The organism is Cupriavidus sp. SK-4, assembly GCF_000611125.1.
GTDB lineage: Bacteria > Pseudomonadota > Gammaproteobacteria > Burkholderiales > Burkholderiaceae > Cupriavidus > Cupriavidus necator.
The window spans coordinates 15,789-68,447 of record NZ_JFJW01000176.1 but is presented as its reverse complement, the minus strand read 5'-3'; the positions used below and the strand labels follow the sequence as shown (position 1 = coordinate 68,447).

52 protein-coding genes, 6 pseudogenes and 1 other annotated feature are annotated in these 52,659 nt (G+C 63.8%); of the genes and pseudogenes, 12 read left to right on the top strand and 46 right to left on the bottom strand.

All coding sequences use genetic code 11. The features are described 5' to 3' along the window. Positions 1-37: 37 nt before the first annotated feature. From CF68_RS33605 to CF68_RS33590, 3 genes and pseudogenes are all read right to left on the bottom strand, one after another. Positions 38-463: pseudogene (locus CF68_RS33605) on the bottom strand (Tn3 family transposase); the annotation flags it as partial. Between the two features lie 37 nt (positions 464-500). Further along, positions 501-1,732, bottom strand: a protein-coding gene (locus tag CF68_RS33600; protein WP_152548598.1) for an IS3 family transposase whose coding sequence is annotated in 2 segments (ribosomal slippage) — positions 501-1,444 and positions 1,444-1,732 — 1,233 coding nt in all. Because the reading frame shifts where the segments join, the coding sequence is not laid out codon by codon here. Then, positions 1,338-1,454, bottom strand: a sequence feature (AL1L pseudoknot). Its footprint overlaps the gene before it by 117 nt. A gap of 50 nt (positions 1,733-1,782) precedes the next feature. Next, a pseudogene (locus CF68_RS33590) lies at positions 1,783-3,111 on the bottom strand (Tn3 family transposase); the annotation flags it as partial. A 54-nt stretch (positions 3,112-3,165) separates the two neighbouring features. Between CF68_RS33590 and CF68_RS37375 the strand changes: the two are divergent. After that, positions 3,166-3,474, top strand: a complete 309-nt coding sequence (locus tag CF68_RS37375) for a hypothetical protein (protein WP_161786889.1) — start codon at positions 3,166-3,168, stop codon at positions 3,472-3,474. A 49-nt stretch (positions 3,475-3,523) separates the two neighbouring features. On the opposite strand, the gene CF68_RS33585 is transcribed toward CF68_RS37375, so the two are convergent. Genes CF68_RS33585 through istA form a run of 3 tightly spaced genes read right to left on the bottom strand, consistent with a single transcriptional unit; the run spans position 3,524 to position 6,143 of the window. Continuing rightward, positions 3,524-3,835 carry a hypothetical protein gene (locus CF68_RS33585; RefSeq protein WP_035827530.1) on the bottom strand — a complete coding sequence of 104 codons (312 nt, stop codon included), beginning with the start codon at positions 3,833-3,835 and terminating at the stop codon, positions 3,524-3,526. After that, a complete protein-coding gene (gene istB, locus CF68_RS33580; RefSeq protein WP_035827528.1) occupies positions 3,832-4,665 on the bottom strand; it encodes an IS21-like element helper ATPase IstB in 834 nt (277 codons plus the stop codon). Before istB ends, CF68_RS33585 begins: the two co-directional genes overlap by 4 nt. Next, positions 4,662-6,143: an IS21 family transposase gene (gene istA / locus CF68_RS33575; protein ID WP_035827526.1), complete on the bottom strand. Its 1,482-nt coding sequence runs from the start codon at positions 6,141-6,143 to the stop codon at positions 4,662-4,664. The genes istB and istA overlap by 4 nt, the downstream gene beginning before the upstream one ends. A 223-nt stretch (positions 6,144-6,366) precedes the next feature. Here istA and CF68_RS33570 point away from each other — a divergent pair. From CF68_RS33570 to CF68_RS33555, 4 genes and pseudogenes are all read left to right on the top strand, one after another. Beyond that, positions 6,367-6,744: pseudogene (locus tag CF68_RS33570) on the top strand (Fe(3+) ABC transporter substrate-binding protein); the annotation flags it as partial. 232 nt (positions 6,745-6,976) lie between these two features. Beyond that, a complete protein-coding gene (locus CF68_RS33565; protein ID WP_011494289.1) occupies positions 6,977-8,179 on the top strand; it encodes a site-specific integrase in 1,203 nt (400 codons plus the stop codon). Between the two features lie 23 nt (positions 8,180-8,202). Continuing rightward, positions 8,203-8,544: a type II toxin-antitoxin system RelE/ParE family toxin gene (locus tag CF68_RS33560; RefSeq protein WP_011494290.1), complete on the top strand. Its 342-nt coding sequence runs from the start codon at positions 8,203-8,205 to the stop codon at positions 8,542-8,544. After that, complete coding sequence (locus tag CF68_RS33555; protein ID WP_011494291.1) at positions 8,534-8,854, top strand: DNA-binding protein; 321 nt, start codon at positions 8,534-8,536, stop codon at positions 8,852-8,854. The genes CF68_RS33560 and CF68_RS33555 overlap by 11 nt, the downstream gene beginning before the upstream one ends. 70 nt (positions 8,855-8,924) lie before the next feature. Here the strand turns inward: CF68_RS33555 and CF68_RS39280 are convergent, their stop codons facing one another. From CF68_RS39280 to CF68_RS39275, 16 genes and pseudogenes are all read right to left on the bottom strand, one after another. Beyond that, positions 8,925-9,077 carry a hypothetical protein gene (locus CF68_RS39280; RefSeq protein WP_196812977.1) on the bottom strand — a complete coding sequence of 51 codons (153 nt, stop codon included), beginning with the start codon at positions 9,075-9,077 and terminating at the stop codon, positions 8,925-8,927. A gap of 280 nt (positions 9,078-9,357) precedes the next feature. Further along, positions 9,358-10,014, bottom strand: coding sequence for an OmpW family protein (locus CF68_RS33550; RefSeq protein WP_035827523.1), 657 nt, complete (start codon positions 10,012-10,014; stop codon positions 9,358-9,360). A 146-nt stretch (positions 10,015-10,160) separates the two neighbouring features. Beyond that, a complete protein-coding gene (gene bphD, locus CF68_RS33545) occupies positions 10,161-11,021 on the bottom strand; it encodes a 2-hydroxy-6-oxo-6-phenylhexa-2,4-dienoate hydrolase (protein WP_011494293.1) in 861 nt (286 codons plus the stop codon). Between the two features lie 70 nt (positions 11,022-11,091). Further along, the gene (gene bphI, locus CF68_RS33540) at positions 11,092-12,132 is read right to left on the bottom strand and encodes a 4-hydroxy-2-oxovalerate aldolase BphI (RefSeq protein ID WP_003450974.1); all 1,041 of its coding nucleotides are present in this window, start codon (positions 12,130-12,132) and stop codon (positions 11,092-11,094) included. A 19-nt stretch (positions 12,133-12,151) separates the two neighbouring features. After that, positions 12,152-13,066 carry an acetaldehyde dehydrogenase BphJ gene (bphJ, locus tag CF68_RS33535; RefSeq protein ID WP_003450975.1) on the bottom strand — a complete coding sequence of 305 codons (915 nt, stop codon included), beginning with the start codon at positions 13,064-13,066 and terminating at the stop codon, positions 12,152-12,154. Between the two features lie 21 nt (positions 13,067-13,087). Further along, positions 13,088-13,870 (bottom strand): 2-oxopent-4-enoate hydratase, encoded by a 783-nt coding sequence (gene dmpE, locus CF68_RS33530; RefSeq protein WP_003450985.1) that lies wholly within the window; start codon positions 13,868-13,870, stop codon positions 13,088-13,090. 82 nt (positions 13,871-13,952) lie between these two features. Continuing rightward, positions 13,953-14,564 (bottom strand): glutathione transferase GstA, encoded by a 612-nt coding sequence (gstA, locus tag CF68_RS33525; RefSeq protein ID WP_003450988.1) that lies wholly within the window; start codon positions 14,562-14,564, stop codon positions 13,953-13,955. Positions 14,565-14,595: 31 nt separating this feature from the next. Further along, positions 14,596-15,492: a biphenyl-2,3-diol 1,2-dioxygenase gene (gene bphC, locus CF68_RS33520; RefSeq protein ID WP_011494295.1), complete on the bottom strand. Its 897-nt coding sequence runs from the start codon at positions 15,490-15,492 to the stop codon at positions 14,596-14,598. A 21-nt stretch (positions 15,493-15,513) separates the two neighbouring features. Continuing rightward, entirely contained in the window at positions 15,514-16,347 is an 834-nt protein-coding gene (bphB, locus tag CF68_RS33515; RefSeq protein WP_011494296.1) for a cis-2,3-dihydrobiphenyl-2,3-diol dehydrogenase, read from the bottom strand. Positions 16,348-16,393: 46 nt separating this feature from the next. Next, the gene (locus CF68_RS33510; protein WP_003450997.1) at positions 16,394-17,620 is read right to left on the bottom strand and encodes an NAD(P)/FAD-dependent oxidoreductase; all 1,227 of its coding nucleotides are present in this window, start codon (positions 17,618-17,620) and stop codon (positions 16,394-16,396) included. Beyond that, a complete protein-coding gene (locus tag CF68_RS33505; protein ID WP_011494297.1) occupies positions 17,617-17,946 on the bottom strand; it encodes a non-heme iron oxygenase ferredoxin subunit in 330 nt (109 codons plus the stop codon). Before CF68_RS33505 ends, CF68_RS33510 begins: the two co-directional genes overlap by 4 nt. Positions 17,947-18,020: 74 nt before the next feature. Then, complete coding sequence (locus tag CF68_RS33500; protein WP_003451002.1) at positions 18,021-18,440, bottom strand: BphX family protein; 420 nt, start codon at positions 18,438-18,440, stop codon at positions 18,021-18,023. A 37-nt stretch (positions 18,441-18,477) separates the two neighbouring features. Beyond that, positions 18,478-19,044 (bottom strand): aromatic-ring-hydroxylating dioxygenase subunit beta, encoded by a 567-nt coding sequence (locus tag CF68_RS33495; RefSeq protein ID WP_035827513.1) that lies wholly within the window; start codon positions 19,042-19,044, stop codon positions 18,478-18,480. A 117-nt stretch (positions 19,045-19,161) separates the two neighbouring features. Next, complete coding sequence (locus tag CF68_RS33490) at positions 19,162-20,541, bottom strand: aromatic ring-hydroxylating dioxygenase subunit alpha (protein WP_035827510.1); 1,380 nt, start codon at positions 20,539-20,541, stop codon at positions 19,162-19,164. Between the two features lie 90 nt (positions 20,542-20,631). Then, complete coding sequence (locus CF68_RS33485) at positions 20,632-21,369, bottom strand: GntR family transcriptional regulator (RefSeq protein ID WP_011494300.1); 738 nt, start codon at positions 21,367-21,369, stop codon at positions 20,632-20,634. A gap of 120 nt (positions 21,370-21,489) precedes the next feature. Beyond that, positions 21,490-21,666, bottom strand: a pseudogene (locus CF68_RS39275) (IS3 family transposase); the annotation flags it as partial. Between the two features lie 223 nt (positions 21,667-21,889). Here CF68_RS39275 and CF68_RS35645 point away from each other — a divergent pair. After that, positions 21,890-22,414: a transposase gene (locus tag CF68_RS35645; RefSeq protein WP_199577093.1), complete on the top strand. Its 525-nt coding sequence runs from the start codon at positions 21,890-21,892 to the stop codon at positions 22,412-22,414. Positions 22,415-22,450: 36 nt separating this feature from the next. On the opposite strand, the pseudogene CF68_RS33475 reads toward CF68_RS35645, so the two are convergent. Beyond that, positions 22,451-22,744, bottom strand: a pseudogene (locus CF68_RS33475) (integrase core domain-containing protein); the annotation flags it as partial. A gap of 64 nt (positions 22,745-22,808) precedes the next feature. Here CF68_RS33475 and CF68_RS36815 point away from each other — a divergent pair. Further along, positions 22,809-23,018 (top strand): annotated as a pseudogene (locus tag CF68_RS36815) (IS30 family transposase); the annotation flags it as partial. A gap of 140 nt (positions 23,019-23,158) precedes the next feature. Here the strand turns inward: CF68_RS36815 and CF68_RS33470 are convergent. From CF68_RS33470 to CF68_RS33430, 9 genes are all read right to left on the bottom strand, one after another. After that, the gene (locus CF68_RS33470) at positions 23,159-26,074 is read right to left on the bottom strand and encodes a Tn3-like element IS1071 family transposase (RefSeq protein ID WP_003158660.1); all 2,916 of its coding nucleotides are present in this window, start codon (positions 26,072-26,074) and stop codon (positions 23,159-23,161) included. A gap of 390 nt (positions 26,075-26,464) precedes the next feature. Further along, complete coding sequence (locus tag CF68_RS33465) at positions 26,465-31,201, bottom strand: zincin-like metallopeptidase domain-containing protein (RefSeq protein WP_012478234.1); 4,737 nt, start codon at positions 31,199-31,201, stop codon at positions 26,465-26,467. 3 nt (positions 31,202-31,204) lie between these two features. Continuing rightward, positions 31,205-31,597: a hypothetical protein gene (locus CF68_RS33460; RefSeq protein ID WP_012478235.1), complete on the bottom strand. Its 393-nt coding sequence runs from the start codon at positions 31,595-31,597 to the stop codon at positions 31,205-31,207. A 24-nt stretch (positions 31,598-31,621) separates the two neighbouring features. After that, positions 31,622-33,682 carry a DNA topoisomerase III gene (locus CF68_RS33455; RefSeq protein ID WP_011255183.1) on the bottom strand — a complete coding sequence of 687 codons (2,061 nt, stop codon included), beginning with the start codon at positions 33,680-33,682 and terminating at the stop codon, positions 31,622-31,624. Positions 33,683-33,696: 14 nt separating this feature from the next. Further along, positions 33,697-34,233 carry a conjugative transfer signal peptidase TraF gene (traF, locus tag CF68_RS33450; RefSeq protein WP_012478236.1) on the bottom strand — a complete coding sequence of 179 codons (537 nt, stop codon included), beginning with the start codon at positions 34,231-34,233 and terminating at the stop codon, positions 33,697-33,699. Beyond that, positions 34,230-36,134, bottom strand: a complete 1,905-nt coding sequence (locus tag CF68_RS33445) for a type IV secretory system conjugative DNA transfer family protein (RefSeq protein WP_012478237.1) — start codon at positions 36,132-36,134, stop codon at positions 34,230-34,232. Before CF68_RS33445 ends, traF begins: the two co-directional genes overlap by 4 nt. Next, positions 36,131-38,389 (bottom strand): TraI/MobA(P) family conjugative relaxase, encoded by a 2,259-nt coding sequence (traI, locus tag CF68_RS33440; protein ID WP_012478238.1) that lies wholly within the window; start codon positions 38,387-38,389, stop codon positions 36,131-36,133. Before traI ends, CF68_RS33445 begins: the two co-directional genes overlap by 4 nt. A gap of 34 nt (positions 38,390-38,423) precedes the next feature. After that, complete coding sequence (gene traJ, locus CF68_RS33435) at positions 38,424-38,795, bottom strand: conjugal transfer transcriptional regulator TraJ (protein WP_011255188.1); 372 nt, start codon at positions 38,793-38,795, stop codon at positions 38,424-38,426. A 4-nt stretch (positions 38,796-38,799) separates the two neighbouring features. Continuing rightward, a complete protein-coding gene (locus CF68_RS33430) occupies positions 38,800-39,021 on the bottom strand; it encodes a hypothetical protein (protein ID WP_011798730.1) in 222 nt (73 codons plus the stop codon). 363 nt (positions 39,022-39,384) lie between these two features. On the opposite strand from CF68_RS33430, the gene CF68_RS33425 reads away from it, so the two are divergent. Genes CF68_RS33425 through CF68_RS33415 form a run of 3 tightly spaced genes read left to right on the top strand, consistent with a single transcriptional unit; the run spans position 39,385 to position 40,969 of the window. Next, entirely contained in the window at positions 39,385-39,804 is a 420-nt protein-coding gene (locus CF68_RS33425; RefSeq protein ID WP_012478175.1) for a TraK family protein, read from the top strand. Beyond that, positions 39,804-40,529 (top strand): ArsA-related P-loop ATPase, encoded by a 726-nt coding sequence (locus tag CF68_RS33420; RefSeq protein ID WP_012478176.1) that lies wholly within the window; start codon positions 39,804-39,806, stop codon positions 40,527-40,529. The genes CF68_RS33425 and CF68_RS33420 overlap by 1 nt, the downstream gene beginning before the upstream one ends. After that, entirely contained in the window at positions 40,529-40,969 is a 441-nt protein-coding gene (locus tag CF68_RS33415) for a conjugal transfer protein TraM (protein WP_012478177.1), read from the top strand. Before CF68_RS33420 ends, CF68_RS33415 begins: the two co-directional genes overlap by 1 nt. A 193-nt stretch (positions 40,970-41,162) precedes the next feature. On the opposite strand, the gene CF68_RS33410 is transcribed toward CF68_RS33415, so the two are convergent. From CF68_RS33410 to CF68_RS33350, 13 genes are all read right to left on the bottom strand, one after another. After that, a complete protein-coding gene (locus CF68_RS33410) occupies positions 41,163-41,798 on the bottom strand; it encodes an IncP plasmid survival protein KfrC family protein (protein WP_035827498.1) in 636 nt (211 codons plus the stop codon). A gap of 29 nt (positions 41,799-41,827) precedes the next feature. Next, on the bottom strand, positions 41,828-42,175 hold the full coding sequence (gene kfrB / locus CF68_RS33405) for an IncP plasmid survival protein KfrB (protein ID WP_011255193.1): 348 nt from the start codon (positions 42,173-42,175) through the stop codon (positions 41,828-41,830). Between the two features lie 173 nt (positions 42,176-42,348). Beyond that, the gene (locus CF68_RS39080) at positions 42,349-43,371 is read right to left on the bottom strand and encodes a DNA-binding protein (protein ID WP_012478179.1); all 1,023 of its coding nucleotides are present in this window, start codon (positions 43,369-43,371) and stop codon (positions 42,349-42,351) included. A gap of 199 nt (positions 43,372-43,570) precedes the next feature. After that, positions 43,571-44,629, bottom strand: coding sequence for a ParB/RepB/Spo0J family partition protein (locus CF68_RS33395; protein ID WP_012478180.1), 1,059 nt, complete (start codon positions 44,627-44,629; stop codon positions 43,571-43,573). After that, positions 44,626-45,390 (bottom strand): ParA family protein, encoded by a 765-nt coding sequence (locus CF68_RS33390; RefSeq protein ID WP_013397098.1) that lies wholly within the window; start codon positions 45,388-45,390, stop codon positions 44,626-44,628. Before CF68_RS33390 ends, CF68_RS33395 begins: the two co-directional genes overlap by 4 nt. Continuing rightward, complete coding sequence (locus tag CF68_RS33385) at positions 45,387-45,695, bottom strand: transcriptional regulator KorA (protein WP_011255197.1); 309 nt, start codon at positions 45,693-45,695, stop codon at positions 45,387-45,389. Before CF68_RS33385 ends, CF68_RS33390 begins: the two co-directional genes overlap by 4 nt. Positions 45,696-45,815: 120 nt before the next feature. Next, positions 45,816-46,226 carry a DUF2761 domain-containing protein gene (locus CF68_RS33380; RefSeq protein ID WP_011255198.1) on the bottom strand — a complete coding sequence of 137 codons (411 nt, stop codon included), beginning with the start codon at positions 46,224-46,226 and terminating at the stop codon, positions 45,816-45,818. Between the two features lies 1 nt (position 46,227). Beyond that, positions 46,228-46,554 carry a KleE stable inheritance protein gene (gene kleE / locus CF68_RS33375; protein WP_012478184.1) on the bottom strand — a complete coding sequence of 109 codons (327 nt, stop codon included), beginning with the start codon at positions 46,552-46,554 and terminating at the stop codon, positions 46,228-46,230. A gap of 209 nt (positions 46,555-46,763) precedes the next feature. After that, a complete protein-coding gene (gene kleA / locus CF68_RS33370; protein WP_011255200.1) occupies positions 46,764-47,000 on the bottom strand; it encodes a stable inheritance protein KleA in 237 nt (78 codons plus the stop codon). Between the two features lie 157 nt (positions 47,001-47,157). Next, positions 47,158-47,415, bottom strand: coding sequence for a transcriptional repressor KorC (korC, locus tag CF68_RS33365; RefSeq protein WP_012478185.1), 258 nt, complete (start codon positions 47,413-47,415; stop codon positions 47,158-47,160). Positions 47,416-47,431: 16 nt separating this feature from the next. Next, positions 47,432-48,640 (bottom strand): hypothetical protein, encoded by a 1,209-nt coding sequence (locus CF68_RS33360; protein WP_012478186.1) that lies wholly within the window; start codon positions 48,638-48,640, stop codon positions 47,432-47,434. Positions 48,641-48,651: 11 nt separating this feature from the next. After that, complete coding sequence (locus CF68_RS33355; protein ID WP_012478187.1) at positions 48,652-48,870, bottom strand: hypothetical protein; 219 nt, start codon at positions 48,868-48,870, stop codon at positions 48,652-48,654. A gap of 44 nt (positions 48,871-48,914) precedes the next feature. Further along, positions 48,915-49,343, bottom strand: coding sequence for an antirestriction protein (locus CF68_RS33350; protein WP_011114069.1), 429 nt, complete (start codon positions 49,341-49,343; stop codon positions 48,915-48,917). A gap of 172 nt (positions 49,344-49,515) precedes the next feature. Here CF68_RS33350 and CF68_RS33345 point away from each other — a divergent pair, with 172 nt between their 5' ends. Together CF68_RS33345 and CF68_RS33340 are read left to right on the top strand one after the other, a co-directional pair. Continuing rightward, positions 49,516-49,779, top strand: a complete 264-nt coding sequence (locus tag CF68_RS33345) for a type II toxin-antitoxin system RelB/DinJ family antitoxin (protein ID WP_011114070.1) — start codon at positions 49,516-49,518, stop codon at positions 49,777-49,779. Beyond that, a complete protein-coding gene (locus CF68_RS33340; protein ID WP_011114071.1) occupies positions 49,766-50,047 on the top strand; it encodes a type II toxin-antitoxin system YafQ family toxin in 282 nt (93 codons plus the stop codon). Before CF68_RS33345 ends, CF68_RS33340 begins: the two co-directional genes overlap by 14 nt. A 1,385-nt stretch (positions 50,048-51,432) precedes the next feature. On the opposite strand, the gene trfA is transcribed toward CF68_RS33340, so the two are convergent. Continuing rightward, positions 51,433-52,659, bottom strand: a 1,227-nt coding sequence (gene trfA / locus CF68_RS33335) for a plasmid replication initiator TrfA (RefSeq protein ID WP_235205973.1), incomplete at its 5' end; no start/stop codon positions are given.

Here is a 52,659-nt window from a genome sequence, read left to right as displayed (position 1 = left end):
ACCGAGGCGACAACTACCTTGACGCGCGCCGCTTCTCAATCAAAGCGGTATCGACGGTAGCCTCGCAAACTGCTGCGATCTCCGGTGGAATGATCGTGCCACGCGGCACGTACAGATGACGCTGCTTCAATTCCTTCAGTCGTGGGCATAGATCGAACCCCAGTAGCCGGGCCAACGCCATGGCAAAGTCGGTGTAGCCGTGGGTGTCCACCGCCAACTGGCTGGTCTCGATGGATTCTTGGCGCACGACACCCTCAATGGCGACCCCTGCCTGGCGCTCATTGAGCACAAAAGGCTGCGCGTAGAAGATCCCCCATCGGTCACGCACATGGGAGTAGATGCCAATCGAGGACGTGTTGCGTCTTGGATCCTGTCGGGCCTGCCACACCCGTTGGGTGGTTTCCATGCTCATCATGTCGGACGACGCCAGGTCCGTGCGACCCCATGTCGCTGCAATGGGGTGAATCGCCCCGGGATTCGTGGAGGCCCGTTGGTTTAAGTCAGACCTCCACCGTGGTGGCCTGACTGGCGAGTTGCCTGTAGTAGTTTGCCTCAGCCTCCGCCGGCGGGATGTAGCCGATCGGTTCGAGCAGGCGGTGGTGGTTGAACCAGGACACCCATTCGAGCGTGGCCAGCTCCACGGACTCCTTTGTTTTCCAGGGCGTCCGACGATGAATCAATTCGGCCTTGTAGAGGCCGTTGATCGTCTCGGCCAGCGCGTTGTCATACGAGTCGCCCTTGCTGCCCACGGACGGCTCAATGCCGGCTTCTGCCAGCCGCTCGGTGTAGCGAATGCTGACGTATTGCGAGCCCCTGTCGGAGTGGCACACCAGGCTGCCATCGCGTTCGGGTTGCCGCGCGTACAGCGCCTGCTCCAGGGCGTCCAGCACGAAGTCAGTTCGCATCGAGCTGCTCACCCGCCAGCCGACGATGCGACGGGCGAACACGTCGATGACGAACGCCACGTAGAGCCAGCCCTGCCATGTCGACACGTAGGTGAAGTCGCTGACCCACAGCTGGTTCGGCCGCTCGGCCCGGAACTGCCGGTTGACCCGATCCAGCGGGCAAGGCGCCTTGCTGTCGCTGACGGTCGTCTTCACCACCTTGCCGCGCAGCACGCCGCGCAGTCCCAAGCGCCGCATCAGCCGCTCCACCGTGCAGCGGGCCACGTCGGTCCCCTCTCGTGCGAGCTGCCTCCAGACTTTGTCGGCGCCGTAGACCTGCATGTTGGCGTTCCAGACGCGCTCGATCTGCGGCACCAAGGCCTCGTCACGGTGAGCCCGGGCACATCGCTTGTGCGGCTCGCGCAGCAGCGCCGCATGGCGCCAGTATCCCGACGGGGCGATCTGCAGTGCCTTGCAGATCGGCTCGACTCCGTGGGTGGCGCGATGCTGGTCCACGAAGTCGTTCAGGACTTCAGTCGGCGGTCGAGCTCCGCCTGGGCGAAAAACGCGCTGGCCAGCTTCAGGATCTCGTTGGCCCGACGCAGCTCTTTGACCTCGCGTTCCAGGCCCTTGACCCGCTGCGCCTCGGACGTCGTGACGCCCTCTCGCACCCCGGAATCGACCTCCACCCGCTTGACCCATTCCAGCAGCGTCTGCGGGACGCATCCGATCTTCGGCGCGATCGATTCGACTGCTGCCCACAACGACGGGTACTCCCCTCGGTGCTCCTGCACCATCCTCACCGCGCGCTCACGCACCTCCGGTGAGAACTTGTTCGACTTCTTCATGGCTCAATCCTCTCAGAGATTTGAGCCTCCTCAAAACCCGGGGCGATTCAGGGGTGCCGTTGCATGAACTCCAGCACCGCGTGGCAGGCTTGACTCAAGCGACGCTCGTCCCCGGCCCAACGCATGGCCTGACGGATGCTGGTGGCAGACAACTGCGGAATCATACGGGCGCATTCGGCCGCCGTCAGACTGGTGCCGTGGGCCATGATGCCGGCGTAGACCATCAGCAGCTCTTCTGTCGAACGTGGCTCGCGGCCAAGCATGATCCAGCTGAAACGTACCTGAGCGTCAACGGCCAGGATCACTTCTGGGAGTTGCACCTCACCGATCCTCAGGTCAAGTTTGGCCCTCAACTTAATCACCTCTGGATCTTCATCCTCTGCCGGCAATACTGAAAGGTGGAGTTCTTCGTCCACGCGCAGCACACCGCTGCGCGCGGCGACGGCCACTGCCTCCACGCCGGCGCGTACCTTGGCCAGCAACGGCTTCAAAAGTGTGGATGCATTGGCTGGCAGTGACAGTCGGGCATAGTGCCGTTTGGCTTCTTCCTGCCAGCGCGCATCAGTGAAGAACAGGCGTGCGCGGCCACGAAAGCTCAGGCTGTGCTCAATCCACACCGAACCGTTGCGCACGGCACGTCGCAATGAAAACAGGGTGGCCACCTCCAAGGCCCGAAACGCGCGCTCCCGGTCGGCACCCGCAATCGCGCCGCTCCAGACCGAACCCAAGCGAGGGGCGCTGACATCAGCAGGTAGTTCGCGAAGTTTGCCCGCGTACAGTTTCGTCAATTGGGCCAAGGCTGTGGTCACCGGGTGCTCGCTATTGGCCTGCCAGGGCAGCTTGGTGATTTCGGCCAGCAAAGAGCGCACGGGACGTATGGCGTCAAACAAACGCTCACGCACCACCGAGGCCCGGCTGGGTGGTTTGCCTTGCTGGCTGGCACTGAGCAGGGCAACAATTCGAGCCCGCAACTCCGCGTCTTGAAGTTCACCCTGGGCGACCAAACCAGCCAGCTCTGCCAGCAATGTCTTGTACAGGTCAGCCCAATTGACCGTCTCCGTGACACCTGCTGCGACCGTGCGCCAAAGATCGGCAACGCGCCGCTGAACCATCAAGATAGCTTGGTCTGTGCTGGTAAACAGGCAGTGCCGTAAAAAGCAGCCAACCTCCACTGTGCGAGCGGGTTCTTTGATCCTGGCCCCCACCGAGGGAGGCCTTGAAGCCAGGCGGCGTGCATAGCGCCGCACAATGAGACCGGACAGGTCGTCCAGGTGTTTGTGGACATTCAGGGCGTACAGCAGTTCGATTCGCTCGAACACCTCGCCAATTTGTTTGGTTGAGTGTTTGGCCGGTGCCGACCACAACCAGCTCTGCTGGGTGTGGCGCGACAATCTGGATGAGAGACGCGCGACAATCAGGATGAGAATGTCGCGGTGGGATTGATGATGCCGATGTTGATTGACGCTGGCAAGCGTTTATTGATTGACGCTGGCGAGCGTGTACCGCGCGTCAATCAGGATGAGAACAGTTTATCAGTCGTTGAGGACAACTGCGTAACACGTGACGATGTATTTGGACACGTGCTTTACGCTGTTGCGTTTGATCTCGATGAGCATTGTGGAATGTCGCTGGCATCCAATGCAGCCACGCTGTCGCCGCGCAGAGCCTGCAGCGTAACGCGTTACGCTGCAGGCATTCTGTGCCGCGCGACAATCAGGATGAGAATGCTGCGGCAAGGTTGATGATGCCGATGTTGATTGACGCCGGCGAGCGGTGCCTGCCTGCCGCGCGTCAGTCGGTGAGGTCGATTGCGTAACGCGTGACTATGGCCTTAAGCACACGCCTTACGCTGTTGCGTTTGCTCTCAATGAGCCTTGTCGGAGTGTCGCTGGCATCCAATGCCGCCAACCCGTCGCCGAGCAGAGCCAGCAACGTAACGCGTGACGCGCAGGCTTCCTCACCAGTGGCGTCAATAATGGCCCGTTTGCGGCGTAAGCGGTATGCGCGTTGCCGTTGTGCGGCAGTGCGTGCGATGGGCTTCGTCGTCGAGTTATCGGATGTATCGTCACGCGTTACGAGCTGCAGATGTGCGTTGTGCTTCATTGCTGATCCTCCGGGCGCGGCGGCATGCCGACGTTGTTTGGTGTCGCGATACTGGCCGGGCGTCCCGGTCCCTGCTGCTTGCGCTCCAGGGCGGTACGCCTACGGTAGCTTTCGACGTTCAGTTCAAAGATCGTCGAGTGATGGACCAGCCGGTCGACGGCGGCTACCGTCATGGCCCGGTCGGGGAAGATACGGTCCCAATCGCCAAATGGTTGATTTGCAGTTAGCAAAAGAGAACGGTGCTCATACCGGGCGCTGATGAGCTCGAACAGCACCGACGTCTCGGCCTGATCCTTGCTGACGTATGCAAAGTCGTCCAAAATAAGGAGATCGAATCGATCCAGCCGGTTGATGGCGGACTCCAGCGACAGCTCGCGGCGTGCGACCTGCAACCGCTGCACGAGGTCGGTGGTACGGGCGAACAGGACCTTCCAGCCGTTCTCCAGCAGGCTCAGTCCAATGGCCGACGACAAGTGCGACTTGCCGCCTCCGGACGGCCCCAGAAGAATCAGGTTGGCGCCGTTGCGCAGCCAGCCGTCGCCAGCGCAAAGCGCCGAGACGTGCGCTCTCGACACCATCGGCACCGCGTCGAAATCGAAGTTCTCCAGCGTCTTGCCCGGCAGCAGCCTGGCGTCCCTGAGATGACGTTCGATGCGGCGTCGATCGCGCTCGGCGATCTCGTGTTCGGCCAGCGCCATGAGCAGGCGCGCCGCGGGCCAGCCTTCCGTGTCGGAACGCTCGGCAAAGCTCGACCAGATCTGCTTGATGGCGGGCAGCCGCAAATCGTTGAGCAGCAGCGACAGGCGGGTGGCGTCGAATTCGTGATTCATGCTGCCACCTCCATTTGCAGGCCAAGCAGGGCCTCGTAGTCGCGCAACGAAGGCAGCTGGACGTTCACCTGCGGCAGGCTCGCGGGTTTCGCTTCGAAACGGGAACTCAGCGCGTGCAGATCGGGCAGTTGCCCGTCGGCCAGGCACTGCTCGAGTGCCTGCGCCAGTTGTGCCTCGCAGTTGCGCTCGTGGGCCAGGCTGAGCAGTTCAACCATGGTCTTGCATGCCGCACGCTCCGGCAGTTGCTCGCACAGGCGTTCGAAGGTCAATCGATAGGCCTCACGCGGAAAGACCTGATCGCGGTAGACCAGGTTGAGCAGCGCCATGGGCTTGCGGCGCAGCGCGTGGATGATGTGCCGGTAGTTGACGACGTGGCCGTGCTTGCCACTGGGACCCGGACGGCCGCGCTGCAGCGTCATCAGGGCGGTGCTGCCCAGGAACAGTTCCAGCCGGTCGTCATACAGCCGCACGCGCAGTCGATGACCGATCAGCCGGGACGGGACGGTATAGAACACCTTGCGCAGGACAAAGCCGCCGGTGGAGCTGACGTACACACGCGTTTGCTCGTAGTCCGTCGTGCGCTGCGGCGGCAGTGGCTGAAGCTGCGGGCGCTCGGCCTCAATGCGCTTGCCATTGCGCGCGTTGATGCGACAGACGTGCTCGTCGATGAAGCGGCGATAGGTATCGAGGTCGTCGAAGTCGTTACTGCCGCGCAGTAGCAACGCATCACGCACCGCGTTCTTGAGGTGGCCGTGAGGGCTCTCGATGGAGCCGTTCTCATGGGCAACGCCGCGGTTGTTGCGCGTAGGCTGCATTCCGTAGTGAGCACAGAGCGCTTCGTAACGCGTGGTGAGATCGTCGCGCGCTTCGCGTTCGAGATTGCGGAACGCCGCCGACAGGCTGTCGCTGCGGTGCTCGCGCGGTGCGCCACCGAGCACCCACAACGCGTTCTGCAGCCCTTCGGCCAGCGCGACATAGCTCTCGCCGCCGAGGATGACGTGAGCGTGCTCAAAGCCCGAGCAGGCCAGCCGGAAATGATACAGACGGTGATCCAGCGCAACACCCGCCACGGTGACGCCCAGGCTGTCCATCTCAGTGAAGTCGGACAATCCGAGGCGACCGGGCTCGTGCACCTGACGGAACATGACGTCACGCTCCTCGCCATGGAGTGCACGCCAGTCGCGAATACGCCGCTCGAGCGTGCGACGCACGTTGCCCGGGAGATCCGGATGGCGCCGAAGCATCTCGTCCAGTACGGCCACGGGCCGGATGCCGGGAGCGGACTGGAGCAGCGGGACGATCTCGGCGTCAAAGATTGCTGCCAGGGGATCGGCGCGGCGGCGCCCGCGCGGCGCCTTCTTCTGCGACGGAGGTCTTGGGTCCTGTTCGATGCGATAGGCAGTGGCGGCGCTGAACCCGGCGCGTGCGCCTGCCTTGGTCGGTTGTTCCTTGTTTCTGTACTTCATGTAGAGCCTCATCTGGTGGTCGTTGACGTGACGCCCGGGCACCGTAGCCTCCCGTGAAATGGAAGGCTCCTTCATACCCGATCCACCGCGACCACCGACAAGGCTCCCCGACGACGGGGGGACTGTTCGGCGCGGCGTGGCGGCAGCGGTTCCGGGCTACGCCCTCCACCGCTGCCGCCACGCCAGTTCTCATCCTGATTGACGCGCTGTTCTCATCTTGATTGACGCGCGATACAACACCTACTATCTCGCCCGCATGCTGCGCTCCACCAACCCGCAGGAACGCGCCGTGGCCGAACGCGTGGGTGTGGTCTTCCCCAACCAGTCCAGCTGGGGCACCCACGTGAACGTGGCCGGCGGTGCGGTGGCCCGCCATGCCAAGAACCCGGCCAATGCCGTGAAGTTCCTGGAATACCTGGCCAGCCCGGCCGCGCAGGAGCATTTCGCCAACGGCAACAACGAGTGGCCCGTGGCCAAGGACGTGAAGCTCAGCAACCCGGCCCTGCAGGCCATGACCGGCGGCAGCTTCAAGAGCGAGACCATCCCGATCAGCGCCGTCGGCATGAACCAGATCAAGGTGCAGCAGATGCTGGACCGTGTCGGCTTCAAGTGAGCTGAAACACCCGCGACAACCCGGCCCGGCGCCCTGCCCGGCCGGGTTTTTTATTTCATGCTGTGATCAGCACCGAATTTGGCTGATCTACGCTGAGGCCCGCCACAGCGAGTTTTCCTAGGGATCAAGTGGATTCACCATACCCCGGTGCTTTCCACAACCCGATCCGGTTTCCATCCGCTTGGCTCCCAGCCGACACCTGGAAACTGGCTCATTCCTCCTAGGAGTCAGCATGGCCAAAATCAAACTCACCAAGTCCGCTATAGACGCGGCACAACCCCAGGCGCAGCCCGTCGAACTGCGCGATACCCTGGTGCCCGGCTTCATGTGTAAGGTTACACCTGCAGGCCGCAAGGTGTTCATGCTCCAGTACCGGACCAATGCCGGGGAGCGGCGCAAGCCCGCCATCGGCCTGTACGGAGAGCTGACCGTCGAGCAGGCCCGCTCGCTGGCGCAGACCTGGCTGGCCGAGGTCCGCCGGGGCGGCGACCCCGGCGGCGACAAGGCTGAGGCGCGCAAGGCACCGACCGTCAAGGAACTGTGCGGACGCTTCATGTCGGACTACTCCAAGGTTCGCAACAAGCCGAGCACGCAGAAAGGCTACCAGGGCAACATCGACCGCAACATCATCCCTATTCTGGGCCGCATGAAGGTCCAGGACGTCAAGCGCCCGGACGTTGCGACGATGATGAAGAAGCTGGAGTCCACGCCGATGGAGGCCAACCACACGCTCGCCGTCATGCGAAAAATGTTCAACATGGCCGAAATCTGGGGCTTGCGGACGGATGGCACGAACCCGTGCCGGCACATCCCCCAATACCCTCAAGGCAAGACCACCCGGCTCATCACCGACGAGGAAATGGGCAAGTTGTTCAGGCATCTGGACAAGGTGGAGGCCGAAAGCAGCGAACCACCCATCGTCACGCTGGCCATCCGCTTGCAGTTCGAGTTCGCGGCGCGCCGCTCCGAAATCCTGTTGCTGGAGTGGACCTGGGTCGATCTGGAGAACCGGCGCGTGGCCTGGCCTGACAGCAAGACCGGCGGCATGTCCAAACCGATGAGCGAGGAAGCGCACCGCCTGCTCTCGACGGTGCCCAGGCACGAAGGCTCACTCTATGTGCTGCCGTCGCTGCGCGATCCGCTCAAGCACATGACGAACGGGGAGCATTACAACGGCTGGAGCCGCATCCTGAAGGCTGCTGGTGTGCAGCACGTCGGCACACATGGTATCCGGCACCGTTCGGCCACCGACATCGCCAATTCGGGCATCCCGGTCAAGGTCGGCATGGTGCTGACCGCGCACAAGACGGTGGCGATGTTCATGCGCTACATCCACACCGAGGATGCGCCGGTGCGTCAGGCGGCCGAACTGGTGGCGAACCGGCGCAAGACGGTGGTGGCGGGCACGATTGCCACACCAGTCGATGTATCTTGACAGTCATTCGTTTATAGACGAAAATGGCAGCATACGAGATTGAGCATTACCTGACTCTCGGTGAGCAGAAGGACTTCTACATCGAATGGCTGAAGCGGTTACGCGACGGTCAAGCCAAGGTTGCGGTGGCACGGCGCGTCATTCGCATCGAGCAAGGCAACTTTGGCGATCACAAGTTCTGTCGCAAGGGCGTGTGGGAGTTGCGCATCGATGCGGGGCCGGGCTACCGGGTGTACTACGCCTTGTCGGGCCGGCGTGTGGTGTTGTTGCTGTGCGGCGGCGACAAGAAGACTCAGGACGCGGACATCGCTCGGGCGGTGGATTACTGGCAAGACTGGCAACGGAGAACAGATGATGAGAAGTAGACCCCATGACGATGCGATGGCCGAGTTGTACCGAAACGACCCCGCGTTCGCGCTGGAAGTGGTCAACGGCATTCTGGAAGATGGCGACCAGGCCGAACTGCTGATCGTGCTGCGTCAAATGGCCGAGGCCTTCGGCGGCGTTCAGGCGGTGGCCGAACAGGCGCACCTGAATCCGACGCAGCTTTATCGCACGCTCTCCCCGAAGGGCAATCCGGCACTTAACAGCTTGCGGGCAATCCTCAAGGCGATGGGTCTGCGGCTGGCGGTGCAGCCGTTGGCTGCACCCGCCGTGCCAGCGCATGCCACCTGAATGTGGCATTGATGTCGGTCTGCGACAACTGACGGCCACGGAGACGATAACGCCTGGTGGTGGCTTCGGATCAGTCCCTGGGTTGCGCACCTAGCCAGCGCTCCATGACGAAAATAACCACCGTGTGTGATGCATGGACTGCCAGCCGGGCCTCAGACGCCACGATCTGCGGCGGCTCAATGCCGCGTCCATGAAACGACCACGCTCGCGCGTTGCTAAGCACATTCAAACGCCTGGCTCACTGATGACGCCGAAATCACGTGTAATTCGAGGTCCCCTGGAGTTCGATCCTGGCCGGCATCGAACTGATGCATATGATTCGCAAAGGCCAGTTCATGCTGAAGCGTGAAGGCATGTCGTTTGCCGACCAGTTCTACGCATTCGCAGGACACTTCCGTCTGACGTAAGAAGTCGCTGGCGCAACCCGGTACCACTTTGCCTTGCACCCGCTAACGCGATACAACCGCACCGGACGCCCGGACCGGGCGGCGGTCACTGAACGGTCAAAACTGCTTGCGAAGCGACAGGAAAGTCAACACCGGATCCAGTTTGACATCGGCACGAACCGGCGCGCCACCGGCAGTCCCCGTGGCCTTGACTTTCAAAAACAGCTTCTGAACCGAGAAGCCGATGCTGTAGCCATCCGACAGGGGCCAGTCCGCGCCGATCGTTAGTGCCGTACCGAGCCCATCGTCAACCTTGAGGTTCTGCACGGCGCCATCTTTGGTGCTGAAAACCCTCAGATAGGTCAGACCGCCGCCGAAAAACGGTCGGATCGGCCCCAGCATGCCTGGCGAATACGTCATTGTCAAAATGGCCGGGCCACCTTTGACACTGCCCAATTTTCCCAACGGGCTCAAGGTTCCAGCGCCGCCTAAATCGGTTTCCACCGGCGAACCGACATCCAGCCGGGCCGTCCAGTTGGGCGTTACGGCGTATCCGATTTCCACGCCCAGCACGGTGTCGCTGCCCACCGTCACCGCGCCACCCGGCACCGGGTTGCCAGCGAACGAGACATCCGCCGAGGGGTGGAACTTCAGGTGGACGGCTCCGACGCCAATGGACCATGGCGACGGGGAGTTGGTGAAGGCTTGTGCATGGACGCCGGCCGACAGAGTCGCTACGGCAAAACAGGTCAGCGTGGAAGCGATAATTTTCATGATTTTGTCTCCTTATATTTTTAAAAAACGAACTTCAATTGTCCAAAATGGACGCTTTTGTCTCTTCTGAATCCCGCCGCTTCATTTCGGCCTGATGCGTACCCCGTACCGACACGCAGGACAACAAAAAGCGGCGCTCTTGCCCCTTACGCGTGCCGCAGGAAGTCAATCACCAGGCGGTTGAATTCATCGGCATGCTCCCATTGCGCCCAATGGCCGCACTTGGAGAAAACGTGCAAACGCGCGTCGTCGATGTTCCAGAGCAGCTTCAAACCGTGGTCAAGGGGAACGAAGCGATCATCGCGCCCCCAGGTAATGAATGTCTTGGCCTTGATTTCTCCAAGTCTGGCAGTCACATCCCAGGTTGAAAGCGGCGCCTTTTGTGCGCTGATGAGGAAGTTCTTCAGGTGTTCCGGTTGGCGCTGAATGGCTTCCCAGCGGCCCTGCAGCAACTCCTCGGTGATAAGGGACTGGTCGTACAAAAACACCTGAAGCATCTGTTTCAGCGTCTCGTAGGACGGCTCGGCATACAGCTTGAACAGCAGCTTGATGCCTTCCATCGGCATCGGCGCGAACATGCTGGGGCCCAGGCCGCCGGGCCCCATGAGGATCAGTTTGCCGATGCGGTCGGGGTATTCGAGCGCGAAGTTCAGCGCCGTGGCGCCCCCCATCGAGTTGCCGACCAGGTGCGCCCGGTCGATGTCCAGCGCATCCATCAGCCCTTTGACGGCACGGGCGTTGACCAGGCCGCGCTGCTCGTCCATCACCACCGCGTCCGACTTGTTGAAGCCGGGCGAATCCTTCAGGATCACCCGGTAACCGGCGTCGACAAACGGTCCGACGTTGCGGTAGTAGTTACTCCAGCCGCCAGCGCCGGGGCCCCCGCCATGCAGCATGATGACGGTTTCGCCGTTACCCGCCTCGTTGTAGTGAATATTGAAATCGGAAAAACCTTTTTCATTTATTTTCACGAACTTGCTGGTAGAACTTTCGGTGAGTGCGGTCATTTTTCATCCTTTAAGTGAGTGGAGTGGAAACTGGTCAGGCGCAGCGCTTCATGCCGCGCCGGGTTTGAAATCATGCGGCGGTCAAGGTCAACCCGCGCTCACGTGCCATGGTCATGGCGGTGTCTTCAATCATGTCTTCCTGGCCGCCGACCATGCCGCGCCGTCCCAGCTCGACCAGGATGTCGCGCGCCGGCACGCCGTACTTCGCACTGGCGCGTTTGGCAAACAGCAGAAAGCTGGAATAGACCCCGGCATAGCCCAGCGTGAGCGAGTCGCGGTCGATGCGGATGACATGGTCCATGATCGGCACCACCAGGTCTTCGGCCACGTCCTGGATCTTGAACACATCGACTCCGGTTTCGATCCCCATGCGCGCGCATACGGCGATGAACACCTCCATCGGCGTGTTGCCGGCGCCGGCACCCAGGCCAGCGGCAGCGGCATCGATGCGGGTGGCCCCGGCCTCGATCGCGGCGATCGAGTTGGCGACGCCCATGGCCAGGTTGTGATGGCCGTGAAAGCCCAACTCGGTTTCGGGTTTGAGCGCGGCACGCACGGCACTCAGGCGCGCTTTCACGTCGTCAGGCAGCATGTAGCCGGCCGAGTCGGTGACGTAGATGCAGTTGGCGCCGTAGCCTTGCATCAAGAGTGCCTGGCTGACCAGCTTTTCTGGGCTGGCCATGTGCGCCATCATCAAAAAGCCCACGGTGTCCAGACCCAGCTTGCGCGATTGGGTGATGTGCTGCTCCGACACATCGGCTTCGGTGCAGTGGGTGGCCACGCGGATGGTGTTCACGCCCAGGTCCTTGGCCATCTTCAGGTGTTCGACGGTGCCGATGCCGGGCAAGAGCAGGGCACTGACCTTGGCCTGCTTCATCAACGGAATCACGGCGCCCAGGTATTCCTCGTCGCTGTGCGCCGGAAAGCCGTAGTTGACGGAGGAGCCGCCCAGGCCGTCGCCGTGGGTGACTTCGATCAGCGGGATGCCCGCGGCATCCAGGCCGCAGGCGATGGATTTCATTTGCTCCAGCGTCATCTGGTGGCGCTTGGGGTGCATGCCGTCGCGCAGCGTCATGTCGTGGACGGTGACTTTTTTGCCTTCTAGCTTCATGGTGGTTCTCCTGCGTGGTTCAGGCGTGGACGGGCTGGAGTGTCAACTGCCCGGCGAGGATTTCCTCGGCAAACATCTCGGCGGTGCGGGCCGCCGCCGCCGTCATGATGTCGAGGTTGCCGGCGTATTTGGGCAGGTAGTCGCCCAGGCCCTCGACTTCCAGGTAGACCGAGACGCGCAAGCCGTCGAAAACCGGGCCGTTGACCAGCTTGTAGCCGGGCACGTACTTCTGCACCTCTTTGATCATGGCGTGGATGGACTCGGTGATCTTGGCCTGATCGGGTTCGCTCTCCAGCAGGCAGTGCACGGTGTCGCGCATGATCAGCGGGGGCTCGGCCGGGTTGAGGATGATGATGGCCTTGCCCTTTTTGGCGCCACCGACCTTTTCGACCGCGCCGGCGGTGGTGCGGGTGAATTCGTCGATGTTCTTGCGCGTTCCGGGTCCGGCGGACTTGCTCGAGACGGTGGCGACGATTTCGCCGTAGGCCACCGGCTGGACGCGGCTCACGGCCGCGACCATGGGAATGGTGGCCTGGCCGCCGCAGGTGACCATGTTGACGTTCATCTCGCCTTTGCCGACATGTTCCTTGAGGTTGACCGTCGGCACGCAGAAGGGGCCGATGGCCGCCGGGGTCAGGTCTATCATCAGGGCGCCGAGGGCATTCACCTTGCGGCTGTTGTCAGCATGCACGTAGGCGCTGGTGGCATCGAAGACGATCTGCACGCCGTCGGCCTGCATGTGGGGAATCAACCCATCGACACCGTCAGCGGTGGTCTTGATGCCCATCTCGCGGGCGCGCTTGAGGCCGTCGGATTCGGGGTCGATGCCGACCATCCAGATGGGTTCCAATACCGGGCTGCGCTGCAGCTTGGCCAGCAGGTCGGTGCCGATGTTGCCGGGGCCGATCAGGGCGCATTTGATTTTTTTCGTCATGTGCTGAAATTTCCGGAAAAGTCAGTGAAAGCGCACCGAGCAGCCGCCGATGCCGCCGATGGTGACGCGGAAATGGTCGCCGGCCTGGGCCGGGAACATGGCGGCCAGCGCGCCGGAGAGAATCACCTCGCCGGCTTTCAGACCGATGCCCAGGCGGCCCAGGGTGTTGGCCAGCCAGGCCACGGAATTGACCGGGGAGCCCAGGGCGGCGGCGCCGGCGCCGGTGGCGATGATCTCGCCGTTTTTCTCGAGCACCATGCCGCAGGTCATCAGGTCGATCCTGCGCGGGTCGGCGGCGCTGCTACCGAGCACGAACATGCCGCAGGAGGCGTTGTCGGCCACGGTGTCCTGGATCTTGATTTTCCAGTCGCCGATGCGCGAGTCAACGATCTCGAAGCAGGGCATGACAAAGTCGGTGGCAGCCAGCACGTCGGCGTTGGTGACGCCGGGACCCATGAGGTCCTTTTTCAGGACAAAGGCGATTTCCCCTTCGGCCTTGGGCTGGATCAGGGAGGACATGGCGATGCTGCCGCCGTCGCTGACGATCATGCCGTCCAGCATGTAGCCGAAGTCGGGCTGGTAGACGCCCAGCATGTTCATCACGGCCGCGCTGGTAACGCCGATTTTCTTGCCGACGACGCGCTCGCCGGCCTGCAGACGGCGCGAGATCATCCGTTGCTGAATGTGGTAGGCGTCCTCGACGGTGATCTCTGGATGGCGGCTGGTCAACGGCTCGACCACGGTGCGCGTGCACAGCGCGCTGTAGAGCTCGTCACCCAGCGTTCCGATCAGTTCAGGGGTCATGGCGTTTCTCATTCCAGGTCGGGGCGTTCATTGCTTTGAGGCAGCTCTCCCAGGCCCGCTTCCGCGCCCCGGGAAGGCATCTTCACTCCTTGATCAAGCCTTCGGCGCGAAGCGCTGACTGTACCGCTTCACGGCCTCCAACACGGCCTTGGAAGGCCTGCAGCGAGGGCCAGGGCGAAAGATCAATGTTGACATATGCGCTCCAACCGAGCACGACGAACAGATAGATGTCGGCCACACTCAGTTGGTCGCCCAGCAGATAAGGCGCATGTTCGAGCTGTCGTGCGACCTGCCCCAGGCGGGTGTTCAGGCTCTGCCGCACGGCGTTTTTCCACTCATCGCTGGAGGCAGGGTTGAACAAGGGGCTGAAGCTCTTGTGCAGTTCGCTCGAGATGAAGTTCAGCCATTGCTGCAAGTGGTAGCGCTCGAAGCTGCCGTTGGCCGGCGCCAGCTGCTTGCCGGGGACCTGATCGGCCACGTATTGCACGATGGCCGGGCCTTCGGTCAGGGTACGGCCGTCGTCAAGCTGCAGGCAAGGCACGTACCCGGCCGGGTTGATCTCCAGGTAGTCCTGCCCGGAGGCAGTCTTCTTGCTCGCAAGATCGACCTGCACCAACTCGAAGTTCAGGCCCGCCTCGCGCAATGCAATGTGCGGTGACAGGGAGCAGGCACCAGGGCTGTAGTAAAGTTTCATGCAGGGATTCCCGTGCTATTCAGGTTGTTGTTCATGCTTTGTTGCGCGCAGCTGCTTTGTCGCGCACAGACTTGTGGCCCCACATGCTCGGACTGTCGTGCCTCACCACAACCCAGGAGCGGTCAACGGTACGGGCACTCCAGCCATACTCGACCTCTACTCCGGACGGGGTCGAGGCATAGAACGACACCATGTGGTCATTGGTGTGGCGCCCCAGCGTGGAGGTGATCAAGCCGTCCGCGTCAACCCGATCAAATGCAAAGCCGACGTCATCGAGCGAGGCGACTTCGAGCATGAAGTGATGAATGCGTTTTGGCAGCGGGAATGCCGCAATTGCCAGGGTGTGGTGGCGTTCGTTGCAGTGCAGGAAGTACGCAGGAACCGTCACGTCCGGCCCCATTTTCATGTCGATGACGTCAGACAACTGGAAGCCGAGCACGTCGGTATAAAACGCCAGCGCCTTGTCCGAATCCGGAACGCAGCGCACGAAATGCCCCAGCCCTTGCTCGCCGGTCAGGAAACCCGACACGGCCGCACCAGGCAGGAACGGTTTTTCGAACACCTCGCTGGCGCCATAGTAAATTTCCAACGGCAGGCCAAACGGGTCGGCAAAGGTGATCAATCCGGTCACCCCGCGGCGCCTGGCCAATGAGGCATCGCCGGTGGTGACTGCGATACCGGCCTGTTTGAGCTTGTCAGCCATCTGCGCCAGCCCTGCCGCATCGGCCACCTCGTAGCCGGCAAAGGCCAGATCGTCAACCTCGCCCTGCTGAACGGCGATCCGCCAGGCTCTCGAATCGATGCGGAACAGGTCGCCGTTGTCGGTCGTGCCCGCTTCCATCAAGCCCAGTTTCTGCGTCAGAAACGAACGCCAAGCAGCTACGTCGCTGACCGCAAACCCCATGTATCCCAAACTTCTGATGCTCATTACTGTCTCCTTCGTCGATGCTTAGGGATGGATATTCAGCTGTTCGAGCAAGTCATTACCTCCGGCACCCGAGAAGAATCCACGAACGCCCAAGCCACCGTCGTAGTTCAGCAAGGCCCCGGTCGCAGGCGCCGCATCGCCTCGGGTGGCAAAAAACACATAGGCCCCGGTGTACTCTTCGACCTCGGGCATGCGACCAATCGGCAGCACCGACTTCAGCATGTCGGCCAGCGGTACGGTCGAAATCGCCTTGCTGCCCATTCCCAGCGAGGAAGGACCTCTCAGATCGCTATTGATGCCGCCCGACCCCACGCCGTTGACGCGCACGTATGGCGCCAGCTCGAACGCCAGTTCACGCACCAGGCCCACGATGGCGTGCTTGGCTGCGGTGTAAAGAGGGCCGCCGCCATTGGGATAGAAGCCCGCATTGGAGATCGTGAAGATCACGTTGCCACGGCTGGCGACCAGGGCCGGCAGGCAGGCCTTCACTGCATGGATATAACCCTTGACATTGATGTGAAAGACCTCATCGAACGCGGCATCGAGGCTCTCTTCGGGCAGGTCGACCAAGGCCGTCGAGTAATCCCAGATGCCTGCATTGGGAATCAAGGTGTCGATTTTCCCGAACCTGGCCACGCAGCGGCTGGCAGCCTGTTTCTGGTCTTCCAGTGAACGCACATCGCCGACGATGCCGAGCACGTTGTCGCCATGATCGGTTTCCAGCTCTGCAAGGCGCTCTGCCGACTTGTCGAGCACCGCCACTTTGGCGCCTTCGGCCACGAATCGGTCCACGAGCGCGCGCCCTAATCCGGAGGCGCCCCCCGTGATCAGTACCGCTTCACCTTTCAGTTTCATTTTTCCAATCCCCTTTATTGTTAAAGCGATTCGCCGGTCATGCGCATCAATTCGGTTTGGCTTTGAGTAAATCCCGCAGGTTCGAGCCGACGTCCTGCAGTTGCTCGGCGGAAACAGAAACCCGGGTGCCGACCAGTCGGGTCGCCACAGAAAATTCCCTGGTGGCATTGATCGCCGTCGCGGCCTCGACGCAGCCATCAAGCAGCCTGAGCAACACGATTGGCTGGCCGCTCTGGGCGTCGCCGCGTACGACGATCTCGCCGGGCCCTTCGGCATCGCCAATCATCTGGATGCGGTGGCCTGCAATCTCCGTCCACGAGGTCGGCACCTGGGGCGCCGGCACGGGCTGACTCAACATGGCGCTGGCCGCGATTTCGGCCTCCATCTGGCTGTTCAGGTAGGTCTCCAGCGAGCGCTGGCCCCCTTGACGCAGCGGCCAGGCGGCGACGTCACCGGCGGCGAACACCTCTGGACACGAGGTGGCGCCGGTGGCGTCGACCAGCACGCCGCGCGCGCAGGCGATGCCAGCGGCACGGGCCAGCTCGTCCGCCGGCTCGGCGCCAATGCTGACCAAGACCACATCGGCGGGCACCCGGCGCCCGTCGGCGCAGATCACGGCGCGCACCTGCCCCTGGCCTTCGAAGCGCGCGGCCTGTGCATTGCGCTCCACGCGGACACCCATGCGTTCCAGTTCGGCCCGACACCATGCCCCGGTCCGGTGACCCAGCACGCGCACCAGCAACTCGTCGCCGGCTTCCAGAATCGTGACATGGACACTCAGCTTGCGGGCGGTGGTCGCCACCTCGCAACCGATCAGGCCTCCGCCGACGATGACCAGCGACTGGCCCGGTTGCAGCGCCTGCCGCAGCGCCTGGCTGTCGGCGAGGTCTCGCAAGGTATGGATGCCTGCCAGGTCGCCACCCCGAATCGCCATGCGCCGGGCGCGCGCGCCGGTGGCCAGCAGCAGCCGGTCGTAGGCCAGCGGGGCGCCCGATTCAAACTGAATCTGGCGGTTGGCCAGATCCAGGCAACTCACCCGTCGCCCGAGCTGGACATCCACATGGGCCGATGCGTACCAGGCGCTGTCCAGGATTGCAGGCGGCTCGGGCTGCTCGCCCGCCAGCACCGTCTTGGACAGCGTGGTCCGGTCATAGGCCTGATGCGACTCATCCCCGAGCAGGTGGATGCGCCCCTCGTATCCCTGGGCGCGCAGTGCGCGCGCAGCCGTCGAACCGGCCAGGCCGGCGCCGATGATGGCGATGGTGTCGATCATGGCGCCAGATACCCGGCTTCGAAGTCGACCAGCACGTCATTGTCTTCGATGCGGATCGGAAATATCTTCAGTGCCTCACAGGGCGGCGGTGATTTGACCTTGCCCGTGCGAACGCAAAACTTCCCCATGTGCAGTGAGCATTCCACCACGTCACCTTCAAGATAGCCGCCATCGGACAGGGACCAGTCGCCGTGGGTGCAGCGGTCCTGTGTTGCGAACAGCTCGCCATCCACATTGAAAATCGCGACGGAGGTGCCTCCACTTTCGACCTTCAGGGCTTCGCCTTCGGGCACATCTCTTCGATCACAAACTCTGGTAAATTTCATAACGCTTCTTGTAATTAGTTAAAAGGGTTAAATCGCCTGGGGCGAACAGTCACTGTTGGTGGCTGAAGAGTAATTCAAAGTGTCCTCAGCGATTTCGACGCCAGGGCACGCCAGGCATGCAGGCCCCAGCCAATCCACAGCACATGGATCACCAGCGTGACAAGCCCGAACCACAAGGCTTCGTGGCTCCACACGATGCTGTAAAAATCCCAGAGGCCATCGACCACTTCCGTTGCGATGACCACTGGAATAACGGCCCGATAACGGCCCGGATCGCGGGCGCCCCACAAAGCGACGGCCCCGATGGCGCCCAACTGGAGACCGACCACCGCCCAGGCATCCTGCAGCAGGGTGAAAATCGGCGCACCCACGTGCAGTTCTACGCCTGGATACATCCTGCCAAACAAGCCCAACGTGCTGAAGGGAAGCGTGCCAATGAGGTTGATGATGTAGAAGACGCCGATGGCGATCAAAAACAGTCTTGCATTTTTCATGGCAGCATCCTCATTGAGGCCGGTTCAGCGTGCTGGGCTAGAAGAACATGCCCAGGTTGTTCGACAGCAAGGTACTGGCGTCGAGCAGGATGGTGCGCTTGGCGATGCTGAAACCAAGGTTGTTGTCGGCGCGGCGCAGCACGTCCCGGCGTTCGCCCGCGAAGATGTCGACCTGGCGCTCAAGCCGATTGCGGTACAGGATGAATGCGGAATTGACCTCGAAGGTATCCGGCGTGGCCGTCTCCTTGACGATGACGTTGGAGACCAGGTGGCGCGTGCGGGAAGGCGGGTTCTCCGCCCAGCCCACGTCCGAGGTCACCTTGCGGATGCGCCCGTACATGGTTTCATGGGTTTCATCGAAATGGGCTAAATCCTGGTCGCCGGAATATTCCAGCTCGCCCTCCCGGATCATGCGATTGGTGCGCAGCGGCATGAAGTAGTGGATATCTTTGTCCAGCAGGGCAAACCAGGCCTCGTAGGCCCGGTGGTCAAGCAACTGCGCTTCGCGGTAGTAGAACTGCTCGATCTCGTTCTGCAACTCAAGGCCAGCCGCCTTGCTTGGCCATTCAAATGTTTTGAAAAAATGCGGGGATGGATTTGTCATAACAGTTATCTCCAAGTAAATATCAGGGGACGGAACCTCGGCGCGCCGTCTGCACATGCACGTCCAGCCCACCATGTTGAATTCTTCCGGTTGACAGATCTAACGATTGCGTCTTGATCAGGGCTTGAGCGTGGCCCAGCTGGGCTCGGACATCATGCGCATCCAGTGGTGATACATACCCCGCGCCGCTTCTTCGGCGTAGACGTAGCCGACGTTGCCAGGAAAATCAGGGTGACCGGTCTGCGACCGACCCAGGCCCATCTGGGCATTGAGCGGCTGGCTCTTGGCCTTGTACCCACGTAGCCCCTTCTGGATCTCCACCCAGTTCTCGCCATCGTCCTGCTCAAACACGCCGCCTGCGGAGAAGTTGCGGATGTTGTGCCGGCGATATTCTTCCTTGATCTCCGCCGGGGCGTCGGCATCGACCAGGGTGAAGGCCCACACCTCGATTTCATTGGGACCACGCGGGTGCCAGGTCCGGATGTTGTTGAAGGAGGGCAGGAATGAACAGGTCGGGAAGATCGTCATGTGCTGGCCGACCATGCGTCGAACCGGCATGCCGGTGTGCCCCAGGCGCTGTTCCGCAAGCTCGGCAGCCGGACCCTCGGTCCAGTACTGGGTGACCTTGGGGCCCATCACCGCCAGGAGTGTGCCCGGCTCGTCGACATACCAGCCCGAGCCGTGCCCGCCCCAAGCGGCCCGGAACTGATTGCCCTTGGTGGGTATCTGCGCCTGGGAGAGGTCCATTTCCGGCGGAATGCCCGCCAGGATGCCGGACAGGTGCGTCATGGTGCCGGCGTGGTACATGTCACTGCAGAACTGCTCGGCGGCAAACTTCCAGTTGCACGGAATCACCCACTTCTGCATGCCGCCGATGGCCACAGTCCCGGCCGGCGTGCGATCCAGCATGACGTCCATATAGGGGCGGGCGTCACCGAGGTAGGTCTCCAGGTCTGGCGCCTGCACATCCCAGTTGGCAAAGACCAGGCCCTTGTAGGTTGCCACGCGTGCCTGGAGCGGGCCCCATTCGGCCTTGTCAAAGCCGCAGTCGCCTTCTTTCTTGTCGCAAAAGGCTTCCTTCTCGAACGGCACGTTCACCAGCTTGCCGGCGATGTCGTAGGCCCAGCCGTGATAGCTGCAGGTGAAAGCCTTGGCGTTGCCGGCGTCCGAGCGGCAGATACGCATGCCGCGGTGCCGGCACTGGTTCAGGAACACCTTGATGCTCTTGTCTTTCTGTCGCACCATAACCACCGGATCTTCGCCCATGTAAGTGGCCAGGAAGTCCCCGGTTTCAGGCACATGACTCTCGTGCCCAAGTAACAGCCAAGAGCGACCAAAAACCCGCTCAAGCTCCAGCTCATAAAGACTCTGATCGGCGTAGATGCGTGGATCAAGCAGCCCTTTTTCCTGATCGACCAACCCCCGGATCGCCTCCGGCGTCCAATTGGTAACCCACTTCACAGGGGCTCCCTGCACTTCTTTGATTGCTGAACTCATGATTTAACGTCTCCGTTGAAATGCCCTTGGCAGGGCGGAAAAAATACCAACCTCTTCCATCACACAAAAAAGATACCTGCGATGTTGGCGTCACCGCAACAAACCGAATTGCCGAACCACCGAAATTGATGACTCAATATGCATCCGCAACAACTCAGTACAGCGCTCGGCATCACGCGCGAGCGCGCTGTCACGAAGCGCCAGATGCTCCTCGTGCACGTTTCTGGCAGGCCGGTTGTGCATCGCCGTCAATCGGCGGTAGCGCTCCATTTGCAAATACAGGATAGACAGGAACCGCTGGGTCCAGGCGGATGAACAGGCTGAGATCAGGGCTTCGTGAAAGTCGCGGTTGGCTTGCTCCCACTGATTGAACAAGTGAACCGGATCGCGCATCGTGCGCTCGTCGAGGAGCGAGAGCCGGTGATACGAACTGACAACCCGCGCCTCCCATTCGGCGTCGCCATTCAGCACACTTTGGCGCAGCGCTTCGCACTCAAGCGCGATCCGCGTGGCGGCCAGATCACGCATGTCATCCAGAGACATGGGGGTCACATGAAATCCACGCTGGGCCTGTGTCTGCACCAGGTTATTGGCCACCAGCAGGGAAAGCGCCTCCCGCACGGTCCCGCCGCTAACCTCATAGCGCGACTTGAGATCTTCAATGGCGAGTCTGGAGCCAGCAGCGAGTCGCCCCTCCACGATGTCCGCCCGCAACCGCTGAAACGTCGCCTCAATCAGGCTGCGCACGTTCGCGATGGGCACCGGCGACGCATCCGCAAATGACTTGTCGCCTCCCATGGTGAGGCTGTTTGGAGTTCTCGCATTCATTGCATTTCTCACCTGGTCATTACAGAAAATTTCCCCACATTTCAGCGCGGACTGAATCAGGCTTCGATAGCAAGTGGCTCGTCATAATGTCGATATTATTATCGACATTCGACATCCATACCTGAGTGAAAACCCTAGGAAAGGTCTTAGTACGGGTTTGGTGTCCATCGCTGCGATGCCCTCGGCCAGTGCGGTGCGCCGCACCAGATGCACGGCATGCACAGATTCGTCGCTGTCGTGCACCTCGGCACCCACGATCTTGCGGCTGTACAAATCCAGGATCAGGTACAGGTGGAACTTGACACGACTTGCGGTTCGGGCGATCCCTGACGGGTTTCAGCCGCTCCCACATCGTTTTGGATGATCCTAAATCCGGCAGTTGCTCGACCGTGATCGGGCGCTGAGCCAGTCCAGTTGCGGCTTTGCGCGGTTTTGGCACACTCACCCGATGGGTGAAGCAAGACGCAAGGCGCTGGCGGCGCGTCCAAGGGCAGGCCATGAGCCCGTCCAGCCGCAGATCGTGGACACGCTGGGCGGGCGCATGCACGTGCGCTGGGACGAAGGTGCGGCGGCCACGCCGCACGGCCAACTGGTGTTCTTCGCGGAATTCCTGGCCGCCACCGGCGTGTTCGAGCGTTGGGTGTCCGCTTGTCCACTCGTCTACCGCAGCGGCAACGCCCCGGACAAACGTGACGTGCTGGGCACGCTGATGCTCGGACTGCTGGCCGGGCACCGACGCTACGCGCACATCACCGCCCTGCGAGGCGACGCTGTGGCCGCGCAGGCCCTGGGCATGAACAGAATGGTCAGCGAGGACGCGCTGCGCCGGGCGCTGCAGCGCATCGACGAAGCCAGCAGTGCGGCGTGGCTGCGCCCGAGCCTTGCTACTTCAGTGCGCGAGGTGCTCGACCAACCCTGGGTGCTGGACATCGACGCCAGCATCAAGCCGCTGTACGGGCACCAAGAAGGCGCGGAGATCGGCTACAACCCCACCAAACCCATGCGGCCCAGCCATGTGCTGCACACCTTTCTGGTGGCCAACTGACCTTGCCCTCGTTTCGTGTAGCTCTTAGCCCGACGATTACGCGGCCTTTTTGCGCTGTGCCTCGTACCAGCGTTGCTCGAACTGCATCGGGCTGAGATAGCCCAGTGACGAATGCAGCCTGCGGTGATTGTAGAAAGCCATCCAGTCCATCACAGCCTGTTTGGCTTGCTCTCGGGTGGTGAACTTGTGTCCATGCACGCTGGCCGTTTTCAGCCGGCCCCAGAAGCTCTCGGTCGGTGCGTTGTCCCAGCAGTTGCCCTTCCTGCTCATTGACGAGCGCATCTTCCAGTCTTTCAACGCCCCCTGGAACTCGCCGCTGCAATACTGGGCGGATTCAATTGGTCGTCGCAACACCTTCAACCAGGAGGTGTTTATGGGGCGACCCGCAGGATGGATGAAGCAATTGACAGGGAGAGATGCGATGCGATCTCCGGGGGCGCCTTCGCTTCGGCGAGAGGTCGAGCGCCAGTTCTGGGTACAGATTGCAACCGGAATCACCAGTGAGAGGGCAGCTGAGGCGGTTGGCGTATCGCAGGCGGTGGGCTCGCGCTGGTTCCGGCATCGTGGAGGCATGCCATTGTTCATGTCGAAACCTGTATGTGGGGTCTCCTCGTTTTCAGTGCAATAAGTGACGGTACGAAAAGCTAGCACTGGCGCGGAGGTGGTGTTGGTAGATCGTTGATTTCATTGACTTTCCTGTTCACTTTCAAATCTGCGATTCGTGGCGTCAAACCGTGGTCGGTTTCATCCATTGGTGCCAGTTATCGATGCATTTGGCCGCGAAGGCAGGATTTGGTCAGCATAGCGGTCAACCGGGAAGCGAAACACACCCCGCAAGTTGATGCTCTCCAGCCTGGTGGGCGCAATCTTCCCGATCAGTTCCGGTGGAATGACCTGGCGGCGGTTCGACCAGCGATCCAGGACCGCCTGCATCTGTGAGGTATTCCACGCCATCACGATGTTGGCCATCAGGCTCAACGCATCGGCCACAGCCTGCATTTCATCGACACGTTTGGCCTGCGCCGGGCTGATCCGGCCGGTATAAATGGCGCGCTTGAGGGCGTTAACAGCCTCGCCCCGATTGAGCACCCGGCGCAACTCGTTCCTGAAAGCGTCCTTGACAAAGTAGTCAGCCAAAAACGCCGTACGCAGCAACCGCCCCAATTGCACGCCAGCCTCATAGATTGGATCGCCCTGGGCGGCAGAACCGAACCGCGCAAGAGCTGCCACCGCACTGGCATGTCCGCTCATGACCGAGGCTGCCAGGTGCACCAGACTATCCCAATGCTTTTCGATCAAAGCGACGTCGACATTGGCTTCGCACACCGCAGCGATTTCTGCGGGCACTTTGGTGCCGCGTGGCACAAAGAGGTGGCGCTGTTTGAGTTCCTTCAACCGCGGGCAAAGATCAAAACCAAGCAAACGGGCATGTGACATGGCAAAGTCGGTGTAGCCATGGGTATCCACAGCAAGCTGGCTGGTCTCCAGCTTTTCTTGGCGGATGACACCTTCAATGGCCACGCCCGCCTGGCGCTCATTGAGCACAAAGGGCTGCGCATGGAAGATGCCCCACCGGTCTTTTACATGGGAGTAGATTCCAATGGAAGGTGTGTTGCGCCGAGGATCAAGCCGGGCTTGCCACACCCGTTTGGTGGTCTCCATGGTCATCATGTCAGAAGATGCCAAATCGGACCGCCCCCAGGTGGCGGCAATCGGGTGTCGCTGCATGAATTCCAGCACAGCCTGGCAGGCCTGGCTCAGACGCCGTTCGTCCCGCGCCCAGCGCATGGCCTGGCGAATGCTGGTGGCAGACAATTGCGGAATCATGCGCGCGCATTCGACCGCAGTCAGACTGGTGCCGTGGGCCATGATGCCGGCATAGACCATCAGCAGCTCGTCGGTAGAGCGCGGCTCACGTCCGAGCATGATCCAGCTAAAGCGCACCTGGGCGTCAACGGCCAGAATCACTTCCGGCAATTGAACCTCACCGATGCGGTGATCCAAAGCCGCGCGCAGCTTGGTCACTTCTGGGTCTTCGTCCTCTGCGGGCAATGGCGACAAATGGAGTTCATCATCCACGCGCAGTACGCCACTGCGGGCTGCAGCGGCCACCGCATCGACACCGGCAGTTACTCTGGCCAGCAAAGGCTTCAAGAAAGTGGCAGCCTTGCTGGGTAACGATAGACGGGCATAGTGTTTCTTGGACTCTGCCTGCCAACGCTCGTCCGTGAAGAACAAGCGCGCACGACCCCGAAAGCTCAGGCTGTGCTCAATCCAGACCGAGCCATTGCGCACCGCGCGGCGCAGGGCAAACAGGGTGGCCACCTCCAACGCCTGAAACGCCCGTTCCCGGTCTGGGCTGGAGATCGAAACCTGCCAGATCATTCCCAGACTTGGTGCCACCACTTCAACTGGCAGCTTTCTGGATCCTTTGAGATATAAAGCTTGCAGCTTGGCAAGGTACTCGATGGCAGGATGCTCGCCGGTGGCCTGCCAGGGCAGCTTTGCAATGGCGACGAGCAACGACCGCACGGGGCGAATTCCATCAATCAATCCCTCGCGGACCAGGGAGGCCCTGCTCGGTGGTTTGCGTTTCTGGGTTTCGGTGATCAAGGCTTCAAGACGGGCACGCAACTCAGCATCTGGCACCGCACCTTGCGCGCTCAAGGCAACAAGTTCGCCGAGCAGCGTTTTGTACATTGCGGCCCAATTGACGGTAGCGGGGACATCGGCGGCAGCCTGACGCCACAGATCGGCGATCCGGCGCTGCACCATAAGGATCAACTGGTCTGTGGTGGTGAACAGGCAATACCGAAGAAAGCATGCGACCTCCACGGTGCGCGCTGGCTCTTTGATCTTGGCTCCGGCTGAGGGCGGCCTGGAGACAAGTCGGCGCGCGTAGCGGCGCAAGATGAGATCGGGGATGTCTGCCAGGTGCTTATGAACGTCCAGCGTGTAAAGCAGGTCGATGCGCTCCAGTACCTCGCTGATTTGGCGGGTTGAGTGTTTCGCCGGTGCAGCCCATAGCCAACTCTGCTGGGTTTGTCCATCTGGGCGCAGCTCTGAAACTGAGGCTCGCCAGCGATCAAGTGTTGCTGGATCAACGCTGGCGGCGATGGCGGTGCCTGTTTCAACTTCAAGCTGGGCAAGTGCCGCCGCAATCAGTGTCCGAATTGCCCGCTCGTGCACGATCACCAGCTTGTTCTTGTACAGCCATTGACGCGCCCGCACGAGTAGCTGATCGCGGTCGGCGCAGCGCGCCACTTCGTCGCGCAGTTCACGTACCAGTGAGCGGCGCTGGTGCTCGCTCATCCACTGGAATCCAAGGACCGTGCAGGCTACTTGTTGGTGATCGAATAGCGTGCGCCCGCGTTCATACATGGCTCTCAGCGAGGCGACTTCTGGTGCTGCAATGCCAAGCTCGTTGCCAAGGTGGCGCCACAAGGCTACTGGAATTACCCGAAAGGCACCGAGCAAACGCCCACTCATGCGCAGGAAACCAATATGGAGCGCCAGACCAAGCTTGTGGGAATCACCTCGGCGTGCATTGATTGCGTCGCGCTCGGCACCATCGAAGGTGAAAAATGCCTTCATCTCGAAGTCGCTGATATCGCGGGGGAGCCCACGCATCCCCAAAAACGTTGTGTGCCAACCCTGCATCGTGAACCTCAAAAGTGGGAGGCCACCATACCCGTTTACAAAGCGAACAGGAAAGTCAATGAAATCAACGGTCTACCCAGACCACCCCCGCGCCAGTGCTAGCTTTGCGTACCGTCACTTATTGCACTGAAAACGAGGAGACCCCGAAATGGCGATGCGAGATCCAGGCGGGCAGGGCGGCCGCCATCGTCGGAACTGGCGATGGTCGACCGCGCCGGCGTGCATCGCCGGAAATGGCGATGCTGCAGCTCGACGTGCGCGGGCCTGGTGGCATCGTCGGATGCGGCGATGCTCGAGCAAAAAAAAGCCGCCTCGGGGTGCGAGGCGGCGATGACTGCCGGCGGCCAGGGAGGGAGGAAACCGCGCGTGTGGTTGCAGCCCTCCGGGACTTTAGCCGATGCGTGCCGCGCGGCGCGGGCGTTCCGGCTGCTGCTGTTGCTTCTCCGCACGCTCCTGGCGCTGCTCCTGCTGCTGTCGGCGGCCTTCCTCGATCAGCACCTGGCCCACGGCTGCGCCGACCTGGCGCTTGAGGCCGTCGCGGCCCAGCTCGCTCTTGTTCGCCAGGTCGTTGAAGTCGGTGAAGCCCTTGGGGTTCGCCTGCTGCTCGCCCGGCGCGAAGATCGGGAAGATGGCCTTGCCGCCTACGGCCTTCGCGGCTTCCTCGGCCTTGGCGCGGCCGGGGTTGTGGCCGCGCTCGATCTCCTGGGCCTTGTCGTCGTCGCCGGCGATCACGATGGGCTTGTCGGGGAACTTCTCGCGCAGGGCGCGGGCCACGTGCGGCAGGTTGCCCGAGTCGAACGCGGCCACGGTGGCATGCCCCAGCCCTTCGGCCAGGCTCGCGGCCGTGGCATAGCCCTCGGCGATCACCAGCGCCGGCGCTGCGGCCAGCGCATCCATGCCGCCGACCGGGTGGAAGCATCCTTCCTTCTTGCTGTCCTTGGCGAACCGCTTGGTGCCGTCCTCCTGGATGTACTGCATCGTCCACTGCTTGCCGTCCACGTCGAAGGCGGGGATGTAGGTTTTCTGGCCCTCGCGGTCGGTGAACACGCCGGCGTGGGCCTCGATGCCCTTGGCTTGCAGGTAGGGCGTCGGCTGCTCGACCGGCACCAGGTCGGGCATCTGGCGGCCGACGCGCTGCGCGGTGGCTTCCTGGAGCTTGTCTTGCTCGGCGGCACGCTGGGCCAGCTTCTCGGCCGCCTCGGCCTGGAGCTTGGCCTTCTCCTGGTCGCTCAAGGCGTAGCCCTTGCTCTTCCAGGTAATGTCCGTGCCGGTCTTGTTGTTGATGATCCGGCCGGCCGGGTGGCCGTCCAGGTGGCCGACATAGAAGCCATCGAGCGTGCCCTTCTTGCCGCCCTCGACCGGCACGCGATGCCGCTTGCCGTCCATGATCGGGTGATCGCCCTGGGCGTTGCTGCCGGTGAACAGGCCGGCGCTGCGCATGGCCTCGGCGAACTCTTCCCTTGGCGTCATCGCTGGCCCCTGCTGGGCCTGCACGTTCTCGGGCTTCCACTGTTCCAGCTTCGCCATGTCGGCGCGAGGGCCGGCATACCAGGACTTCGCGGCCTTGTCCCAAAGCGCGCCGGCGGCCTTGGCGGCGTTGCGCTGCTCGTAGGGCACGGCAAGGTACTGCCGGGCCTGCTGGACGGCCTGTGCGGCCTTCTGGCCGCCGTCCTGGGCCTCGGGTGCCTGCTGGGTCGGCTTGGCCTCTACGGCCGGCGTAGCGGCTCCCTGCGACCATTTGGCGAAGGGGGCCGCATCCACTCCCGCCGGCACGTACCAGGACTGTTCCTTGCGATCCCAGCGCGCTCCGAGCTGCTTGGCCTCGTCCTTCTCTTTGAACGGCACGCTGATGTACTGCCGTTCGGTTGCCTGGCTGGCCTGGGCCGGCTGCTGGTCGGCCGCAGCCACGCGCTGTTCCTGCGGTGCCTGGTGCTCCACGGAGTCGCCGCGCTCGTCATCGACCCGCTGGGAGTTCTTGGCTTCCTCGGCCGCGACGAACGCTTTGGCCTCCAGCGCCTTCCGGGCTTCTTTAGCCGCTGAAATGTCCTCGTCGGTGCTGTTCGGGTCGCGGCGGACGCGATCCTCTTGCACGCGGGCAAGCCGGGTCGCCTTCTCGTACTCGTCCGTCTGCGAATTGGCGTCGATCAGCGCCAGGCGGTCGGCCAGCTCGTCGGCCTCGCCCAGCGTGCGGGTGGCGGTGAGGTAGGCAAAGGCATCCTCGCCGAACTGCGCTTCGCCCTTCCGGGCGTACAGGTGGTACGCCTCCGGCGTCTCCGTGGCCAGGTCGGCGGCCCGCGTCTCGCCGTCACGCTCGACCACGCCGACAACCCGCACTTCACCCGTCCAGTCGTGGGGCAGGGGGAAGCCCAGCGCATCGTCGGCCGCCAGGTGGAAGGCTTGGCGGTCGCGCTCGCGTGAATTGGTGTTGCCGGTTGCCAGGTCAAGCCGCGTTGCAGCGACTACGGCATCCGGCCGGCGCTCTTCGACCAGGTGATCTATTGCGTCGTTGATCTTCGCTTCCAGCGGCTCCAGGTCGTAGGGCAGCTCGTGCCGCGTCCAGAACTCGTTTTGCGTGTTCATCGGCTGCATGCGATCCAGCACGTCCAGGGCGCGGTCGATCTGCTCCAGGGTCGCGCCTTCGAGCGCACGGCCCACCGTGCCCAGCTCGACGTGCTTCAACATCCAGGCTTCGGCCTGGTCGGTCTGCTGGGGTACTTGCATCGTGGCCTCCTGACTCGCAACGGTTTGACGGGCATCGCGCACGGCCTCACGCCAGGCGTTCGACGCGGCCACGAAGGCATCGCCGGCCTTCTGCACGGCCTCATCGTCGTGCTGGGTCTTGTAGCGGGCATCGCCGGCGTTGTTCTCGCCATAGGCGCGCACCAGCTCGCGCTGGAAAGCATCGTCGGCAGCCTTCATGGCCTCGTGCTGCTCGGCCGTGCGTTCGGCCACGGACAAGGGCTTTGCCTCTTGCTCCTGGGCCAGCGCCGGCAGGGCCAGCAGTTGATCGGGCGCGTAGCTCTCCAGCTCGGCCAGGCTTCTGACCTGGTGCGGTTGTTCGTCTTGTTCGTGGAAGGCAAAGATGCGCTCGCCATCCGCCCACCGCGATTGCGCGTCCAGGTGAGAAACGATCTCCTGGCCGTGCTCGCGCAGCTCATCATTGAGCTGCTGGGCCTCGGCCTGCTGCGAGGCGATGCTGTAGATCGGCTCCAGGCCGTTCTTGACGCGCCGCTCGTCGGCGTACTGCTCGGCCTTGGCGTTGATCTGGCGGGCGATCTCTTCCGGCTTCTGGTCGCGGCCATCGGCATCGCCGATCACCTGGTCGCCCAGCTTCAACGTGACGTAGCGCCGGCGCTCGGCGTCGTCGTGGTAGCCGGCCGACAAGCGCCGCTCGCCGTTCGGGGTGGTCATGGTGCCCAGCGGCCCGACACCTTCAAAGGTGCGATGGACGGAATCCACACGGCCAGGCTCTTGCAAGCCGCTGTAGGCAACCTCCCAGCCGTGTTTTTCGACCAGGGCCTGGAGCGTCAAATCGGAGTAGTGCTGCTCGGGCTGCTGCACCTGGGCCTGCTCTTGTTCCTGAACCTGCTTCTGCTCGAAGGCCAGCACGTAGTCGTGAATCTTCTCGGCGTCGGCAGCGGCGCGGAACACTTCCAGCGGCTCGTCTTGCAGGGCCTTGATCCAGGAACCGACATAGGCGGCGTGCTGGCCCGGATCGTGGCCGATGCCCAGCTCGTCGCCGACGATCATGGAAGCGATCTCGGCGCGCAGCTCTTCCTTGGCGTACCCCTCGGAACCGAAGGGATGGGCCAGGTCGCGGTCAAGGCGGGACGGGTGGCCCGTCCAGTGGCCCAGCTCATGCAGGGCGGTCGCGTAGTAGTTGTCGGCGGTGGGGAACTGGCCCCGGTCGGGAAGGTGGATGCTGTCGGTCGCGGGCCGGTAGAACGCGCGATCACCAGGCGCGTGCGTGATCGACGCACCGGACGCTTTCAGGATGTGCTCGGCGCGCTCGACGGCGCTCCAGGTCTGTTCCTTCTTCTGGATCGGCGGCAGGCCGTCGATCTGCTCGGCGTTGAACACCGTGGCGAAGAACACGCGCGGGCGTTCGAGCTGCACGGTTTCCTTGACCGGCTCGCCCTTCGCGTTGAGAACGGGCCGGCCGCTCTCATCGACCTTGTTCTGTTCCTCGCTGAACTTCCAGTATTGGACAGGCGTTCCCTTCTCGCCCTTGCGAACCTGCGCGCCCACGGCGGCGGCCTGCTTGTAGGTCATCCAACGGCCATCGCTGCGGCCCTGGGCCATCAAGTGAATGGCGTTGATGCCCTTGTACCGCTTGCCGGTGGTCGGGTTCATCGGCAGGTAGGCGTTCGGCTCGCCAGGCTCCCACGGCCGTTGCCACGGCGCGGTGCCTGCCTTGAGCTGCTCGATCAGTTTTTCGGCAACGACTTCATGAAATGGCTTCTTGGGTTCCATTGCTTCATCCCTTCGGAATAGTTCGTTGATCTGCGGAAAGGTCTGCTGCGTCCTGGAACGGTCGTGAAGGCCATCCGCGACCATGCACACGATGTTGTGCAGGTCGGCGACTTGCATGGGCCGCACGCGGGCGATGCAGGTTTCCATGAATGACTGCTGGCCGCGCTCCAGCACCTGGGCCTGGCCCGCGTGCTGGCCGGGCGCGATGCTTTCGCAATGCAGCGCCCAAACCTCTTCCGCGCGCACGTCCATCGAAGCGCCGGCATAGCGGCGGTTGATGTCCTCCCAGCGTGGTTTCAGGCTCGGTTCCTCGCGGGCGGCGATCAGGCCGTCCAGCAGGGCGCGTTTCTCGGCCGGCTTGAAGGTGTTGGCCCCGTAGTGGCCCAGCACTTCATGCCGCAGCGTCAGCACCAGGTCGGCGGCGTCGTCCATGTTCGCCAGGGGCACGTCCACGCGGCCACGGTAGGCCCGGCCGTTGTGGATCGTCTCCTTCGGGACATAGCCGCCCTTGAGGTCTGCCGGGACTTCTGCTGCCCGGTGGCCGTACAGCTCGCCGGTGTTGTCGCGGAACCGATAGGCCAGCTCCAGCGCGCCGGGATAGTCTCGGACGAACGCCAGGGTGACGGCTTGCGCCTCGGCCTGGTTGATCGGCATGGGTTAGCCCTCCTGCGCCTTCTTGCGCGCGATGGCCTCGTCCAGCGATTCGCCCGGCTTCCAGTCGTACAGCTCGCGGATGTTGGTCGTATTGACGAAGGGCGGAAGGTCGTCGCTCGGGCCGCCTTCGGTGATGAAGGCCGGGGCCTGGTCGTCGCCCTGCGAGGCCAGGGCCGCCAGGTCGTCGCCGCTCTCTGCGGCGTCCTGCTCGCTCAATGCGTCCTCCACGAACGCGCCGGCGCGCTCGGCTTCCTCGGGGTCGAACTCGGCCTGGTAGCCGGGCGTCGCCGCGTCGGCCAGCTTCTCGCGCAGCGCGCCGGCGGCGGCCGCGTTGTCGTCAATGGCGGGCAGCTCGGGCAGCACGTCATCGGCCTGGGTGGTGTTTTGCTGGTTCATGGTCATGCTCCTTCGTCTTGGTGGTTACTCGGCTGGGCCATTGCGGCCCTTGCTGTAGTCGGGCCGGCCTTTCAGGTCGGGATAGGTCTGCTTGCACGTGGGGAAGTTGCTGCATCCCCACCAGAATTGCCCCTTGCGCTTGGCCGGCCTGCGCGACAAGCCATTGCCGCAAGCCATGCACTTGTGCAGGGACGAAACCGGCGTGGCTTCCTTGCCGCCGGCGATGCTCACGGCTCCGCTGTTGGCCTTCGCCACCTGGTCGCGGATGAACGCCTCTTGCTTCGTAATGAAGGCGTCCAGGGCCGCCGTGCCCAGCTCGACGCCCTTCAACATGCGTTCGTAAAGGGCGGTCAGCACCGGGCTTCGCACCACCTCGGGCAGCGCGTCGATGACGCTGCGGCCCAGCGTCGTGCTGACGATCTGCTTGCCCTTGGTTTCCAGGAACTCGCGGCGTTTCAGCTCGGAAATGATGGATGCGCGCGTGGCGGACGTGCCGATGCCATCGCCTTCGCGCAGCATCTTCTTGTGCTCCGGGTCGCTCACGAACTTGTGGATGTTCTCCATCGCGCGAATCAGCGTGCCCTCGGTGAAGCGCGCCGGCGGCTTGGTTTTCGCATCGCGTCGGGTGGCCTCGGTGCAGGTCACACCGTCGCCTTGCTTCATCGGTGGCAGGGTCTGCGCGCCGTTCTCGTCGTCGCCTTCCTTGGCGTCCTCTTCGTCGGCCTGCTCGAACACGTCACGCCAGCCGTTGCGCGTGACCACCTTGCCGGACGCGGCGAAGTTCTCGCCGGCGATCTCCACGCCGACCGTGGTTTGCATGTACTCGTGCAGCGGGTAGAACTGCGCCAGGTAGGCGCGGACGATCAGCTCGTAGATGTTGCGCTCGCGCTCGCTCAAGCCGGCCTTGCTGCCTTTCTGCATGGTCGGCACGATGCCGTGGTGGGCGGTGATCTTCGAGTCGTCCCACGTCTTGGACTTGATGCGCGGGTCGGCAGCATCGACCAGGCCGGCCAGCTCGGGGTTCACGTGCTTGACGGCCTCCAGGACGCGCGGCGCGTCGGCGTGCTGCGACTCCGGCAGGTAGGCGCAGTCGGTGCGCGGGTAGCTGGTCAGCTTGTGCGTCTCGTAGAGCGCCTGGCAGGTGTTCAGCACGTCCTCGGCGCTGTACCCGTAGCGCGCGGACGCCAGCGCGGTAATGTCGGACAGCGCGAAGGCCAGCGGCTGGTTCTTCTTCTTGGCTTCCTGCTTGTAGGTGGCGATGGTGCCCGGCTGGCCCTTGACGGCGGCCACCAGGGCATCCGCGACGGCGGTATCAACAAGGCGGCCTTCGCTGTCCAGGCCGGCTTGATCTTCCTTCGCTTTCCAGGCGGCGGCGAAGCTGCCGCCGGCGTGCTCGACCACGGCCTTGATGGTGTGGTACGGCACCGGCTTGAACGCCTCGATCTCGCGGTCGCGGCCGACAACAAGCGCGAGCGTCGGGGTCTGCACGCGGCCCACGGTCAGCAGGGCGCGCGAACCGCCGCGCTGCGCCCGCAGGGTGTAGGCGCGACTTAGGTTCATGCCGATCAGCCAGTCGGCCCGCTGCCGCCCGCGTGCGGCATCGGCCCAGCCCTTGTACGTGGTGTTTTCCTTCAAGGCGGCCAGGCCGCGCTTGACGGAAACCGAATCCTGGGCAGACACCCAAAAGCGGCGCGCCGGCTTGCTGCTCTTGAAGTGCTCCAGCACTTCATCGACCAGCAACTGGCCTTCACGGTCGGGGTCGCCGGCGTTGACGATCTCCTTGGCTTCTTTCAGCAGCTTGCCGATCACGGCGAGCTGCTTCTTGGCATCGTCCTTCGGGTGAAGAACCCACGTCTGCGGGATGATGGGCAGCTCATCGACGCGCCATAGCTTCTTGCCTGATTTGCCGGTCGGCACGTCATCGGGCGTGTACTCGTCCGGGTCGGCCTGCTCCAGCATGTGCCCAAAGCACCAGGTCACTTTGTCGCCGCCGCACTCGATGAAGCCGTCGCCCTTGCCGGTGATGCCCAGCTCGCCGGCGATGGCTTTTGCGACGGATGGTTTTTCCGCGATGAACAGTCGCATGGTGGTTTCCTCCCCTACCAGGTGATGACCGGACGGATCACGGTCTGAACTTGAGAACGATTGATCGGGCCGAAGTAGCGGCCGTCGAAAGACGTGTCGCTCACGTCCGACATAAGCAGCAGCTCGGCATTGCCCAGCGTGTAGGTGCTGGCCTGGAAGCGCGGCAAGGGCCGACCGGACTTGTCGGCCTGGATGGGCTTGCTATGTGGCAGCAGCTCGCCATTGACGCGCACGCCGTCATCGGCCACCGATACGGCATCGTCTTTAGCGGCTAAAACGCGCTTCATCATGTAGCCGTAGTCGCCTGGGCAGAACCCGGCCCCGATGTAGCCCCTTTCCTTGGCGTCATCGAACACGCCGACCTTCGGCGGGCACCAAAGCACGTAAGCGCCCCGCTCCACCGGCGCGCTGCTCGTCCAGTACAGGCCGACCGGAATGCTCTTGGTGGTGTTGATGCGGGCACCGGCGGCATAGCTGCCGGCGGCCAGCACCAGGGCGGCCAGGCCGGCGACGGCTACGCCTTTCGTGATGCGTTTCAGGATGCGGCTCATATCGTGATGCCCTCCCCTGCCTCGACAACCTGGCGCAGCCGGTCGGTGGCCTTCGGCGCGGGGATCGAGGCCCGCGCCTGAAACACCGGGTCTTTGAAGTACAGCGGCTGCTTGCCGTAGATGGCGGGGTAGCCCGCGACGTAGATCACCATGTCGCCGGCTTCCTCGATCTCGCCCTTGTCGTTCTTCTTCGGCCCCGGCATCCGCAGGCATTCATCGGGCGTCAGCAAGGGGCGCTGCACTTCCTGGTAGGTGCGCGACACCTGGCCCAGCATCGCCGCCGTGCGGCGGCCGCTGGTCGTGATCTGCTCCTTCACCACGGTGGTCTGCCCGGTCAGTCGGGACAGGTGTTCGGCTGTCTCGACGCGGTTGGGCGGGTAGGCGTTCTGCACGTGGCAGTTCGACGTGATGCTTTCGTCGTGGCCGTAGCCCGTCTCGCGGCTTCGGAGCTGGTTAATGTCCTGGCAAATCAGGTAGCACTTGATGCCGTAGCCGGCGACGAAGGCCAGCGACTCTTGCATGATTTCGAGCTTCCCGAGGCTCGGGAACTCGTCCAGCATCATCAGCAGCCGGTGCTTGTAGTGGGCCACCGGCCGGCCGTTCTCGAAGTCCATCTTGTCGGCCAGCAGGCGCACGATCATGTTCACCATGACGCGCACCAGCGGCCGCAGGCGGGCCTTGTCGTTGGGCTGCGTGACGATGTACAGGCTCACCGGGTCGTCGGAGTGCATCAGGTCTTTGATGCGGAAGTCCGACCGGCTCACGCTGCGCGCCACCACTGGATCGCGGTACAGGGCCAAATAGGATTTGGCCGTGGACAGCACCGATCCGGCTTCTTCCTCTGGCCGATCCATCATGTCGCGGGCGGCCGATCCGATGGCGTGGTGGTTCTGACCGTCCACGTGCCCGTAGGTGGTCATTTCCATCCATAGCTCGCCAATGTCCCGGTTCGGGTCGGCCAGCATGGCATCGACCGATGGCAGCGTGGCCGTGCCGCCGTCGTTCCTGGCCTTGTAGAGCGCGTGCAGGATGACGCCGACCAGGAGCGCGAAGGCGGTCTTTTGCCAGTGGGAATCCAGGCCCTTGCCGTCCGGGTCAACTATCAAAGTTGCTAGGTTCTGCACGTCGCCGACTTCGGCCTCGGTGCCGACGCGGATTTCGTCCAGCGGGTTCCAGCACACGCCGCCCGAGCTGCTGGCCGGCTCGAAGCGCAGCACCTTGTTCTTCGCGTGCTTCTGCCGCCAGCCGGCGGTCAGCGCCCACAACTCGCCCTTCAAGTCGGTGATGACGCTGCTTGCGCCCCACGAAAGCAGCGTCGGCACCACCAGGCCGACGCCCTTGCCGCTTCGCGTCGGCGCGTAGGTCAGCACGTGCTCGGGGCCGCTGTGCCGCAGGTAGTAGAAATTGCCGTCCTTGTCCTGCCAGCCGCCGACATAGACGCCGGTGGCGGTGGGTGCGTCCTTGCCGGTCACGATCTCCAGGACGTTCCGCTCGCGCGGCAGCAGGCCGGCCGCCTGAATGTCCTTCTTTTCGGCCCAGCGGGCCGAACCGTGCAGGTATTCGTTCGCCTTCGAGCTGTTGGACGTGACGACTTTCGCCACGGCCACACCCAGCAGGCCCACGGTGGCAGTCACCATGCCGATGCTGCCGGCCCGCATGATCTCGTCGGGGTACTGGCTGTACCACTTCGCCGACCAGTTCAGGATCGACCAGGGCGCGTACACGTGCCCGAGGTTGGCCCCGAGGCTCGCGTGATACTGGAACGTGTAGGCGAAGAACTGTGTCGCGGCCTGGAGGCCGCCGACCAGGGACACCCCGCCGAGGATCGGCAGCAACTTGCTGGGCTTCGGCTTCGCGCTGCGAACCTGCGGCCCCACGGCGTTGTTCATCTTTATTTTCATCTACTCCTACCTTTCGACGTTTTGATGGAGCCTTTTGGCGTGATCGTCACGGCATCGCCGACCGCGATGCGCGACATGCGCCGGGCCGTGGCCTGGTCAATGGGCATCACCATGACCTCATCGCCTCGTTTCAACAGGGCCAGCGCCTGGCCCTCGATGTTGCGGACACCCTCGAAAGCAAGGCCACCTTCACCGGCAGTATATCGCGCGTGCTTCGGTATATCGAAACCTTTCGAGCGTTTCGACTCGCGTTCGGCGATGTATTTATCCGCCGCCGCGAGGCCCGGCGGGGCCGCTGCTACTCCTGATCCTGGCCGAGAAATATCCCGTCGCAGTTGGTGATCTGGTTGGGTTCCTTGCTGCTCCAGGTGACGAGGAACATCACGCGGCAATAGCACTTCACTTCCGCCGGCGATGCGAACCACACCGAGTTGGGACAGTGTTCGCAAACGGTGCTGGCTTTGGGGCGGCGGGACTCGTCCAATGCGTCCAATGTCGGGCTTCCGGTGGACGGCTCCGGCGTGAACGCCGGCGGTGCCGGCTCGCCCGCCACCTGGTCGCCCGAAGCCTGCTCGGGCGACGGCGATGGGTCGGGCAGCGTCGTCGTGGGTAGCGGCGCGCTGTCCAGGGCCGCCAGGGCCGCGTCCAGCTCGTCCTCGATGCTCTGCGGGTCGCTGGTCGGCTCGCTCGGTTCGGTCGGGTCGCTCATGGGTGTTCTCCTTCTTCAATAGCGCAAGCCGCCGGCTCTCCAGGGCCGGATCGGCGAACGTGATGGGTAGCTGGGAATCAACGGCCGCGCGAATGATCTGCGCCTGAAACTGCGTGGTGCCGTTGACGGTGATGCGGCTGCCGTAGCGTTCCATCGCCAGCCGTAGAGCTTCTTGCAAGCCCTCGCGCGTGGCCTCGCGCGAGACTTGCAGCTTGTCGCCATCGTCCCGAACGGCCGTCAGGCCGGCGCGGAAGATGATGGTGCCCTTCTTGGTGATGTTGTCCGTCACCGGGGCATGGCCGGGGCGCGGATCGCCCCGGCCCTGGATGGTGTTGCCTTTCAAGCCCTGCGCCGCCTCGCGGGCGCGCAGGGCGGTCAACGCCTCCGCGTTGCCGTGGGTCGCTTCCTTCTTGAGCCAGTCGGCCCACGTGCGGCGGCTGTGGCTGTCGTAGAGGGCCTGGCGGTCTTGCTGGTACTGCTTGTTGATCGCCTGGATTTCGTCGCGCAGGGCCTTGCTGGCCTGGGCATACAGCAGCTTCTTGTTCGGGCCGCTCTCGCCGATCACCTTGATCGTCGCGCGGCGCAGGCGGCCGGAACGCTTCGCGGCCTCGACCAGCCGATCCTTGCGCCGGCGGGCCTGCTCCAGCGCCTGCCCACGTGTCGCGGTCAAGGTCTGCTGCTCGGCCTTGTACCGGGCGTACAGCTCGACCGTGTTCACGCGCAAGCGGATCGGGTCTTTCTGGTACTGCCGCTTCGCTTTGGTTCGTGTCTGCCGTTCGGGCGAAGCCTCGAACGGGCCAAGCCGCGCCTCCAGCTTCGGCTTGGAAAGGTCGCGGGCTAGGGTGCTCGCCTTGACCATCGTTCCGTCGCCGGCCTCGATCACCAGGCCGTTCGCACGCTCGCGCAGTTCCAGGCCGTTGTCGCGCATGACCTGGTGCAGCTCCTGCCAGGACTGCGCGCCCTTGATCTCGTCCAGGCATTCCCGCTTGATCCAGCCGACCAGGCTTTCCACGCCCGCGTGCTGCTCCATGTCGGCCGCCCTGCCCTCGGCACCGCGCTGGCGTGGTTCGTGGTTGTCCCGCTCCAGCCCGTAGTCGCGCTCCAGGGCCGTGCAAAGCTCGGCCAGCGCCCGATGCGAGTAGTACGGCTCGTGCATCGTGTTCCGGGTCGGGTGAATCTTGTTGATGGCGATGTGGATGTGCAGGTTGTCGGTGTCGTTGTGAACGGCACTGACGCGCTGGTGTTCGCCGTAACCCAGCCCGGCGCAGATACGTTCCTCAATCGCCCGCAGGGTGTCGGCGCTGGGCTGCTCGCCGGCCCGGAAGCTGACGATCAGGTGATAGGTCTTGTCGCCCTTGGCCCGCGTGTTCGTGTGCTGGGTCGCCAGAACCTCGGTGATGGCGTCCTGCACGGACACGGCATCGCAGTTCGTGATCTGCACCTGGCCCAGCCGGTGATCCTTGCTCTGCGCGTCGGTGACGTAGTTCACCAGGCCGGCGAAGTCGGACTTGCCCAGCGAGCGCATGGGTACGTGCTTGGCGATCATCGGCCAGCCCCTGGCTTTTTAGCCGCTAAAAAGCTCAAGGCTCGGCCCTCGGCTGCACCACGGACTTCATGAGTCGGCTCATTTCGTCCTGGGTGGCTTCGATCCGGCCCAGCAGGGCAAGGATCGTGGCGTCTCCGAAGCGGGCCGTGCGCGGGTCGTCGGTGAGCCATAGCTTGAGCAAACCGCCCAGCCGGCCGAGGTCGCCATTCACCCGCACCAGCTCGCGCACGTACTCGTAATCCATGACGCCCCTGATCTGGTAGCCCTGGCCCACGTCGCGCAGGTAGCGCGCCACGCTGACCCCGGCCCTCTTGGCGTTCGCCTCGATCTGTTCCTTCTCGTCGGGGAACACCGGCACCCGTAGGTGCTGCCGCCGCTTCGCGGTCGGCTGTTCGTCGGCTTCCATGTCGCTACCCCTTGAGCGCGTGCGCCGTGTGTCGCGCGTAGGTCGCCACGGCTCGCCAGTAGGCGGCCATCGGCCCCTTGCGGCGTGCCCATGCCTTTTCCGCCTCGTCGTTGGCCTGCGTGCGCAGCTCGCGCAGCACGCGGGCAAGGCGCTGCCGGTCGGCAACCGGAAGCGCCTGGAGTTCGCGGCCTGCTGGAAGCTCCAGCAGCGGATTGATGTAGCCCATGTCGTTCGTCTCTCGCTTCTTGGCCGGCGGTAGCCGGCAGCCTCGCAGAGCAGGATGCCCGTTGAGTGCCGCAGGCGCGAATAAGGGACAGCGAAGATAGATAACCGGCCCGCCGGTTAGCTAACTTCGCACATCCTGCCCGCCTTACGGCGTTGATAACACCAAGGAAAGTCTATACCGAAACCTTCGCATCTGTCTGCATTTAGCGCGAAAAGATGGCGGATATATCGAATGAAGGCGTACAATGCCCGGAAAGCGCGCTAGATGCAGCGGTGTCAAGCTGCTATCCACGCGCTTTACATAGACTTTCCACGGGTCGATACATGAAAATGACGGCTATTTACAAACCACGGAAGCGAGGCGATGGCAGAAAGCAGCTACCCCCAAGAGCTGGCCGCGCGGATCGAGAAACGGGCCGCCAAGAAGCGCCGACAGGACGCGACGGCCGTTGCATTCCTGGCCGTGCGCGTGGACGTGAAAGCCGCGATGGATGCTGGCTATGCAGTGACGACGATCTACGAGGACATGCGCGAGATCGGCCGGGTCAAGTGCAGCTACGAGACGTTCCGCAAGCACGTCCAGCGGTACATCAAGGCCGCACCAGCAGCACCCGCGCCGGTGCCTCCCCCGGCGGCCAACCAGGCCAAAGGGGAGAAGCCGGCGCAACAGGAAGGGGGGTCGAAGGCGAGGAAGCCGAAGGCACCCGAGCCGAAGAAACCCGAGTCGGCAGGGATCGCCGGCTTCAACTACAACCCGAAACCGAATAAAGAGGATTTACTGTAATGGCGAAAATTCACATGGTCTTGCAGGGCAAGGGCGGCGTCGGCAAGTCGATGATCGCGGCCACCATTGCGCAGTACAAAGCGAGCAAGGGGCAGACGCCGCTTTGCATCGACACCGATCCGGTCAACAGCACGTTTGAGGGTTACAAGGCCCTGAACGTGCAGCGCCTGAACATCATGGACGGCGACGAGATCAACACCCGGAACTTCGATGCCCTGGTGGAGCAAATCGCCTCGACCAAGGGCGACGTCATCATCGACAACGGGGCCAGCTCGTTCGTGCCGCTGTCCAGCTACTTGATCGGCAACCAGGTTCCGGCGCTGCTCCAGGACATGGGGCACGAACTGGTGGTGCATACGGTCGTCACCGGCGGGCAAGCCTTCCTGGACACCCTGAACGGCTTTAGCACGCTGGCCCGGCAATTCCCGGCCGAATGCGTGTTCGTGGTGTGGCTGAACCCGTATTGGGGGCCAATCGAGCACGAAGGCAAGGGCTTCGAGAAGATGAAGGCGTACACCGACAACAAGGCGCGGGTGTCGGCCATCATCCAGATTCCGGCGCTCAAGGAAGAAACCTACGGCCGCGACTTCTCGGAAATGCTCCAGGAGCGCCGGACGTTCGATGAGGCCCTGGCCGACTCGGCGCTCACGATCATGACGCGGCAGCGGCTCAAGATCGTGAAGTCGCAACTCTTCCAGCAGCTCGACAACGCGGCGGTGCTCTGATGGCGAGCGATGACAAGATCGAAGAGCTGATACGGGAAATCGCGGTCAAGCACGGCATCGCCGTTGGCCGCGACGATCCGATCTTGATCCTCCAGACGATCAACACCCGACTGATGCAGGACAGCCAGGCCGCGCAGCAAGAAATCCTGGATCGCTTCAAGGAAGAGCTGGAAGCCATCGCACACCGTTGGGGGGATGACGCCAAGGGGAAGGCCGAAAGGACGCTCAACGCGGCCCTGGCGGCCTCCAAAGAGGCGATGGCGAAGGGGATGCAGGACGGCGGCAAGGCCGCCGCCGAGGCGGTGCGGCGCGAGCTGGAAGCGGCCGCCGCGCAGCTCGCCGCGCCGATCCGCGAAGCGCGGCGCGTGTCGTACATGAACATCGTGGCGGCCGGCATGGCGGTTTTCGCGGCCGCCCTCGCGTTGTGGGCATCGCTGTAGATGGCGATGCGGGATCTCATCGTCAGAAATGGCGATGGTCGACCGCGCCGGCGGCATCGCCGGAACTGGCGAGGCTGGCCAGCCCCTTGCATCGTCGGGAATGACGGTGCTGCAGGATGCCGCCAGCGGCGGGCCTGCATCGCCGGAAACGGCGAGGCTCGAGGAAAAAGCCCGGCAGTGCCGGGCTTTCGTTTTAGACGGGCCGCGTGAGGCCCAAGCTCTGCGACCGGCCTGGTCGCTCCAGGGCCTGCGCCTGCTTTCGCTCCTGCTCTTCGCGGCGTTGCAGCGCCTGGTGCCGGCGTGCCGCATCGCGCATGGCATCCCAATCGGCCGCCAGCTCGGGTTTCTCGGCGCGCATCTTGCGGGTCGCCAGCTCTTCGACCTTCGGTGAGTGCAGGCCCATGCCTTCCTTGATCTCGCGGACGGCTTCCAGGCGCACGTGCAGGGACTGCAAGCGCGCCTGCTGCTGCATCTGCTGGTTCTGCCAAGCGCGTTTCGCGCCAGGCCGGGACAGTAGGCCCGGCTGGTTGGCCTGGGTCTGCTGCAAGCGCGCCTGCTGACGGTCGATCAGGTTTTCAAGCCGATCCTCGATGCGCTCCACCTGGTCGTGCTTGGCCTGAACGTACAGGGCAAGGGCTTCCTGGTAGGTCTGGTCGAGCGGGGCGGCCTCCAGGGCCGCTTGCTGCTCGGCCTCTGTGGCTTCGGCAGCGGCCAGCAGGCCGTCGCCGGCGGCGTCGGTTCTGCTGGTCGTGCTTGTTGCGAAGCCGGCGGATGCCGGCTGGATGCGGCGGGCGTCTGCCCGGCCGGCGGTGGGTGTGAGTCGTCTCAAGGCGTGGCCCTCCTTTTAGCCGCTAAAAGCTATCGGGACCGGCCTCGCGTGAGTTTCGGGGCCTCGGCGGCAACGGTTGCTTTGCCTTGCGCGCTGTAGCTGATGCTCTTTGCGCTCCCGATTTCAGGTACTTTATCGAAATCTGACCGGGCGTGCATGACAAAGTTCTTGCCTACCTGCTGGTACACCTGGTTGTTGTCGGCGTGAACGATCACGCCGTCATGGGTCTGCTTCTTGTCGGCCTGCTGGGCCATGTACAGGTTGTAGATGCCGGGCTTCAATGCGCCAGCCTTGTCAACCTTCTGGTTGGCCCATGCCCCTTCTTGCTCGGTCTGAACGATGCGTTGGCCGTTCATGACCAAGAGGCGCTGTTTCATCGGGCGCTCCTTATCGTCGGTGTGGTCATTTCAAAATGTGGAATAGATGGGCCTCCTTGCCAGTCCAGCAAGAAAAAAGCCGACCTCGGCATGCGCGAGGCCGGCTTTCCTCTCGTGGCCGGATGTGTAGTTCCAGGTTACACCCTCGATTTTATTGAAAACCGACCGAAATATCAGGTCTTTTTCGCGCCGCCCGTCTTGCCCTTCTCCTGGGCCATGACGGTTTCCAGGGCTTCGAGCCGGCCGCGCAGGGTCGCGGCGTCCTCGCGGGCCTGGCTGGCCTCCTTGCGCGCGGCATCGCGCTCGGCCTGGGTGGCCGTCAAGCGTTCGGCCTGGCGGTGCGCTTCGGCCGCTGCTGCCTTGCGCTGCTCCTGGTGCGCCTCGCGCTCGGCTTCGGCCTTGGCCTGCACCTTTGCCAGCTCGCCCCGCACCTGGTCAAGCTGCCCGGCCGCCGCCTCGGTGGCCTTCTGCTGCTCGGCCAGCGCCGCCCGCGCCTGGTCGGTGGCCTGGTTGGCTCGCTCCAGGTCGGCGCGCAGCTCGCCGGCCCGGCGCTCGATCTCCGTTGCCCGGCTGTTCGCGGCCGCCAGGTCGGCCCGCAGGGCCTCCGCCTGGTCGGCGCTCGCGGCGGCCTTCTCCTGGGCTTTGTCGCGCTCCGCTCGGGCTTGGCGGGCCTCCTGGTGGGCGTGATCCAGTTCCGTGCGCAGCTCGCCGGCTCTGGCCTCGGCCGTGGCCGCCCGCTCGCTGGCCGCTGCCAGCTTCTCGCGTAGCGCCCCAGCTTCCCCCTTGGCGTCGGTCTCTGCGGCCTCCAGGGCCTCGATACGGCCCTTGGCCTCGTCCAGCTCGCCGGTGAGCTGGTCGGCCAGCTCTGCGGCCTCCTGGCGCGCTGCCTCCATTTCCTGCCGGACGGCCTCCAGCGCCTCGCGCTCGGCGGCCAGCCGGTTGTTCGCCATTTCCAAGGCCACGGCCCACAAGTCGCCGCCCAGCTCGGCCAGCTTCTCGGTGATCGCCGCCGGTGCCGGCTCGCGGATCGGGGCCGCCTGGCTGGCCTTGCGTGCCCGCCATTCGTTCATCGCCTCGGAAATGGTCGTGAAGCTCCCGCCGCCGAGCTGCTTGCGCACGCTCGCCAGGGTCGGGTTCTGGCCGGCGGCGTCCAGCTCGTCGGCGACCGCAAATATCTGCTCTTTCGTGATTGCCATGATCGGGCCTCCTTTCGGCCGGTGTTGTATGTTGTAGCGTGTAGCATACTACAACATACAACATAGCGCAAGTGTTTAGCTGAACTTTTTTAGCGGCTAAAACGGGCCAGCCCGGCGCTGGGCGCGCAGGCAAAAAAAAGCCCCGCTCGATGGCGGGGCGCAGGGGTGCGGGGGCGGCGGGGTCTGGTGCAGGGGGGGTCTAGCCCTCCAGCAGCGCGACAAGCTGCACTTTGCCAAGGTCGGCCTCGAACTCCTGGCCGTCATCCTCGTACTTGAGCCAGGCCCAGCCCTCGGCCGGCGGCCGGCGGTTGAGGATCAGGCGGGCCGGGCGGTCGTCGTGCGTGACCTGGATGATCGCTTTCTTGAGCTTGTCCGGGTCGGGTTCCTTCGGCTCCTTCTTCTTGGCGTCATCCTCCGGGCCTTGCCCGTCGCCCTCGGCCTCGCCATCCGTCTTGCCGCTGAACGCATCGACGGTGTTGGGGTCGCGGTCGCCTTCCTGGTGGCGCTTGTCCTCCAGGTACTCGCGCAGCAGCTTGACCGATCCGCGCGTCAGCTCCTGGCTGTCGTCGGCCAGCCACGCACCCACTTCCTCGGGGTTCTTCTTGAACGCCGTCACCAACTCGTTGATGACGGTCACATCCTTGGCGCGGCCAGTGTTGAACGCCTCGGCAATCGGTTCGGGCAAGTCCAGCAGCGTGACGTGCTGTGTGACGAACGCCGGCGACTTGCCGATCTCCTTGGCGATCTCCGACTTCTTCTTGCCCTTCGCCAGCTCGCGGCCGATGAAGTCCGCGATCTCGCGGGCCGTCAGTTCGTTGCGTTGCAGGTTCTCGATTACCTGGTCGGCCTCGTTGTAGTCGTTGTCGATGAAAGCCGGGATGGTGGTCTTGTCGGCCCATTTCGAGCCACGGTAGCGCCGCGCACCGTGGTTGATGAGGTAGCGGCCCGGCGCGTCCGGGTTCTCGCGCACGCTGATGGGCGACTTCACGCCGCGCAGCTTGATCGTCTCGCCGATCTCGGCGATGGACTCCGGCGAGAAGCCGGGGTTGTCCGCCGTGCGCGGCTGGTGCGGGTCTTCGTCGATGAGGTCAAGCGGCAGCTCCTGCGGGCCGCCAGGGGCCGCATTCGCGGCCTGTGGCTCGTCCAGCAAGCTCGACAGGTCGCCGAGGCCATCCAGGCCCAGCCCGCCGCCCTTGGGCTTCTCTGCGGCCGCTTGCGGGGCCTTCTTCTTGGCGTTGGTCTTTACGGCGCTGGTCATTGCGCGATCTCCATCTTCGTGAACACGTAATCCGCCAGGGCGCGCACTTCCTGGGTGGCCTTGCGCGCAGCGGTTTTCTTGATCTTCCACACTGGCATCTGCTCGCCCAGCGCCTCCGCGATACTGTCTCGCGCGCCGACACTGAACGGCAAGATCAGTTGCGGATATGCCTGCTGCAAGGTCGCCAGGTTGCTGACGTGGCGCGGCTTCCGCGCGTCCACCTTGTTCGGCACCATGCCGAGAAAGCGCAGCTTCGGGTTTTGCTTGCGCAGGTTGCCGATGACGGCAACCATCTTCTTCATGCCTTGCAAGCTGTACGCCTCCATTTCGACCGGCGAAAGCATGTAGTCGGCGGCCAGCACGGCCGCCGTCATGGCAACGCCAAGGGAAGGGGCGGTGTCGATCAGGCACACGTCGAAGAACTCGCCTAGCGCCGCGATGCTGGCCCGCAGCGCGCCGGCGGCCTGGGCCAAGTCCATCTTGTCCAGGTTGGCCAGGCTGGCATCGGCCGCGATCAGCGCCAGGCCGTCATCCTCCCGGCCAGCGAACCAGGCGCGCAGCTCGTCGCCGCCGGCGGTGAACATGCGACTGGCGGGATAGCCCGAGTCGTGGCCGGCCAGCGTCCAGCTTGCATTGCCCTGGGTGTCCAGGTCGATCACTGCAACCCGAAGGCCGCGCTCCTGGAAGTCGAACGCCAGGTGGCAGGTTGCGAAGGTCTTGCCCTGTCCGCCTTTCTGAATTGCCGTGACCAGTGTTTTCATGAGTTGGGTTCCTGTTTCCTCTTTCCCTTGGCGTCGGCTTCCCAACGCTTGACGATGAACGCTTGATGCTCCGGCAGTACCGCCGTCACCCGCGCGAAGCCCTGCGGGAGCACTTCCCCCGCCGCTGCCCACACGCGACTGACCGCTTGCGATACCGCCCCCTTGGTCAGCCCCAGCGAGGCCACAAACTCGGCCTGGGGCCTTCCATCGACCAGCACGCCGCGCGCTATGTCGATGGTCTGTTGCCCGATCTCCAGGCCCTTGATCGCCGCCTGGAATTGGGCTTCGGTTAGCCGTTTCTTCATGGAGAACACCCATATAAACTCCACACCCGGTTGTTGAACAAAAGGCGGTGCCAGCCGCCGACCATGTGCAGAAGTTTAGCTAAACTCGCCGGGCGCGTCAAGCCTTTTAGCGGCTAAAAATCACCCCTTCTTGGCGTCATCCGAATACAGCGCGGCTAGGCGCTTGAGGTCGTCGGGGCCTTGCTGAACCTCGACCACCCGCATTCCGTAGCGCCCCATCTGCGACGCGGCGCGCGAAACTGCGAGCTGCTGCGCGTGGTCGGCGCTCACGAAGAACGTCATCAACGGCCCCACGGTGCGCGTGCCGCCGCTCGCAAAGCACACGTCGAACGAACCGCCATGCACATGCGGATCGACGCCTTCAACGAGCCGCCAGGGGTCAAGGCCCCATTCCTCGGATTGCGCGCTGTACCAATAGGCCGGCGCATCGCCGTTCAAATCGCTGGCCGCGTACTCGCGCACCAGGACGGCCACGCGGCCCGTGGTTGGCTCCACGAATCCCGGCGGGTAGGGCAGGGTCTGTTTTTTCATGTCAAAGCCCCTTCGGCTTGTAGATCGAAACGAAGTAGGTGATCGCGGTCAGCACCGCGAAGTACACCAGGAACGACCAGCCGGCATACACGCCAGGCGTGTTCCAGTGGTAGAGCATCCGCACGAACTGAAAGAAGGTGGCAATCGACAGCACCCACTTGAGGATCGGCCAGACCAACACGGTCGCCACCCATACGAACTTGACCAGGCCGGCCAGCAGGCCAGCACCGGGGGCCTTGTTGGGGGCAGCAGGCGCGGCGGCAGGCTCCACCGGCGCGGGCGCGGCGGGCTGCTCGATCTCCTTGGGGAACTTGATGATGTTGGACATAGCTTGACCCTCCACGCGCTTACGTGTTGAATGCTGGGTGCTCCCACTCGGAAGCATGGTTACGGTGTGCCAGCACCAGGCCAAGCGCCCCGGATCACTCCGGGGCGTTCCTCCACCTGGGGCCGCCCTTGATCTTGCCTCGGCTCACGCAATACTCCCTTCTTGGCGTCCTCGATAGGCCCGGCCGTTGCCGACCGGGCCATGTGCTCTTACCAGCCGGCCCGGCGCTTGGCCTGCTCGACGGCTTCCATCGACCAATGGCCCTTGGCCTGCCCCTCCAGGGAGCATCCGGCGAAGTACGCCTTGCCGCGCAGTTCCTCGGCTTTGCGCACCAGCTCGGCCGCCTCGGCCATCATGGCCGCGATCTCGTCACGGCGGGCCGGGAAGTCGGTCGCTGCCGCGCCCTCCAGCTCGTCAATCCAGGGCATGATCTTGTTGTCGCTCATCGGACTTTCTCCGGTAGTTGACCTGGGCGATGTGCCCGGCCTTCAAGTGCTATATTAGGGCAAAATGCCCTAGCCTGTCAAGCACTTTAGCTAAACTTTTTTCGCTTTACCGGAATCCGAAGGCTAAACTTTAGCCGCTAAAACCTTTCCCTTGGCGTCAATCCTCTTTCCAGATCACGCCCAGCCCGGCCAGGTCGCACAGGATCGCCCATGCCGCATAGGGAATCGGGGTGTCCTCGCCGATCCAGCGGCGGATCGTGCGGTCGCCCTTCGCGCCCAGCCCCAGCGCCTTCGCGGCCTTGCTGCCGCTGAACCCGGCCAGGCGCAGCACCTCGCGGACTTCCTCGCCGGTCGGTTGTGCCCAGCGTTCGGCCGGCTTCAAGCACTCCAGCCGGATATTGGCGTCGTTCGTCATTCGTTCGTTCTCCTGGTCAAGTGATAAGCCGCAACTGGTCGAAGCCGTAGATCGACTGGATGCAGCTCGGGTCTGAATCGACCACGCGCCGGCCTGCGCGATTGGTCTTGTACGTTACCGGCCTGTCGTCGTGCGCCCACACCTGGCGGGTGTCGGGATGCACCTTCACGATGATGATGCGCTTGCCGATGTAGCGGTCGAAAACCGGGTGATGGACGCTCACGATCTCGCACCGCTGGCCGGGCTTGAACTCCACCCGGTCGGCCGGGCCTCCATCGCCATTCCTGGCGATGCTGCAGGTTGCCGCGCTCGCTCCCGGCATCGTCGTTTCCGGCGATACAGGCCCGCCCTCGACCGGCTCGGCATCGTCGGCTTTGACGATGCTGCAGGTCATCGTCGTTTCTGGCGATGCGGGATCTCGCTCCGGGCCTGCGCCGGTGATTTTTCCCTTGGCGTCCAACCCGGCGGCCCTGGCCGCCTTGATCCTGGTCGCGGCCTCGGCCGCCCAGCGCCTGGCGATGAAGGCCCGATGCGAGGGCAGCACCACATCGACCAGGACGAACCCCGGCGGCACCAGGACGGTCGCCGGTTCGCGCCGCGCCGGCGGCTCCAGGCCGGCCAGCCAAGCGGGCAGGGGAGCATCGGCCAGGCGGTCGCGGTAGCTGGCCTCGACCATCACCGGGCGCTTCTTCTCGGCTCGCTGCGCAGCCAGGATGCCGCGCGCAACCTCGTCCACCGTCATGCAGCCCTGCGCCGTGTCGAAGTGCGAGCGGTAGCCCGTTTCGGAGATAAACGGCCTGTCCAGGTCGATGACGTGGAACTGGAAGTGGGCACCCAGCGGCCCGCCGTAGCCGGCCTCGTACTCCACCAGGGCGCGCATGTCGCCATCCGCGACCAGGAACTGGCCGCGCTGGCCCCACAAGGGCACGTCGCCAGGCACCGCCGCGCAATGGCGCTCGATGACCTGGCCGGGCGCGTCGTGGTCGGCCATGCTGCCCACGTGCGTTCCGCCGTTCATCTTCCAGATGACGGCCTCGTATCGGTCGCTGGCCGCCTCGGCGGCCGCACCGTCGCCGCGCATGATCGCCGCGTCGATCTCCACCACGGCCGCCACGGCGGCGGCCAGCAGCTCGTCGCGTTCGGTGGGCAGCTCGGCCAGCAGCTCGGCCGCCGGCGCGTTCCAGTCCTGGCCCGGCTGGGCCGGCGTCTTGCGTTTCTTCGCCATCGGCCGGCCCCTCAAGTGTCAGCACGCCGCCACGCGATCACGTCGCGGGCTTCGTAGCCGTGGCGCTTGCAGTCGTCGCAGAATCCCGAGCTGAACCCCTTGTGGTTCGTGCCGATCCATGCGGCCGGCTTGCCGCATTCGTGGCCGTAGGTGCCCGGCTCGGCGTTGTGGCACTTGCCGTCCGTCGCGTAGCTGTTCGTCGGTGCCTGGGGAGCGTTGTTCCTGGTCATGGTCGCCTCCTGGAAGCCCCGGCCGAAGCCGGGGCCGCCCCTCATCAGTCAATAGCCCGGTAGATCGCGGCCGCCTCGGCGTGGCTGGCTGCGAAGCCGCGCAGGAAGTGATAGCGGTCGATCAGGGCATCGCCGGCGTCCGTGTCGGCGGCCTCGGCCGCGAGCTGGCCCAGCGCGAACAGGGTTGCGACAATGCCGGCGGCGTCGGCCGACAACTCGCCTCGGAAGCCGTTGCCGTCCACCTCGATCTCCAGGCGGTCGGCCAGGTCGGGGGCCATGTAAAAACCGCCGTCCGACAAGGTGTAGTAGTGCCAATACGCGCCGCTGTAGCGTTCGCAGAGCCGGCGAAGCCAGGCATACACCAGGGCCTCGCCGCGCATCATCAGACGCGGGCCGAAGTAGGCGGGCAGGAAGTCGAGGCGCTGGGCCTCGGCGACCAGGGAAGCGGTAACGGGTTGCTCTTGGGTGTTCATCGGACTTTCTCCGGTAGTTGACCTGGGCGAAATGCCCGGCCTTCAAGTGCTATATTAGGGCAAAATGTCCTAATCGTCAAGCACTTTAGCTAAACTTTTTGGCCGCTAAACCTTGCCCTTTCCCTTGGCGTGCATTACAATGTAATTCACGAACCCAACCGGAGAACCAATCATGGCTGCAAACCAGCTCGTACAAACGCGCATCGACGGCGCGATCAAGGAAGAAGCGGCGGCCGTCCTGGCCGCGATGGGCCTTACCGTGTCCGACGCGGTGCGGCTGCTGCTCACGAAGGTGGCCCAGGACAAGGCGCTGCCCTTCGAGCCGCTGATTCCGAACGCCACCACCATCGAGGCGATGAAGGAAGCCCGCAAGGGCAAGCTGCCGCGCTTCGCCACCGTCAACGATCTGATGGCCGATCTGCATGCGGCAGATTGAGCGCACCGGCCAGTTCAAGCGCGACTACAAGCGCGAGGCGAAAGGGCAGCACCGGGCCACGCTCGACGCCGACCTGGTGCCCGTCCTGGTCGCGCTCGCCGACGACCAGCCGCTGGAACCTCGGCACCGCGACCACGCGCTGACCGGGGACTGGAAGGATCACCGGGATTGCCACGTCAAGCCCGACCTGGTGCTGATCTACCAGAAGCCCGACGCCGACACGCTGCGCCTGGTGCGCCTCGGCTCTCACTCCGAACTCGGCTTGTGATCGGCGCGGGCCTGGCCCCGCGTCTCACGTTTCATTGACACTTGAGGGGCGCTTTCCGCGCCACCGGCCGAGCTGGCCGACCCCCTTCCTTGGCGTAAAACCTGCGGCGGTGGAGCTGCTGCGATGCTTGAGGATCGCGCGGCCGGTCGAACCGCGGCGACCTGGTTGGGGAGTGTGAGGGGGCTTTGCCCCCTCGCAAGCTCTCGAACTTACTGCCTTCCGCCAGGCGCTTGCGCCTGGCTCTCCTAAGCCGTAGCGCCGAAGGCGCTCCATTGTGGGGTGAGGCCGCAAGGCGGCCGAGGGGCGTAGCCCCTGGGGGGATGGGAGGCCGCTTGCGGCCGGGTGGGATCGAGAAGGGGGGTTTCCCCCCTTCGGCGGCCGGTCATGCTGCGCGGCAGCTTGGGCCGTGTTGCCGTTTTTTTCGCCAGCCTCTGGTTAAAACTACCTGGTTATATAAAAAGGTTATAAAGACGGTTAAAAACCTGGTTAGCATGACCGAAAAACGCGCGTAAACCGTTGTCACGCCAAGGAAAAGTGCGAAGAGGCCGCCCCTCAAGTGTCAATGGATAAGCCCCCCATGTGTCAATACGCTGCCCCTCAAGTGTCAAGAACCGCGCCCCTCAAGTGTCAGTAGGGCCGCCCCTCAAGTGTCAATACCGGGGCAGGGTTCCTAACAGGGTTATCCACAACTTCGGTGGATAACTCCATGCCGATCAGGCACTTAGGCCGCCTCGGCGGCCGCCTGGACGGCTCGACCAGGCCGAAATCGGCCGCTGCCCCCCAAGTGTCAACATCGCGCCGGCCCCGCTGCCCCTCAAGTGTCAACGTCAGGGCTGCGCCGGCCGGCCTCGGCCGACTTGTCCCGAAACTGTCCACAACGGCCGCGCCGGTGGGGCAGGGCAGGGAAGGCCCCGGAAACGGGCCAGGAAGGCCCGTCAGGGCCGCAAAGCCCAGCGGCGAGGGCCACCGGCCCGGTGAGCGTCGGGAAGGCGCTGGAAGCCCGCCAGGGGCGAGACGGGCGGCTCTGCCGCCTGGCTCGATGCGCAGCACGACATAGCCGGTTCTCGCGGCCGCCGGCCGGGAGAATCCCCCGCAGCTCGGCCCCTCAAGTGTCAAAGGGTGGATCTCATCGTCAGAAGCGGCGATGCGAGATCCAGCGCCGGCGTCGGCCGTCATCGTCGGAACTGGCGATGGGGCCCTCGGTTCATCGTCAAAGGTGGCGATGGTCGACCGTGGCCTGGACGTGGCCAGCCTCGCCGGAAATGACGATGCTGCAGCTCGACGTGCGCGCGACCAGGTGGCCGGAACTCCCTCGTCAGAAGCGGCGATGCTCGAGAAAAAAAGCCGCCTCGATCTCGGGCGGCTCTCCAGGGGCAGGGCGGCGGTCATCGCTTGCAATGCACCAGGTCGTCATTGATCCAGGCGCTGTCCACCAGGCCGTTTTCGCGCAGCTCGTCGCATGCCTCGCTGACCTGCTCGCGCCACTTCTTCACGCGGGTGGAATCCGAACCGCACATGAGCCGGAACGTCTCCAGCTTGAGCGGGTACGGCTCCTTGTGCGTGGCAAAGTAGTCGAACATCCGCCGCGCGGTGGGCGACAGCTTGCGGTACTTCTCCCACACGAATTTCGTGTAGTGGTCGCCGGCGAACAGCACCACCATTTCGGTGTCGATCTCGACCTGGCAGCGCGACGTGCGCTTGCCGCGATCCAGGATGCGGAAGCGCCGGATCAGCGACACGGATTCCAGGCGGCCCAGCCGCTGGGAAGAGAACTGCATCGCGGACGCTTGCAGCCGCGAAAGGCAGTCCTCGGCCTGCTTGTAGTAGCGGCCATTGATCGACCAGCCCAAGTCCTGGCAAATCTCGTAGAACGTGAACGTGACCGGCTCGCCCAGCGGCGTGCGCTTCGCGTATTCGAGCACCTGGGCAAACACCAGCTCGTCGCTGTCGGCGCGTAGCTCGATGCCGGTAAAGGTGATCTCCACGTCCTTGCTGATGTGGTAGATCGCCTCGCGCTGCAAGGCGGCGCGGGGCACCTTCTTGTTCCTGGTCGTGAAGATCGCCGACCGGCCGAAGTCGTTGGGCATGGCCCGCATGTGGTCGGGCCACGGCGCGAGGTCGAACAAGGAAAGCTGCATGTCCTTGATCTGCTGCTTCGTGTGCTTGAGCAAGGCGGCCTGCTTGGCCTGGCTGACCTGCTCGGCCAGCTCGCCGGTGGCACTGGCCGGCTTCTCGGTCGTTTTCTTGGTCGCCATCTGTTGCGTTCTCCGTTCGGCGGTCACGCCGCTGACTTTCTCGGCCAAGGTGTTGACCACGGTTCGCGGCTCGGGCGGAAGGCCCATAGTCCGCGCCAGCTCGGCCGACTCGGCCGCCATCCGCTCGGAGCGCGCCACGGCCGCGCTGGGCGGCGGTGGCGGTGGCTCCGGCGCTGCCGGCCCGTCCGGCAGCTCGAAGAGGGAACCGGCGGGGCGGAAAGCCCCGCCGGCGGTGCCGGCCTGCGCGTTGCGCTCGGCCGCGTAGCGGCGGGCAAGCGCCGTCGCGTCGGCCTCACTCAACCCGCCGTCGATGAGCTTGCGGCGGTAGCCCTGCTCGTCGAAACTGTCCGGCATATC

What these genes read in the sequence shown, in the direction of transcription:
- bphD (WP_011494293.1), bottom strand. Translation starts at nt 11,021, where the DNA reads ATGACCGCACTCACCGAAAGTTCTACCAGCAAGTTCGTGAAAATAAAT.
- kleA (WP_011255200.1), bottom strand. Translation starts at nt 47,000, where the DNA reads ATGAGCGACAACAAGATCATGCCCTGGATTGACGAGCTGGAGGGCGCG.
- CF68_RS33550 (WP_035827523.1), bottom strand. Translation starts at nt 10,014, where the DNA reads ATGAAAATTATCGCTTCCACGCTGACCTGTTTTGCCGTAGCGACTCTG.
- CF68_RS33500 (WP_003451002.1), bottom strand. Translation starts at nt 18,440, where the DNA reads ATGAAAAATGCAAGACTGTTTTTGATCGCCATCGGCGTCTTCTACATC.
- CF68_RS33425 (WP_012478175.1), top strand. Translation starts at nt 39,385, where the DNA reads ATGGCAGAAAGCAGCTACCCCCAAGAGCTGGCCGCGCGGATCGAGAAA.
- traI (WP_012478238.1), bottom strand. Translation starts at nt 38,389, where the DNA reads ATGATCGCCAAGCACGTACCCATGCGCTCGCTGGGCAAGTCCGACTTC.
- dmpE (WP_003450985.1), bottom strand. Translation starts at nt 13,870, where the DNA reads ATGACCCCTGAACTGATCGGAACGCTGGGTGACGAGCTCTACAGCGCG.
- istB (WP_035827528.1), bottom strand. Translation starts at nt 4,665, where the DNA reads ATGAATCACGAATTCGACGCCACCCGCCTGTCGCTGCTGCTCAACGAT.
- CF68_RS33355 (WP_012478187.1), bottom strand. Translation starts at nt 48,870, where the DNA reads ATGACCAGGAACAACGCTCCCCAGGCACCGACGAACAGCTACGCGACG.
- CF68_RS33505 (WP_011494297.1), bottom strand. Translation starts at nt 17,946, where the DNA reads ATGAAATTTACCAGAGTTTGTGATCGAAGAGATGTGCCCGAAGGCGAA.
- CF68_RS33465 (WP_012478234.1), bottom strand. Translation starts at nt 31,201, where the DNA reads ATGCCGATCAACCAGGCCGAGGCGCAAGCCGTCACCCTGGCGTTCGTC.
- CF68_RS33385 (WP_011255197.1), bottom strand. Translation starts at nt 45,695, where the DNA reads ATGAAGAAACGGCTAACCGAAGCCCAATTCCAGGCGGCGATCAAGGGC.
- istA (WP_035827526.1), bottom strand. Translation starts at nt 6,143, where the DNA reads ATGAGGCTCTACATGAAGTACAGAAACAAGGAACAACCGACCAAGGCA.
- CF68_RS33415 (WP_012478177.1), top strand. Translation starts at nt 40,529, where the DNA reads ATGGCGAGCGATGACAAGATCGAAGAGCTGATACGGGAAATCGCGGTC.
- CF68_RS33490 (WP_035827510.1), bottom strand. Translation starts at nt 20,541, where the DNA reads ATGAGTTCAGCAATCAAAGAAGTGCAGGGAGCCCCTGTGAAGTGGGTT.
- CF68_RS33485 (WP_011494300.1), bottom strand. Translation starts at nt 21,369, where the DNA reads ATGAATGCGAGAACTCCAAACAGCCTCACCATGGGAGGCGACAAGTCA.
- gstA (WP_003450988.1), bottom strand. Translation starts at nt 14,564, where the DNA reads ATGAAACTTTACTACAGCCCTGGTGCCTGCTCCCTGTCACCGCACATT.
- bphB (WP_011494296.1), bottom strand. Translation starts at nt 16,347, where the DNA reads ATGAAACTGAAAGGTGAAGCGGTACTGATCACGGGGGGCGCCTCCGGA.
- kfrB (WP_011255193.1), bottom strand. Translation starts at nt 42,175, where the DNA reads ATGAAACAGCGCCTCTTGGTCATGAACGGCCAACGCATCGTTCAGACC.
- CF68_RS33460 (WP_012478235.1), bottom strand. Translation starts at nt 31,597, where the DNA reads ATGAACCAGCAAAACACCACCCAGGCCGATGACGTGCTGCCCGAGCTG.
- CF68_RS33445 (WP_012478237.1), bottom strand. Translation starts at nt 36,134, where the DNA reads ATGAAAATAAAGATGAACAACGCCGTGGGGCCGCAGGTTCGCAGCGCG.
- korC (WP_012478185.1), bottom strand. Translation starts at nt 47,415, where the DNA reads ATGACGAACGACGCCAATATCCGGCTGGAGTGCTTGAAGCCGGCCGAA.
- traF (WP_012478236.1), bottom strand. Translation starts at nt 34,233, where the DNA reads ATGAGCCGCATCCTGAAACGCATCACGAAAGGCGTAGCCGTCGCCGGC.
- CF68_RS33510 (WP_003450997.1), bottom strand. Translation starts at nt 17,620, where the DNA reads ATGATCGACACCATCGCCATCATCGGCGCCGGCCTGGCCGGTTCGACG.
- CF68_RS33360 (WP_012478186.1), bottom strand. Translation starts at nt 48,640, where the DNA reads ATGGCGAAGAAACGCAAGACGCCGGCCCAGCCGGGCCAGGACTGGAAC.
- CF68_RS33430 (WP_011798730.1), bottom strand. Translation starts at nt 39,021, where the DNA reads ATGGGCTACATCAATCCGCTGCTGGAGCTTCCAGCAGGCCGCGAACTC.
- traJ (WP_011255188.1), bottom strand. Translation starts at nt 38,795, where the DNA reads ATGGAAGCCGACGAACAGCCGACCGCGAAGCGGCGGCAGCACCTACGG.
- bphJ (WP_003450975.1), bottom strand. Translation starts at nt 13,066, where the DNA reads ATGACGAAAAAAATCAAATGCGCCCTGATCGGCCCCGGCAACATCGGC.
- CF68_RS33395 (WP_012478180.1), bottom strand. Translation starts at nt 44,629, where the DNA reads ATGACCAGCGCCGTAAAGACCAACGCCAAGAAGAAGGCCCCGCAAGCG.
- CF68_RS33555 (WP_011494291.1), top strand. Translation starts at nt 8,534, where the DNA reads ATGAGAAGTAGACCCCATGACGATGCGATGGCCGAGTTGTACCGAAAC.
- CF68_RS33420 (WP_012478176.1), top strand. Translation starts at nt 39,804, where the DNA reads ATGGCGAAAATTCACATGGTCTTGCAGGGCAAGGGCGGCGTCGGCAAG.
- CF68_RS33565 (WP_011494289.1), top strand. Translation starts at nt 6,977, where the DNA reads ATGGCCAAAATCAAACTCACCAAGTCCGCTATAGACGCGGCACAACCC.
- kleE (WP_012478184.1), bottom strand. Translation starts at nt 46,554, where the DNA reads ATGTCCAACATCATCAAGTTCCCCAAGGAGATCGAGCAGCCCGCCGCG.
- CF68_RS33340 (WP_011114071.1), top strand. Translation starts at nt 49,766, where the DNA reads ATGCGGCAGATTGAGCGCACCGGCCAGTTCAAGCGCGACTACAAGCGC.
- CF68_RS33390 (WP_013397098.1), bottom strand. Translation starts at nt 45,390, where the DNA reads ATGAAAACACTGGTCACGGCAATTCAGAAAGGCGGACAGGGCAAGACC.
- bphC (WP_011494295.1), bottom strand. Translation starts at nt 15,492, where the DNA reads ATGAGCATCAGAAGTTTGGGATACATGGGGTTTGCGGTCAGCGACGTA.
- CF68_RS39080 (WP_012478179.1), bottom strand. Translation starts at nt 43,371, where the DNA reads ATGGCAATCACGAAAGAGCAGATATTTGCGGTCGCCGACGAGCTGGAC.
- CF68_RS33345 (WP_011114070.1), top strand. Translation starts at nt 49,516, where the DNA reads ATGGCTGCAAACCAGCTCGTACAAACGCGCATCGACGGCGCGATCAAG.
- CF68_RS33380 (WP_011255198.1), bottom strand. Translation starts at nt 46,226, where the DNA reads ATGAAAAAACAGACCCTGCCCTACCCGCCGGGATTCGTGGAGCCAACC.
- bphI (WP_003450974.1), bottom strand. Translation starts at nt 12,132, where the DNA reads ATGAAGCTAGAAGGCAAAAAAGTCACCGTCCACGACATGACGCTGCGC.
- CF68_RS33470 (WP_003158660.1), bottom strand. Translation starts at nt 26,074, where the DNA reads ATGCAGGGTTGGCACACAACGTTTTTGGGGATGCGTGGGCTCCCCCGC.
- CF68_RS33455 (WP_011255183.1), bottom strand. Translation starts at nt 33,682, where the DNA reads ATGCGACTGTTCATCGCGGAAAAACCATCCGTCGCAAAAGCCATCGCC.
- CF68_RS33560 (WP_011494290.1), top strand. Translation starts at nt 8,203, where the DNA reads ATGGCAGCATACGAGATTGAGCATTACCTGACTCTCGGTGAGCAGAAG.
- CF68_RS33350 (WP_011114069.1), bottom strand. Translation starts at nt 49,343, where the DNA reads ATGAACACCCAAGAGCAACCCGTTACCGCTTCCCTGGTCGCCGAGGCC.
- CF68_RS33495 (WP_035827513.1), bottom strand. Translation starts at nt 19,044, where the DNA reads ATGACAAATCCATCCCCGCATTTTTTCAAAACATTTGAATGGCCAAGC.
- CF68_RS33585 (WP_035827530.1), bottom strand. Translation starts at nt 3,835, where the DNA reads ATGAAGCACAACGCACATCTGCAGCTCGTAACGCGTGACGATACATCC.